The sequence below is a fragment of the Mesorhizobium sp. LSJC280B00 genome (assembly GCF_000502835.1).
Classification (GTDB): Bacteria; Pseudomonadota; Alphaproteobacteria; order Rhizobiales; family Rhizobiaceae; genus Mesorhizobium.
In genome coordinates this window covers 1-57,671 of sequence record NZ_AYVL01000001.1, presented here as the reverse complement: position 1 = coordinate 57,671, position 57,671 = coordinate 1, and the positions used below count along the sequence as shown (strand labels likewise).

General features: G+C 63.3%; 53 protein-coding genes and 1 pseudogene (1 of these 54 running past the window's edge). 36 read left to right on the top strand and 18 right to left on the bottom strand.

The genetic code is table 11. The annotated features are described in order from the left end of the window. Both X773_RS40965 and X773_RS40960 read left to right on the top strand, forming a co-directional pair. A protein-coding gene (locus tag X773_RS40965; RefSeq protein ID WP_023674036.1) for a multidrug efflux RND transporter permease subunit crosses the window boundary here: on the top strand, positions 1-569 show its final stretch. Its footprint begins 2,611 nt before the window's first position; the window shows 569 of its 3,180 coding nt (coding positions 2,612-3,180); its start codon lies off the left edge, out of view; the stop codon is at positions 567-569. A gap of 16 nt (positions 570-585) precedes the next feature. After that, complete coding sequence (locus X773_RS40960) at positions 586-1,716, top strand: efflux RND transporter periplasmic adaptor subunit (RefSeq protein WP_023674035.1); 1,131 nt, start codon at positions 586-588, stop codon at positions 1,714-1,716. Between the two features lie 320 nt (positions 1,717-2,036). Here X773_RS40960 and X773_RS40955 read toward each other — a convergent pair whose 3' ends face one another. Both X773_RS40955 and X773_RS40950 read right to left on the bottom strand, forming a co-directional pair. After that, positions 2,037-2,510 carry a cupin domain-containing protein gene (locus tag X773_RS40955; RefSeq protein WP_023674034.1) on the bottom strand — a complete coding sequence of 158 codons (474 nt, stop codon included), beginning with the start codon at positions 2,508-2,510 and terminating at the stop codon, positions 2,037-2,039. Next, the gene (locus tag X773_RS40950) at positions 2,497-3,117 is read right to left on the bottom strand and encodes a TetR/AcrR family transcriptional regulator (RefSeq protein WP_023674033.1); all 621 of its coding nucleotides are present in this window, start codon (positions 3,115-3,117) and stop codon (positions 2,497-2,499) included. The genes X773_RS40955 and X773_RS40950 overlap by 14 nt, the downstream gene beginning before the upstream one ends. Positions 3,118-3,368: 251 nt before the next feature. Between X773_RS40950 and X773_RS40945 the strand changes: the two genes are divergently transcribed. The 4 genes from X773_RS40945 to X773_RS40930 all read left to right on the top strand — a co-directional run bounded on the left by X773_RS40945 (position 3,369) and on the right by X773_RS40930 (position 8,302). Further along, entirely contained in the window at positions 3,369-4,094 is a 726-nt protein-coding gene (locus X773_RS40945) for a GntR family transcriptional regulator (RefSeq protein WP_023674032.1), read from the top strand. A gap of 50 nt (positions 4,095-4,144) precedes the next feature. After that, positions 4,145-5,251: a mandelate racemase/muconate lactonizing enzyme family protein gene (locus X773_RS40940; RefSeq protein WP_023674031.1), complete on the top strand. Its 1,107-nt coding sequence runs from the start codon at positions 4,145-4,147 to the stop codon at positions 5,249-5,251. Between the two features lie 214 nt (positions 5,252-5,465). Further along, on the top strand, positions 5,466-6,788 hold the full coding sequence (locus X773_RS40935) for a homoserine dehydrogenase (protein ID WP_023674030.1): 1,323 nt from the start codon (positions 5,466-5,468) through the stop codon (positions 6,786-6,788). Positions 6,789-6,808: 20 nt separating this feature from the next. Next, positions 6,809-8,302, top strand: a complete 1,494-nt coding sequence (locus tag X773_RS40930; RefSeq protein WP_023674029.1) for an FGGY family carbohydrate kinase — start codon at positions 6,809-6,811, stop codon at positions 8,300-8,302. Here X773_RS40930 and X773_RS40925 read toward each other — a convergent pair. Next, entirely contained in the window at positions 8,299-9,261 is a 963-nt protein-coding gene (locus tag X773_RS40925) for a sugar-binding transcriptional regulator (protein ID WP_031211026.1), read from the bottom strand. The genes X773_RS40930 and X773_RS40925 overlap by 4 nt on opposite strands. A 266-nt stretch (positions 9,262-9,527) precedes the next feature. Between X773_RS40925 and X773_RS40920 the strand changes: the two genes are divergently transcribed. The 5 genes from X773_RS40920 (at position 9,528) to X773_RS40900 (ending at position 14,870) form a co-directional block, all read left to right on the top strand. Further along, positions 9,528-10,553 (top strand): ABC transporter permease, encoded by a 1,026-nt coding sequence (locus tag X773_RS40920; protein WP_031211025.1) that lies wholly within the window; start codon positions 9,528-9,530, stop codon positions 10,551-10,553. 150 nt (positions 10,554-10,703) lie between these two features. Then, on the top strand, positions 10,704-11,642 hold the full coding sequence (locus X773_RS40915) for a sugar ABC transporter substrate-binding protein (protein WP_023674026.1): 939 nt from the start codon (positions 10,704-10,706) through the stop codon (positions 11,640-11,642). Positions 11,643-11,675: 33 nt separating this feature from the next. Beyond that, positions 11,676-13,184, top strand: a complete 1,509-nt coding sequence (locus X773_RS40910; protein ID WP_023674025.1) for a sugar ABC transporter ATP-binding protein — start codon at positions 11,676-11,678, stop codon at positions 13,182-13,184. A gap of 127 nt (positions 13,185-13,311) precedes the next feature. Further along, positions 13,312-14,076, top strand: coding sequence for an SDR family oxidoreductase (locus X773_RS40905; protein ID WP_023674024.1), 765 nt, complete (start codon positions 13,312-13,314; stop codon positions 14,074-14,076). An 8-nt stretch (positions 14,077-14,084) separates the two neighbouring features. Then, positions 14,085-14,870 carry an SDR family oxidoreductase gene (locus X773_RS40900; protein WP_023674023.1) on the top strand — a complete coding sequence of 262 codons (786 nt, stop codon included), beginning with the start codon at positions 14,085-14,087 and terminating at the stop codon, positions 14,868-14,870. Positions 14,871-14,922: 52 nt separating this feature from the next. Here the strand turns inward: X773_RS40900 and X773_RS40895 are convergent, their stop codons facing one another. Continuing rightward, positions 14,923-15,999 (bottom strand): D-alanine--D-alanine ligase family protein, encoded by a 1,077-nt coding sequence (locus tag X773_RS40895; protein ID WP_031211024.1) that lies wholly within the window; start codon positions 15,997-15,999, stop codon positions 14,923-14,925. Between the two features lie 561 nt (positions 16,000-16,560). Here X773_RS40895 and X773_RS40890 point away from each other — a divergent pair. From X773_RS40890 to X773_RS77910, 5 genes are all read left to right on the top strand, one after another. Further along, entirely contained in the window at positions 16,561-17,532 is a 972-nt protein-coding gene (locus X773_RS40890; RefSeq protein WP_031211023.1) for an ABC transporter substrate-binding protein, read from the top strand. A gap of 74 nt (positions 17,533-17,606) precedes the next feature. Further along, positions 17,607-18,683, top strand: coding sequence for a glycine betaine/L-proline ABC transporter ATP-binding protein (locus X773_RS40885; protein WP_031211022.1), 1,077 nt, complete (start codon positions 17,607-17,609; stop codon positions 18,681-18,683). Continuing rightward, positions 18,680-20,662 carry an ABC transporter permease subunit gene (locus tag X773_RS40880; protein ID WP_023674018.1) on the top strand — a complete coding sequence of 661 codons (1,983 nt, stop codon included), beginning with the start codon at positions 18,680-18,682 and terminating at the stop codon, positions 20,660-20,662. The genes X773_RS40885 and X773_RS40880 overlap by 4 nt, the downstream gene beginning before the upstream one ends. A gap of 158 nt (positions 20,663-20,820) precedes the next feature. Then, on the top strand, positions 20,821-21,921 hold the full coding sequence (locus X773_RS40875) for a calcium-binding protein (RefSeq protein ID WP_245274599.1): 1,101 nt from the start codon (positions 20,821-20,823) through the stop codon (positions 21,919-21,921). Next, entirely contained in the window at positions 21,893-22,453 is a 561-nt protein-coding gene (locus X773_RS77910) for a hypothetical protein (RefSeq protein WP_023674016.1), read from the top strand. Before X773_RS40875 ends, X773_RS77910 begins: the two co-directional genes overlap by 29 nt. Before the next feature lie 124 nt (positions 22,454-22,577). Here the strand turns inward: X773_RS77910 and X773_RS40870 are convergent, their stop codons facing one another. Genes X773_RS40870 through X773_RS40850 form a run of 5 tightly spaced genes read right to left on the bottom strand, consistent with a single transcriptional unit; the run spans position 22,578 to position 27,371 of the window. Next, entirely contained in the window at positions 22,578-23,759 is a 1,182-nt protein-coding gene (locus X773_RS40870; protein ID WP_023674015.1) for a M20 aminoacylase family protein, read from the bottom strand. 45 nt (positions 23,760-23,804) lie between these two features. Then, positions 23,805-24,578 carry an amino acid ABC transporter ATP-binding protein gene (locus X773_RS40865; protein WP_023674014.1) on the bottom strand — a complete coding sequence of 258 codons (774 nt, stop codon included), beginning with the start codon at positions 24,576-24,578 and terminating at the stop codon, positions 23,805-23,807. Beyond that, complete coding sequence (locus tag X773_RS40860; RefSeq protein ID WP_023674013.1) at positions 24,565-25,485, bottom strand: amino acid ABC transporter permease; 921 nt, start codon at positions 25,483-25,485, stop codon at positions 24,565-24,567. Before X773_RS40860 ends, X773_RS40865 begins: the two co-directional genes overlap by 14 nt. An 8-nt stretch (positions 25,486-25,493) precedes the next feature. Further along, complete coding sequence (locus X773_RS40855; protein ID WP_023674012.1) at positions 25,494-26,363, bottom strand: ABC transporter substrate-binding protein; 870 nt, start codon at positions 26,361-26,363, stop codon at positions 25,494-25,496. 33 nt (positions 26,364-26,396) lie between these two features. Further along, a complete protein-coding gene (locus X773_RS40850; protein WP_031211020.1) occupies positions 26,397-27,371 on the bottom strand; it encodes a hypothetical protein in 975 nt (324 codons plus the stop codon). Between the two features lie 109 nt (positions 27,372-27,480). Here X773_RS40850 and X773_RS40845 point away from each other — a divergent pair, with 109 nt between their 5' ends. The 5 genes and pseudogenes from X773_RS40845 to X773_RS73530 all read left to right on the top strand — a co-directional run bounded on the left by X773_RS40845 (position 27,481) and on the right by X773_RS73530 (position 36,957). Next, positions 27,481-28,818, top strand: a complete 1,338-nt coding sequence (locus X773_RS40845; protein ID WP_023674010.1) for an aminotransferase class I/II-fold pyridoxal phosphate-dependent enzyme — start codon at positions 27,481-27,483, stop codon at positions 28,816-28,818. Between the two features lie 56 nt (positions 28,819-28,874). After that, positions 28,875-28,964: pseudogene (locus tag X773_RS79250) on the top strand (proline/glycine betaine ABC transporter permease); the annotation flags it as partial. Positions 28,965-29,076: 112 nt separating this feature from the next. Next, positions 29,077-30,387 (top strand): MFS transporter, encoded by a 1,311-nt coding sequence (locus tag X773_RS40840; RefSeq protein ID WP_084640921.1) that lies wholly within the window; start codon positions 29,077-29,079, stop codon positions 30,385-30,387. Between the two features lie 122 nt (positions 30,388-30,509). Beyond that, positions 30,510-32,003, top strand: a complete 1,494-nt coding sequence (gene cysK, locus X773_RS40835; RefSeq protein WP_023674007.1) for a cysteine synthase A — start codon at positions 30,510-30,512, stop codon at positions 32,001-32,003. A gap of 520 nt (positions 32,004-32,523) precedes the next feature. After that, positions 32,524-36,957: an alpha/beta fold hydrolase gene (locus X773_RS73530; protein WP_210164201.1), complete on the top strand. Its 4,434-nt coding sequence runs from the start codon at positions 32,524-32,526 to the stop codon at positions 36,955-36,957. Positions 36,958-37,020: 63 nt separating this feature from the next. Here X773_RS73530 and X773_RS40830 read toward each other — a convergent pair whose 3' ends face one another. The 4 genes from X773_RS40830 to X773_RS40815 form a co-directional block, all read right to left on the bottom strand. Beyond that, a complete protein-coding gene (locus tag X773_RS40830) occupies positions 37,021-37,851 on the bottom strand; it encodes an alpha/beta hydrolase (RefSeq protein ID WP_023674005.1) in 831 nt (276 codons plus the stop codon). Continuing rightward, entirely contained in the window at positions 37,848-38,105 is a 258-nt protein-coding gene (locus X773_RS40825) for a DUF1127 domain-containing protein (protein WP_198023510.1), read from the bottom strand. Before X773_RS40825 ends, X773_RS40830 begins: the two co-directional genes overlap by 4 nt. A 124-nt stretch (positions 38,106-38,229) precedes the next feature. Then, complete coding sequence (locus tag X773_RS40820) at positions 38,230-39,456, bottom strand: NAD(P)-binding domain-containing protein (RefSeq protein WP_245274598.1); 1,227 nt, start codon at positions 39,454-39,456, stop codon at positions 38,230-38,232. Positions 39,457-39,562: 106 nt separating this feature from the next. Next, positions 39,563-40,147 carry an OsmC family protein gene (locus X773_RS40815; protein WP_245274597.1) on the bottom strand — a complete coding sequence of 195 codons (585 nt, stop codon included), beginning with the start codon at positions 40,145-40,147 and terminating at the stop codon, positions 39,563-39,565. Between the two features lie 480 nt (positions 40,148-40,627). Here X773_RS40815 and X773_RS40810 point away from each other — a divergent pair, with 480 nt between their 5' ends. Continuing rightward, a complete protein-coding gene (locus X773_RS40810) occupies positions 40,628-40,807 on the top strand; it encodes a hypothetical protein (protein WP_023674001.1) in 180 nt (59 codons plus the stop codon). Between the two features lie 26 nt (positions 40,808-40,833). Here the strand turns inward: X773_RS40810 and X773_RS40805 are convergent, their stop codons facing one another. Beyond that, on the bottom strand, positions 40,834-42,192 hold the full coding sequence (locus tag X773_RS40805) for an NAD(P)/FAD-dependent oxidoreductase (RefSeq protein ID WP_023674000.1): 1,359 nt from the start codon (positions 42,190-42,192) through the stop codon (positions 40,834-40,836). A gap of 260 nt (positions 42,193-42,452) precedes the next feature. On the opposite strand from X773_RS40805, the gene X773_RS40800 reads away from it, so the two are divergent. After that, positions 42,453-43,169 carry an XRE family transcriptional regulator gene (locus X773_RS40800; protein ID WP_023673998.1) on the top strand — a complete coding sequence of 239 codons (717 nt, stop codon included), beginning with the start codon at positions 42,453-42,455 and terminating at the stop codon, positions 43,167-43,169. Between the two features lie 230 nt (positions 43,170-43,399). On the opposite strand, the gene X773_RS40795 is transcribed toward X773_RS40800, so the two are convergent. From X773_RS40795 to X773_RS40780, 4 genes are read right to left on the bottom strand one after another with little or no spacing between them, the layout of a single operon-like run. Next, positions 43,400-44,440 (bottom strand): DUF3445 domain-containing protein, encoded by a 1,041-nt coding sequence (locus X773_RS40795; protein WP_023673997.1) that lies wholly within the window; start codon positions 44,438-44,440, stop codon positions 43,400-43,402. Between the two features lie 9 nt (positions 44,441-44,449). Continuing rightward, positions 44,450-45,415: a PDR/VanB family oxidoreductase gene (locus X773_RS40790; RefSeq protein WP_023673996.1), complete on the bottom strand. Its 966-nt coding sequence runs from the start codon at positions 45,413-45,415 to the stop codon at positions 44,450-44,452. Further along, on the bottom strand, positions 45,412-46,008 hold the full coding sequence (locus X773_RS40785) for a dimethylamine monooxygenase subunit DmmA family protein (RefSeq protein WP_023673995.1): 597 nt from the start codon (positions 46,006-46,008) through the stop codon (positions 45,412-45,414). The genes X773_RS40790 and X773_RS40785 overlap by 4 nt, the downstream gene beginning before the upstream one ends. A 14-nt stretch (positions 46,009-46,022) precedes the next feature. Continuing rightward, positions 46,023-47,156 (bottom strand): aminomethyltransferase family protein, encoded by a 1,134-nt coding sequence (locus X773_RS40780; RefSeq protein ID WP_023673994.1) that lies wholly within the window; start codon positions 47,154-47,156, stop codon positions 46,023-46,025. 286 nt (positions 47,157-47,442) lie between these two features. Here X773_RS40780 and X773_RS40775 point away from each other — a divergent pair, with 286 nt between their 5' ends. The 13 genes from X773_RS40775 to X773_RS0136940 form a co-directional block, all read left to right on the top strand. Continuing rightward, positions 47,443-47,730, top strand: a complete 288-nt coding sequence (locus X773_RS40775; protein ID WP_023673993.1) for a hypothetical protein — start codon at positions 47,443-47,445, stop codon at positions 47,728-47,730. An 11-nt stretch (positions 47,731-47,741) separates the two neighbouring features. Beyond that, positions 47,742-48,119: a hypothetical protein gene (locus X773_RS40770; RefSeq protein WP_023673992.1), complete on the top strand. Its 378-nt coding sequence runs from the start codon at positions 47,742-47,744 to the stop codon at positions 48,117-48,119. Between the two features lie 16 nt (positions 48,120-48,135). After that, positions 48,136-48,297 carry a hypothetical protein gene (locus X773_RS74165; protein ID WP_023673991.1) on the top strand — a complete coding sequence of 54 codons (162 nt, stop codon included), beginning with the start codon at positions 48,136-48,138 and terminating at the stop codon, positions 48,295-48,297. Between the two features lie 15 nt (positions 48,298-48,312). Beyond that, positions 48,313-49,713 carry an amino acid permease gene (locus X773_RS40760; RefSeq protein WP_023673990.1) on the top strand — a complete coding sequence of 467 codons (1,401 nt, stop codon included), beginning with the start codon at positions 48,313-48,315 and terminating at the stop codon, positions 49,711-49,713. A gap of 370 nt (positions 49,714-50,083) precedes the next feature. Beyond that, positions 50,084-50,773: a hypothetical protein gene (locus X773_RS40755; RefSeq protein ID WP_031211010.1), complete on the top strand. Its 690-nt coding sequence runs from the start codon at positions 50,084-50,086 to the stop codon at positions 50,771-50,773. Next, positions 50,770-51,102, top strand: a complete 333-nt coding sequence (locus X773_RS40750) for a hypothetical protein (protein ID WP_023673987.1) — start codon at positions 50,770-50,772, stop codon at positions 51,100-51,102. Before X773_RS40755 ends, X773_RS40750 begins: the two co-directional genes overlap by 4 nt. A gap of 84 nt (positions 51,103-51,186) precedes the next feature. Then, on the top strand, positions 51,187-52,080 hold the full coding sequence (locus X773_RS40745) for a glutamine amidotransferase family protein (RefSeq protein WP_023673986.1): 894 nt from the start codon (positions 51,187-51,189) through the stop codon (positions 52,078-52,080). A gap of 94 nt (positions 52,081-52,174) precedes the next feature. Next, positions 52,175-52,837, top strand: a complete 663-nt coding sequence (locus X773_RS40740) for a GXGXG domain-containing protein (protein WP_245274607.1) — start codon at positions 52,175-52,177, stop codon at positions 52,835-52,837. Positions 52,838-52,843: 6 nt separating this feature from the next. Further along, positions 52,844-54,172, top strand: coding sequence for an FMN-binding glutamate synthase family protein (locus tag X773_RS40735; RefSeq protein WP_023673984.1), 1,329 nt, complete (start codon positions 52,844-52,846; stop codon positions 54,170-54,172). Positions 54,173-54,205: 33 nt separating this feature from the next. Further along, positions 54,206-55,513, top strand: coding sequence for a type III glutamate--ammonia ligase (gene glnT, locus X773_RS40730; RefSeq protein WP_023673983.1), 1,308 nt, complete (start codon positions 54,206-54,208; stop codon positions 55,511-55,513). Between the two features lie 35 nt (positions 55,514-55,548). Next, the gene (locus X773_RS40725) at positions 55,549-56,802 is read left to right on the top strand and encodes a sarcosine oxidase subunit beta family protein (RefSeq protein ID WP_023673982.1); all 1,254 of its coding nucleotides are present in this window, start codon (positions 55,549-55,551) and stop codon (positions 56,800-56,802) included. A gap of 17 nt (positions 56,803-56,819) precedes the next feature. Then, the gene (locus X773_RS40720) at positions 56,820-57,095 is read left to right on the top strand and encodes a sarcosine oxidase subunit delta (protein ID WP_023673981.1); all 276 of its coding nucleotides are present in this window, start codon (positions 56,820-56,822) and stop codon (positions 57,093-57,095) included. Further along, positions 57,095-57,671, top strand: a 577-nt coding sequence (locus X773_RS0136940) for a 2Fe-2S iron-sulfur cluster-binding protein (RefSeq protein WP_031211008.1), incomplete at its 3' end; no start/stop codon positions are given. The genes X773_RS40720 and X773_RS0136940, both read left to right, overlap by 1 nt.

Here is a 57,671-nt window from a genome sequence, read left to right as displayed (position 1 = left end):
CCGTCGTCTTTGGTCTCGCGATCGTCTTCGTCTTCCTGATCCTCGCCGCGCAATATGAGAGCTGGGCGATGCCGTTCATGGTGCTGCTGGCGGTGCCGCTCGCACTGTTCGGTGCATTCGTCGTGCTGTGGCTGCGCGGCATGCAGATCGACGTCTATTCGCAGATAGGCTTCGTCATGCTGATCGGACTGGCGGCCAAGAACGCGATTCTGATCGTCGAGTTTGCCCGGCGCCGGCGTGAGGACGGCCTCAGCATCGTCGACGCCGCGATGGAAGCCGCGCGGCTGCGGCTGCGGCCGATCCTGATGACCGCCTTCGCCTTCATCCTCGGCGTGCTGCCGCTGATGTTCGCCACGGGTGCGGGTGCGGCGAGCCGGCAGTCGATCGGCACCACCGTCTTTGGCGGCATGGTCGCGGCGACGATCCTGTCGCTGGTGTTCGTGCCGGTCTTCTATGCGGTGATCGAGCAGCTGCGCGAGCGCCGCAGCGAGAGCGAACCGGTTTCCGAAGCGACCGAACAACCAACTGCCGAACCCGCCTTCGAGCCATTGGCCGAAGCGGCTGAATAGGACTGGAGAATTGATCATGCGTAAATGGAAAATCGCGCTGGGAACGGCCGTCGCCCTTGGGGCGATTTCGGTGGCGAGCGTTCACCTGCTCGACATGGGCAGCCTCAGCCTCAACGCCGGCACAGCCGGGGCGGCGACACCCAAGCCGGAAGCCTTTGTCATGCCGGTGCCGGTGGTGAGCGTCGTCAAGAAGACGATCCCGATCTATCTCGACTACGCCGCCCGGGTGGAGCCGATCCGCAGCATCACGCTGCAGGCGCGCGTGCCGGGTTATCTGCAGGAGCAGGTCGCCACCGACGGCAGCGACGTTGCGAAGGGCGACCTTCTCTACAAGATCGCCCCTGAGGATTTCCAGGCTGCCCTCGAGCAGGCGAAGGCGCTTATCCAGCGCGACACGGCGACGCTCGACTATGCGCGCTCCAATCTCGGGCGCGGCAGCGAACTCGCCAAGAGCGGCTATCTCGCCAAGGACGTGTTCGACCAGCGCACCAGCACCTTGCGTGAGGCTCAGGCCTCGCTCGCCGTGAACCAGGCCGCCTTGCGGACCGCCGAGCTCAATTTGAGCTACACCGAAATCCGTGCCCCGTTCGCGGGACGCATCGGACGCAGCCAAGCATCTGTTGGAACGCTGGTCAGCGTCGCCGGCACGGTGCTCAATTCGCTGGTGCAGCTCGATCCGATCTACGTCACCTTCAATCCGAGCGAAACGGACCTGACACAGATCGAGGAAGCCCGGGCCGCGGGACCGATCAGTGTCGACGTCCTGCTTCCCGGTGAAACGGAACCGCGCCAGAAGGGCGATCTTACCTTCATGGACAACACGATCGATCGATCGACCGGCACGATCACGGCACGGGCGACGGTCGGCAACGGCAAGTTCACGCTGCTGCCCGGCCAATATGTCCGCGTCCGGCTGCACGTCAAAGAGCAGCCCGATGCGCTGATGGTACCGCAGACGGCACTCGGCTCAGGCCAGCTCGGCAAATACCTCTATGTCGTCGGCAAGGACAACACGGTCGACCAGCGTATCGTTTCGCTCGGACCGACCAATGGCGATCAGGTCGCCATCTTGAGCGGTGTGGCCGAAGGCGACCNGATCGGCCCGGGAATGCCGATCTCGCCGCTGCCCGAGAAACCGGCCACCTGATAACCCCCATCAGGTTCCGGTCCCGCGGCGCCCTCGGCTCCCACGCCAAGGGCGCCGTTTTTGCTGATGTTTTCGACACGGCCGATTCAAGCCGTAGTGCGAACGGCGGCTCTGGCGACGATGGCAGCATAGAGGCGCTCTCCAACTGTGAAGGCAGTTTGTGGATCAGCAAACGAGACATCCATCCAGCCGACGGCTTGTCGCGGCCACACGTATCACTCGCGCGAACGCCCGCTTCGACCTGGATGGATGGACTGCTGGATTTAGGCGGCATAAGGCACCGTCTTCCAGGTCAAATCCTGGCGCAACGGTTTCGCCGGTCAGGCCGCCTGCAGGATCCGGATCCCATGGCGTCCGGTAAGCTCGATCACGCGGTTAATCATGCCAGCGGTCGGCGGGCCGGAGGGCGCGTCCTTGGATGCAGCCTCTTCGAAAAATGCGATCATCTGGTCGTCGACGATCGCCATGAAAATAACCGGCACGGGACCAGCATTGCGATAGCCATGGGGCGCGTTGCCCGGAATGGTGACGACATCACCGGGTTCCACCTCATATTCTTGCGCGACCCCATCGATCATTGTCCATATCGTGAGGGTGCCCTCGAGAATGCGGAAAATTTCCGCGGAAGGATGCGTGTGGGGCGGCGTGCCGCTTCCAGGAGGTACCGTCACGTCGATCACGTTGAGTGCCGTCCCAGCGAGCTTTGCCCGGACAGCGACCTGATCGCCCATCACCCAGAAGCCTTGAACCGAATCGGCCGGATGGACCGTCGCTTTGGTCTTATGCCAAGTCACTTGCTTTTTCCTTTCGAACAGCGCCTTGCTGCGATTTTGCCGCATTGAGCAAGGCGCGAATTGCCCAGGCGGCTGCCTCTCCGGCCTCACGGCCGGTAAGACCCCAGTAGTCTTTCATCGTCTGCCAGGCAGTGGCGCTGAACAGGAGCTGGATCACGGCCTCAAGCTGGCGCGCCGCCTTCGGGTCCATTCCGTTTGCGACTTGCGAAAGGCTGCTCTGAAAGGCACGTTGCCGCTCACCATTGGCTTGCAGGCGCATCTCGCGCCCGGTAGCGCTCGCATGCGAGGCTCTGACTACGCCTTCGATTGCGTCCAACGAGGCGAAAAGGTCGGGAGGAAGATCGATCAGATCCTGCTCCCGCTCAGGCCAGAACCGCACTCCCAGAGAGGCATTGGTGCTGGCCCAAAAGGCTTCCAAAAGCGCTTCCTTCGTCGGGAAATGGCGGAAGATGGTCCGTCGGTTTACGCCCGAAATCTCGGCAACCTCATCGAAGCCAAGGAGGCTGTACGGATTTTGCTCCAGAATCGTTCGAATGGACGCGAGGATGCGCTCGCGCGTGGCCTGCGCCTGCTCTGCCCGCAGCGGGCTCTCGTATTTCTGAGTCATCGTTTGTGAATTCATGTCACTGCTAGTGACACAAACCTTCCCAGTCGTCAATGGACATTGCGAAGGCTACGCACCAGGTTGTTTCCCGCTGCGAGAAGCCAGCTGACGCTCAGCGGCCGGGACCTGGTCGGCTTGCATGGTCAGGCTGGCCGAGGCCGGAAGGGCGCCAATGTCTCCAGGATCGCGAATCCAGCTCTTGTTAGATTGTCGACAATCTGCTTGTCTTGCTTTCGGTTCCCTGGAGCAGCCGAATGGCAAAGCTGGATTTCAGTCCGATCGCGGATACGACACGCAGGGCCGAGATCGTGGGGCTGCTCCGGCGGGCGATCCTGACCGGCCGGCTGGAACCGGGACAGAAGCTCAACGAACTCAGGATTTCCGAGCAGATGCGGGTGAGCCGCGCGCCGCTGCGCGAGGCAATGCGCGAGCTGGTGCAGGAAGGCATCCTGACCAGCATCCCCTACGCCGGAACCTTCGTCATCAACGTCACCGCCAAGGACATCGACGACGCCTATTCGCTCAACAAGGTGCTCGACGAGTTCGCCATCGAGCGGACCTGGCCGCTTCGCGACCAGCGCTTCTTCGACGAGCTTGACCGGCGCCATGCGGCGGTGAAGCAGGCGACGCGTGACCTGGACACGACGCGGCAGATCGAAACAGCGCTGCAACTGCATGGCCTGATCCACGAATGGGCCGACAATTCGGTGCTGCTTGAAACGTGGCAACGGCTGACCAGCCGGCTGCAGATGTATTTCGCGCTGCACCAGCGGGCGCGCAACGAGCCGGTGCCTGCCGTAGATGCTCACGAGACCTATGTACGGCTGCTCAAGGGCAGCGACATGCGCGCCGCACAGCGCCACGCCAAGGACCATATCGACCTGGATTTCGAAGAACTGCTCGCCTATGCGCGCGGGCTGGAACAGCGCGGCTCAAAGGGCGCCGGCGCCGATCGTGCCGGCCGACCTAAAGGTGGCTGAGCCCGACAAATTTGACGGACATCCCGGAACACAGACAACGGACAGAAAACGTGCAGATCAAAACCATCAAAGCCTACCATGTCCCGCAGCCCTTCGTTGACGGGCCTTATCGTATGTCCAAGGGGCGCGTCGCCGATGCGTTCGACGCGGTGATCGTCGCCGTCACCGCCGATAGCGGCCTCACCGGCTGGGGCGAGATGGCGCCGCTTGGCAACTTCTATTCGCCTGCCTTCGCTGCGGGTACTCGCGCCGGTGTCGTCGAGATCGCGCCGCATCTCATTGGCCATGACCCACGCGGGCTAGCCAGTATCAACAGGCTGATGGATACCGTGTTCAAGGGCCATCCCTACATCAAGTCGGCGCTCGACATGGCATGCTCGGATCTCGCGGCGCGCGCCGCCGACGTGCCGCTGGTCACCCTGCTCGGTGGGCGCGAAAGCGAGACGGCCGAACTCTACAAGGTCGTCACCCACGGCACGGTCGACGCGATGGCCGCGCTCGCCAAGCACATCGTCGGGAAAGGATTTCACCGGCTGCAGGTCAAGGTCGGCGGCAACGTCCATGACGACATCGAACGCGTCACAGCCGTTGCCGCCGCGGTGCCGAAGGGCACCGTCATCTTCTGCGACGCCAATGCCGGCTGGACCCCTTACGAGGCGCGCCAGTTCGTGGATGCGACGCGCACCATCGACTACACGTTCGAGCAGCCCTGCACGACCATCGACGAATGCCTGTCGGTGCGCCGCTCGCTCGACAAGCCGATGGTGCTCGATGAATCCGTCGCGTCGCTGGACGATATGCTCGACATCCACCGCAAGGGCGCCGCCGACGGGCTGACGCTGAAGATCTCGCGCCTCGGCGGCGTTACCAAAACGCGCCAGATCCGCGACCTTGCCGTCGACCTCGGCTTCATGATCACGGTCGAAGACACTGGCGGCGCCGAGATCGACACATCGGCGATGGCGCATCTGTCGCTGTCGACGCCGGAGGAGCGCCGGCTGCACGCCATTGCCTTCCACGAATGGGTGACAGTGCGCACCGCATCCAACATGCCGCCGGTTTCGGGCAGCCGCATGGGCATTCCGGACGGGCCGGGCCTCGGCATCGATGTCGTTCCCGGCCTGCTTGGTGCGCCCTTCTTCGAAATCGGCAGCTGAGCTGCAATAAGGCTGCACCCAATCAACCTGAATATGCCGCGTCCTTCTGACGGCGGAGGCACGGCCGTGTGGATTGACCGCTCATCCAATCGTCTTCGGCCGATTGCAGAGCGACAATGCCCAATTGCCGGTTGAAATATTTTTCATTTGCAAATAGAAATGTTCAAAACGTTGATTTGGACGCTGCGGCGCGTCAGGAACTGGAGGAAGCGACATGTCCCATCCGCAATTTGCAGCGGAACTTCTGCAGCGCGCTGAACAGCAGGGGCCGATCACCATCGGGCTTGCCGGCGCCGGACAGATGGGCACCGACATCGTCGTCCAGGTCGCGCTGATGCCGGGCATGCGGATCGGCGCCATTTCCGAAGTCAGGCCGCAGGCAGCGATCGACGCGGCGCTGCTCGCTGGCCATGACCGTTCCGACATCGTCCAGGCCGGCAATGCGGCCGCGATCGACCGCGCCATCGAGGCCGGCAAGATCGCGGTGACCGAAGATTTGCATGCGCTGGCGGCGGCCGGCCGGATCGACGTCATCATCGACGCGACGGGCAATCCCAATATCGGCACGCTGTTCGCGCTGGAAGTGATGAAGAACGGCAAGCACATCGTCATGCTCAATGTCGAGGCCGACATCACCATCGGCCGCTTCCTCAAGGAAGAAGCGCGCAAGGCTGGCGTCGTCTATACCGGTGCGGCCGGCGACGAGCCGGCCTGCACGCTGGAGATCATCGGCTTTGCCAAGAGCCTCGGCTTCAACATCATCGCCGCCGGCAAGGGCAAGAACAATCCGCTGAAGATCGACGCCATGCCGGCCGACTACGAGAAGGAGGCGGCCGAGCGCAACATGAATGCGCGCATGCTGGTCGAATTCGTCGACGGCTCGAAGACGGCGATCGAGATGGTGGCGATCGCCAATGCGACCGGCCTAGTGCCCGATGTGCCGGGCATGCACGGCCCGACCGCGACGCTGGAGGAGTTGGCCAGCGTGCTTTGCCCGCGCGAGGATGGCGGCGTGCTGCATCGCAAGGGCGTGGTCGATTACTCGATCGGCAAGGGTGTGGCGCCCGGCGTGTTCTGCATCATCGAGACCCGGCATCCGCGTGTGCTGGAGCGCATGATCGACCTCAAGGTCGGCAAAGGCCCCTATTTCACGATCTTCCGGCCCTATCATCTGACCAGCCTGGAAGTGCCGCTGTCGGCGGCGCGCGCGGTGGTCTACAAGCGGGCCGACATGGAGCCGCTCGACCATCCTGTGGCCGAGGCGGTGGCGGTCGCCAAGAGCGATCTTGGCGTTGGCCAGTCGCTCGGCATGATCGGCGAGAATGACTACCGCGGCTTCGCCATGACCTGGGGGGATGCGCGCGCCCGCGGCGCCCTGCCGCTCGGCCTTGCCGAACGCGCCAAGGTGGTCAACCCGCTCAAGACCGGCGACTTCCTGACCTATGAAAATTGTGTACCCGACGATTCGATGGTGATAACCCAGATCCGCCGCCGTCTCGACCAGTCGGACGGACGGTTCGTTACAAACGCAGCCTGACCCCGCCGGATCTCCGCCTGATGGACGATGTCGTAATCGGGATCGACGCCTCGACCACGGCCGTGAAGGCGATTGCCTTCGCGCGCGACGGCGAGGAGCTGTTCCAGGCGCGCGAGCCGTACCCGCTTTCAAATCCGAAGCCCGGCCATTTCGAGCAGGACGCCGAACAGTGGTGGACGGCGCTGCTTGGCGCATTGAAGCAGGTCACCGAGGCGGTCGGCGCTACGCGGGTGGCGGCGATCTGCATCGCTCACCAGCGAGAGACCTTCACGCTGGTGGACAGCGCCGGCAAAGCACTCATGCCGGCGATCCTGTGGCTCGACGAACGCGCCCGGCCGCAGGTTATCAGGCTTTCGGCCGAACTCGGCCGCGAGGCGATCCGCGACTGGAGCGGCAAGCCGCCGGACCCGACGCCGGCGCTCTACGCCATTGCCTGGCTTGCCGAGCACCAGCCGCAAGTGCTTCGCCAGGCAGCGGCACTGGTCGACGTGCACGGTTTCTTCGTCCAGCGGCTGACCGGGCGATTGGTCACCAGCACCGCAAGTGCGGATCCGCTCGGGCTGCTCGACGTCGAGAAAGGCACTTGGCGTCCAGAGCTCGTTGCGGCGGCGGGGCTGCAACTGGAGCAATTGCCCGAGCTGGTCGCGCCGGGCGTGGTCTGCGGCAGTCTTTCCGCAAGCATAGCGCAGCTGACCGGCCTGAGGGCCGGCACGCCGGTCGTTGCCGGCGCTGGGGACGGCCAGGCGATGGGCCTCGGCATGGGCGTCTACGGCGAGGGCAAGAGCTATCTCTCGCTCGGCTCCGGCGTGGTCAGCGGCTGCTATTCCGGCAAGGTGAAAACCTCGGACGCCTTTCGCACGCTGGTCTCGCCGACCGGCTCCGGTTTCATGCTGGAGACCGTGCTGCGCTCGGGCATGCAGCTGGTCGACTGGATCGTGCGAACCACCGGTTCGCCCTCGGCGGCAGCGCTGGAGAAAGTGGCGCTGGATGTTGCCGCGGGCAGCGAGGGCCTGCTCATCATGCCCTATTGGGCCGGCGTCATGAGCCCGTATTGGGACGGTGCGGCGCGCGGCGCCATTGTCGGCCTGTCGCTCGATCACCGGCCGGAGCATCTCTTCCGCGCTGTCCTGGAAGGCATCGCCTTCGAGCAGGCCGTCGCCACCGAGGCCATGGAAGCCCAGGCCGGCGGACCGGCGGCGATGATTGCCGCCGGCGGCGGCACCAATTGCGCGCTGCTAATGCAGATCACGGCAAGCGTGCTCGAGCGGCCGCTCTCGGTTTCGCCGGTCAACGAAGCCGCCGCACTCGGCGCTGCCATGCTGGCGGCAGCGGCTGTCGGCTGGTTTGCCTCGCCGGAAGCCGCAGCAGAGGTAATGGCTGCCGCTCCCACCAGGCATGTCGATCCGGTCGACGGACTTGTCGCCGCCTATCGCAGCCGCAAGGAAATCTACCGCGACCTTTACCAGGCGACGCGCGATATCCACACCCGCCTCAGCGCTCTCGGCGAAATCTAGCGGTTGAGCAGCCCCTTTGCCGCGTCTTCGTCGGTGATCAGAACCGATACCTTGGTGTTGGCGAGCGCAGCCCGCATTACCGCTACCTTCTCGCTGCCGCCCGACACCAGGATGATGCTCGGGATATCCGACAGATCCTGCAGCGGATAGGCGCAGACGCGGCGGTTGACCTCGTGGTCGACCGGGCGGCCCTCGGCGTCGATGAAATGACACAGAATATCGCCGACGGCACCGGCCGCCTGCAATTCCTCGAGTTCGCTTGGCTTGATGAAGCCGTAATTGGCGATCGGGCTGTCGTTGGAAAACGAGCCGACGCTGAGCACGGCGATGTTTGCCCGGCGTGCACGGAAGACGACGTCCTGAACGCTGCGCTGGCTCATGAAAGCGTCGCGCTGCTCCGGCCTGTCGGCATAGACCGGCACCGGCAGCAGGAAGCACTCCGCACCGATCTTTTCGGCGAAATCCCAGGCGCTTTCTGTCGGGTTGAGCGGCTGGGCATGGGTGAGGCCGCCAAGCATCGAAACCACCGTCGTCCTGGCGATGGGCCGCCGCGGCAATTCATTGATGGCGAATTTCAGTGTCCGCCCCCAGCCCAGTGCGATGACATCGCCGGCATTCACATGGTCGGCCAGGTAGGCGGCGGCGGCGTGGCCGATCATCAGCGGCGCGTTGCTTCGGTCGGCCGCCGACGGCACCACAACAGCCTGGCTGAGCCCGAACCGCTGCTTGAGGCTTTCCTCCAAAATCACGCATTCGACGACGCTGTCGCGGATGCGAAACTGGACGACACCCTCTTCGCGGGCGGCGGAGAGAATGCGATGCACCTTGATGCGGCCGACGCCGAGAATTTCGGAAATCCGCTCCTGTGTAAGACCCTCGACATAATAGTGCCAGGCGGCGCGGGCCTTGAGTTCGGCGTCGGGGAAGCGCGAGGCTCTTTCGTTCTCTACGATCGTCATCTGTTTGCCTTGCCGCAGCCGCCGGCTCTGCTCATGATATTCCAAGCCGGCGACTTCGAAATGCCCAAGATTTCCGAGACCTTGCGTAAGGCAAACCGGCGGACAGCGCAAACCCGTCGTCGAATGAAGCGGCAGGCCTTGACAATTTTCCGATGAACAGTTTAGCTGAACAAAATTGCATGTTAAAGATAAATTGTTCACAGGGAGGGGCCTGGTGAACAAAGTGGCCCGGTGATGCAGCGCCGGATTGCTGTGGAGGAGACAAAGTGGCTGTGAGCAACGACGCAAGCAATTTGAAGGCAGGCGAGTTGAAGGCAGGCTCTGGCGCGCAGGCTACGGCGGGCGCAAGGTTTTCAGCCGTCTTTGCCGGAACCATGGGTCCGCTGATCGGGCTGGTTCTGCTGTGCCTGGCGCTCTCGCTGACCACCGACACCTTCCTGACCATCCGCAACATCCTCAACGTGCTCGACCAGGTCACTGTGCTCGGCATCATGGCGATCGGCATGACACTGGTCATCCTGATCGGCGGCATTGACCTGTCCGTCGGCTCGGTGCTGGCGCTGGCTTCCATGGTGATGGGCTTCGTCGCCCATCCGGACTATCTCAATCTCGGCCTGCCGGCCGGCATCGCCGCAGCCCTCGTCGTCGCCGGCCTTTGCGGGCTGGTTTCGGGCCTGCTGGTGACGGTCACCAAGCTGCCGCCCTTCATCGCCACGTTGGCGATGATGTCGGTGGCGCGCGGCCTTGCCAACATGATTACCGACGGCTCGCAGATCGTCGGCTTTCCCGACTGGTTCACCAGCCTGTCGATCATCCGCCATTTCGGATTCCTCTCGGTCACCGTCGGGCTGATGATCGTGCTTGCCGTCATTTTCGCGATCTTCCTGAATTATCGCGCTACCGGCCGTAGCCTGTACGCAATCGGCGGCAGCGCCGAAGTCGCCCGGCTGTCCGGCATACCAGTCAAGTCGCTGACAAACTGGGTCTATGCGATCTGCGCCGTGCTGGCCGGTCTCGCCGGCATCGTGCTTGCCGCCCGGCTCGATTCCGTCCAGCCGAGCTCCGGCCTTGGCTACGAACTCGACACCATCGCGGCGGTGGTGATCGGCGGCGCCAGCCTGTCGGGCGGCGTCGGTTCGATCGGCGGCACAGCCATCGGCGTCCTCATCATCGGCGTGCTGCGCAACGGGCTGAACCTGCTCGGTGTCTCGCCCTTCATCCAGCAAGTGGTTATCGGCGTGGTGATCGCGCTGGCGGTGGCCACCGACACGTGGCGGCGCCGAGCACAATGAAGAATGGGCCACAATGAAGAATTGGGCTCAATGAGATTCGCCCCGATATTCGGGCGAAAACGGATCGGTGATCCGAAACTGGGAGTTGTTCGGCCAAGGGGCGCCGCGATGCGCGGGCAGGACAGATTGAACATCAACGGAGGAATAAACATGCTGACCAAACGTTCATTGCTGCTTGCCGCCGCGGCCGTCATCCCGCTGCTTGGCCTGTCCGACATGGCCTCGGCCAAGGAGGCCAAAAAGCTCGGGCTCGCCGTCGCCAATCTGCAGGCCGACTTCTTCAACCAGATCAAGCAGTCCGTCGAAGCCTACGGCAAGGAAAAGGGCATCGAGGTCGTTACCGTCGACGCCAAGGGCGATTCGGCGACCCAGGTCAGCCAGGTGCAGGACCTGATCACGCAGAACATCGATGCGCTGATCTATATTCCAGCCGGCGCCACCGCCGCCACCGTGCCGACCAAGACCGCCAAGGCTGCCGGTATCCCAGTCGTCAATGTCGACCGCAACGCCGATGGCGCGCCCGGCGATACCTTCATCGCCACCAACAGCGTGGCATCGGCCAAGGCGGTTTGCGACTACATCGCCAAGCAGGCCGGCGGCAAGGGCGAGCTGATCATCATCCACGGCCAGAAGGGCACGACGCCCGAAGTCGACCGCTCGAAGGGCTGCGGCGAAGCGCTGAAAGGCTATCCCGACATCAAGGTTGTCGGAGAATTGTGGAGCGAAGGCTGGCACCAGGACGAAGGCTTCAAGCTGACGCAGGATTTGTTGCAGTCGCACCCCGACGTGTCGATCGTCATCGGCCAGGCCGACGCGCTGGCGCTCGGTGCGGCGCAGGCGGTCAAGGTCGCCAATCCCGGCCACAAGGTCTGGGTTGCCGGCTTCGACGGCGACGTGGCGGCGCTCAAGGCTCTGAAGGACGGCGTCTTCGACGTGACCGCGACGCAGCAGACCCAGGGCATGGGCCGGCTCGCCGTCGATGCAGCAATCAAGCTGGTGGCCGGCGAGACCATTCCCGCCGAACAGCTGCAGGATGCGACGCTGACCACCAAGGACAATGTCGAGCAGTTCATCGCCAAGCATCCCTGATTGAGACCAGTCCGGCAGTCGACGAGCACAACAATGTCCACCGATCCTCGCCACACGCACAGCCCCCATAACGGGCTCGTCGTCAGCGGCCTCTGCAAAAGCTACGGGCCGGTGCAGGTCCTGGCCGATGCGAGCTTCGAGGTGCGGCCGGGCGAGGTCGTGGCGCTGCTTGGCGAAAACGGCGCCGGCAAGTCGACTGTCTCGAACATCATCGCCGGGTCGACGAAACCCGATGCCGGCACCATCACCTGGCGGGGGAACGCTTATTCCCCCGCCAATCCTGCCGCGGCGATCGACGCCGGCATCGGCATGATCCACCAGGAGCTGAAGCTCTTGCCCGATCTGTCGGTCGCCGAAAACGTCTATGTCGGGCGCCTGCCGATGCGTGGCGGCCGCATCGACCGCGCGGCAATGAATGCACGGGCATCGGCCCAATTGAAGCGCCTCGGCCTCGATGTCTCGCCCGAGCGCAAGGTGCGCACGCTGCGTATCGCCGCCCAGCAGCAGGTCGAGATCGCCAAGGCGCTGACGCTCAATGCCGAGCTCCTGATCTTCGACGAACCAACGGCAGCCCTTGGCGGCGAGGAAACGGAGCTCCTGTTCCAGCAGATCCGCAAGCTCAAGGCGGAAGGCATGTCCTTCATCTATATCAGCCACCGGCTGGACGAGATCGCCCAGATCGCCGATCGCGTGGTGGTGATGCGCGACGGGCGCATCGTCGCCCGGCACGAGCGCGCCGACATTCCGGTGCGCACTGTCGTCGAGCAAATGGTCGGCCGCAGTGTCGAGCGGATGTTCCCTACGGTATCGGCGCCGGGCAACGACACGCTGCTCGAGGTCGAGAACCTGTCCTCGCCGGAACGCAGCTTTCAAAATGTCAGCTTTTCAGTGCGGGCCGGCGAAATCCTCGGCATTGCCGGGCTGATCGGCGCCGGACGCACGGAGCTGGTGCGGGCGATCGCCGGTGCCGATCCGATCTCATCGGGATCGGTGCGCGTCGCCGGCAAGCCGGTGCATCTCAATGGCCCGGCGGCGGCGATCAAGGCCGGCGTCGTCCTGGTACCGGAAGACCGCAAGGCGCAGGGCGTGGTGCTCGACCAGACGATCGGCGAGAACCTGGCGATCGGCAATTTCGACCATGTCGCGCCGAATGCCTGGGTGTTCCCGAAGGCGGTGCAGAAATTCGCCGAGGCCGGCATTCGCCGGCTCGGCGTCAAGGGCCGGCCGAACCAGGCGGTCAGCAAGCTCTCCGGCGGCAACCAGCAGAAAGTGATCATCGCCAAATGGGTGTCGCGCCCGCCCAAGGTATTCATCCTGGACGAGCCGACGCGCGGCATCGACGTAGGTGCACGCGCCGCGATCTATGATGTCATCGCCGACCTTGCCCGCTCCGGCATGGCGGTGGTGGTGGTGAGCTCCGACCTCGAGGAAGTTCTCGGCCTGTCGCATCGCGTGCTTGTGCTGAGCCGCGGCCGGCAACGCGGCATTCTCGACCGCAGCGAAGCAAGCAATATCGCCGTGATGGAACTCGCCACGAGCTAGGAACAGCCCATCGAAACAAAGCGCAGCAGGTGGTATCCTCCCGGGCACCAGACCGCGCGGGGCGCCAGCAACAGAGTTGGCGCCCCTTTATTTCCGGAGGACGGCGGTTGGAGGAGAGGGACCGACGATGGAATTATTCGACCTTCATGGTGACGTGGCACTTGTGACGGGCGCCGGCAGCGGCATCGGGCAGGCAATCGCCATTGGGCTGGCCGAGGCCGGCGCCGACATCGCCTGCTTCGGCCACGCCTCGAAAGGCGGGCTGGAGGAGACCGCGCACCGGATCACCGCACTCGGCCGCAAGGCGCTGGTGCTGACCGGCACGGTGACTTCAGAGGCCGATCTCGCGGCCGCGATCGAGCGTACGGAGATGGAACTCGGCGCGTTGACCATCGCCGTCAACAATGCCGGCGTCGCCGGAGCTGAGCCGGCAGAGACGCTGTCGCTGGAGAAATGGCAGAAGCTCTATGACGTCAATGTCAGCGGCGTGTTCCTGTCCTGCCAGGCCGAGGCCCGCGCCATGCTGACGCGGCGCAAGGGCTCGATCATCAACATCGCGTCGATGTCGGGCTCGATCGTCAATCGCGGCCTGACCCAGGCGCACTACAATTCGTCGAAGGCCGCGGTGATCCACATGTCGAAGAGCCTCGCCATGGAATGGGCCGATCGCGGCCTGCGCGTCAATGTCGTCAGCCCCGGCTACACGCTGACGCCGATGAACAAGCGGCCGGAGGTCGCCGACCAGGTCAGGATCTTTGAGCGCGACACGCCGATGGGCCGCATGGCGGCGCCGGAAGAGATGGTCGGCCCGACCGTGTTCCTGGCCAGCCGCGCCTCGAGTTTCGTCACCGGCATCGACCTGATCGTCGATGGCGGCTTCGTCTGCTGGTAGGAGAAAAGATGCAGAAGCGATTCCTCGGAAAAACGGCGGTCATCACCGGCGCCAGCGGCGGCATTGGCGCGGCAATGGCCAGGCGTTTCGCGGCGGAAGGTGCCGCGGTCGTCGTCAGCGCCATCGACCCGCGCGTCGAAGAGGTCGCCGCCGATCTCAAGGCTGCGGGCGCCAGGGTCGCATCGCTGCGCATGGACGTGACCAAAAAGGACGAGGTCGTCGCCCTCTATGACTTGGCCGAGCAACAGTTCGGCCGCGTCGACATCTCCGTACAGAATGCCGGTGTCATCACAATCGCCAGGATAGAGGCGATGACCGAGGCCGAATGGGACAAGGTGATGGCGGTCAACACCAAGGGCGTGTTCCTGTGCTGCCAGGAGGCGATCGCGCGCATCCGTAAGCATGGCGATGGCGGCCGGCTGATCAACACCGCATCCGGCCAGGCGCGGCAGGGCTTTATCTACACGCCGCATTATGCGGCCTCGAAATTCGGCGTCGTCGGCGTCACCCAGAGCCTGGCCAAGGAAGTGGCCAAGGAGAAGATCACCGTCAACGCGATCTGCCCCGGCATCATCGACACCGATATGTGGGCCTATAACGACGCCGCATGGGGCAAGTTGATGGGCGACTACAAGCCCGGCGAGTTGATGGCCGAATGGGTGAAGAACATCCCGATGGGCCGCGCCGGCAGCGGCGAGGATGTCTCCGGCCTGGTCAGCTTTCTCGCCAGCGACGATGCGGCCTACATCACCGGCCAGACCATCAATGTCGATGGCGGCCTGATCATGTCGTGAGCGGCGCGGGCCGACGTACCATCGACCGGATATGAAAGCCGCTTCGCTGCGTTCAGGCTGCTCGGCCCGCCCGTGCCAATCCATGCTCCACGAGCCGGTCGATGATTTCGGAATAGCTGACGCCGCTCGCCGCCATTGCCTTGGAATACATGCTGATATCGGTGAAGCCGGGGATGGTGTTGATTTCATTGACCAGGAATTGCATGTCCGGTGTCAGGAAAAAGTCGACGCGCGCCATCCCGTCACAACCGACGGCTCTGAAAGCCCTTGCGGCCACGTCCCGCATGGCTGCCTCGACCTCCGGCGGCAGTTCGGCCGGCACTTTAAGTGCCGCGCCGTTCTCGTCGATGTATTTGGCATCGTAGCTGTAGAAATCGTGGCTTTCGGCCGGCACGATCTCGCCTGGCCGCGAGACGAACAGGTCGCCTGCCGGGTCCTCCAACACGCTATATTCGATCTCGCGCCCACGAATGAATTCCTCGGCCAACAGCTTGCAATCGTGCCGGAAGGCTTCAGCAAGCGCTCCATCGAATTCCTGGCTGGCATGGACTTTTCCGACGCCGACAGACGATCCCTGACGCGCCGGTTTGATGAAGAACGGCAGGCCGAGTTCGCTTTCCAGTGCAGCGAGGGCGGGCGCCGCACCTTCATGGATCGTCACTGAGCGCGCGATTGGCAGCCCCGCCGCTTCCAGGAGCCGTTTGGCGATGTCCTTGTCCAGCGCGGTTGCCGAACCCAGGATGCCGCAGCCGGCGAGCGGCACCCGAGCCACCTCGGCCACCCCCTGTACCGAGCCGTCTTCGCCATGAGGGCCGTGCAGGACAGGAAACAGGATGTCGATCTTCGGCAGATCATAGGGCGTGCCGTCGGCCGGGATCGCCATCATCCGTCCGCGCCCGCCCGGAACCAGGCAAACTTCCATGCCGGCCGCAGGTTTTGCGAGCGTACCATCCTGGAAGCTGCTCAGCAGCCACTGTCCTTCGCTCGTGACGAAGATTGGGAGGGCATCGTATTTGGCGGACAGCAGCGCACGCATGACATTGGTTGCTGAAAGCACCGAAACGTCATGTTCGGCGGAACGTCCGCCAAAGAGCACGGCAATTCGCAGTCTGTTCAAGGAAGAGGTCATGAAAGCCTCGGATATGATCTGGTGTTGAAAGGTCACAAGCCGGCGGCGATCCCGCGGTTGGCGAAGAAGTAAGGCATTTTGGTCTGCTGCATTGTATCGGTACCCTGTCCTCGCGGCTCGCATACGGGATGACCGGCAACCTTGGCTTTTTTCGAACCGATCTGCGGGTCCATGTAAAAAGACGGGCCGTGAAATTGGCACCGGCGTTAATCGTTGCGCGACGTGAACGTTGGTATATATAATTTCATCCCATGAAAGTGGCTCTGGGCGAGTTGCCGAGCCAACAGCCGAGATCATGGGACTTTGATGGTTTGCCCCTCAAGACCGGCGATCGATCCGTGGATGACTGCCTTGGCAGCAATCCTTCGGCAGTCATGACGCGGCCGGTCCCGCCACATCTTCACCAATTTGGGCACCACCCCCGTTTTGCGCCGGCATCCGCTTCGGCAGCATTGTGGCGCCTACGGCCTTGCGCAACGACCAGCTGTTCCAACACAATCAAAAAAGACGCAAGAAGGGAACTAACGATAACGTCCACCAGAGCTTGACAGGAGAACAAGCATGTCACTTCGGAGCATGATTTCGAATTTCTCAATGGGAGCCTTAACACTTGCCGCAGCCGCACTGACATCTTCGGCCTATGCGGCAGCGCCGGAATCCAACGACCCGATCAAGATCGCACTGTTCGATTGGACCAGCGTCAATCTGAACGCCAAGATCCTCGGCGGCATCCTCGAAAAGCTCGGCTATACCGTCGAGTATCCGACCGCCGACTATCTCTCCAGCCTGACCACCGGCCTGACCAATGGCGACATCGATGTCGGCCTGGAATTCTGGGACACGACGGCCGGCGAGGCGATGAAGGCCTCGGACGCGACGGGCCAGACCGAACGCCTCGGCAAGCTCGGACCCAAGGCCAAGGAAGAATGGTGGTTTCCCGAATATATGAAAGAGAAATGCCCCGGCCTGCCGAACTGGGAAGCGCTGAAAGATCCGAAATGCGCCGAGGCCTTTTCGACGGCCGAAACCACACCGAAGGGGCGCTATCTCGGCGGCCCGGTGACATGGGAAGGTTTTGACGACGAACGCGTCGAGGCGCTGAAACTGCCCTTCACCGTCATCCATGCCGGAACCGATGCGGCGATGTTCGCCGAACTGGACTCGGCCTATCAGCGCAAGGCGCCGATCATGCTGTGGATCTATTCGCCGCATTGGGCGCCGGCCAAATACAAGGGCGAATGGGTCGAATTCCCCGACTATACGACAGAGTGCTACACCGACCCGAAATGGGGTGTGAACCCCGACGCGAAATATGACTGCGGCAAGCCGCATGGCGAGATCTGGAAATATTCCTGGGCCGGCATGAAGGACAAATGGCCTGTCGCCTACAAGGTCGCGAAAAACTACACGGTCGACACCGACGAGCTCAACAAGATGAGCGGCGAGATCGATCTCGAAGGCAAGACGCCGGAAGACGTCGCCGCCGCCTGGATCGCCGCCCACGAAGCCGACTGGAAAGCCTGGGCCGAGTGACCGTCTGACTGGAAATCCGACGACCCGGCCATCCGTGGCCGGGTCTCGATCCCGTGTTCCAGAAGGACGATCGCATGACCGATACGATTGAACAGGCGGCGAAAGCGGGCAACGACGCCCGCCCGATAAAGCTTGCCTGTCGCAATGTCTGGAAGCTGTTCGGGGCGGACGCGGCCGATTTCATCCGCCGGCGCGACGGCAAGGCCAGCCTGGCGGACATCGCCGCTGCCGGACTGGTTGGCGCGGTGCGCGCCGTCGATCTCGAAATCCGCCAGGGCGAGATCTTCATCATCATGGGACTTTCGGGGTCAGGCAAGTCGACGCTGGTGCGCTGCATGTCGCGGCTGATCGAGCCGACCCACGGCAAGGTCGAGTTTGAAGGCAAGGACCTGCTCAAGATTTCCGATGCCGCGCTGATCGAGCTGCGACGCCACCGCATGGGCATGGTGTTCCAGAATTTTGCCTTGCTGCCGCATCTCAACGTACTGGAGAACATTGCCTTCCCCCTCGGCATCCAGGGGCAGGACCGGCCGACGCGCGAGGCGCGCGCGCGGGAAGTGATCGAGCTGGTCGGCTTGCGCGGTCGCGAGCATTTCTATCCGCGCGAGCTTTCCGGCGGCCAGCAGCAGCGCGTCGGCATCGCCCGCAGCCTCGCCACAAAGCCGGAAATCTGGTTCCTCGACGAGCCGTTCTCGGCCCTCGATCCGCTGATCCGCCGTGAGATGCAGGACGAGCTGATGCGGCTGCAGACCATGCTGCACAAGACCATCGTCTTCATTACCCATGATTTCGACGAGGCCATCCGGCTGGCCGACCGGATCGCCATCATGAAGGACGGCGAGGTCATCCAGATCGGCACGCCGGAAGAGCTGGTGGTCAATCCGGCGACCGACTATGTCGCCGAATTCACCCGCGATGTCGATCGCGCCAAGGTGATATCGGCGCGCAGCCTGATGCGCGCCTGCGACGGCGCCGAGTACGGCGGCACGGTCGCGCCGGATGCCAAGATATCAAGTTTTTCGGCTGATATCGTCTCTGCCGGCAAGCCCTTCGCGGTGGTCAACGGCACCGGCAAGCCGATCGGCTTAGTCACGCCGCAGGCAGTGATCGATCTTCTCGCCGGCATAGAACGTCGTGGGGCTGGCGCATGACGGTCACGGCAAGCGGCAGCGCAGCGAGGCCCCGGCCGGTTCAAACCTGGCTGGCGATCTGGGCCTGCGCGCTCGCCGCCGTGCTTATCGTCTTCCTGCTGCAGGAAAGCCTGCCCTGGGCGGTCAATTACCCGGCCGGCGCGATCGTTCCTGTCGCAGACTGGGTCGGTGCGCTGATGAACTGGGTGAAGTCGAACTTCTCCTGGCTGACCCGCTCGATCACCGCGGTGCTCGGCGTGCCGCTCGATTTCGCGCTCGGTCTTCTGGCCAAGAATTTCAAGATCGGCCATGGCGCGGATATGATCGTCTTGCCGCGCCTGTCCTGGGTCGGCGTCTGCGCTGCCGCCTACCTTGCCGGACGCGCCGCCGGCGGCTGGAAGCTGGGTGCGCTGGCCGGCGGCTGTTTTCTCTACATCGCGCTGTTCGGGCAGTGGACCAGCGCCATGCTGACGCTGGGCTTGATCTCGATCGCCGTGCCGTTTTGCATTGTCACCGGGCTGTTCGCCGGCATCTGGGCATGGCGCAAGCCTTGGGCGGAGAGGTTGTTGATCTCCCCTGCCCTCGATCTGATGCAGACGATCCCGACCTTCGCCTATCTGATCCCGATGCTGCTTCTGTTCGGCAACAGCCCGGTCTCGGCAATGATCGCGACGGCAATTTTCGCGACGCCGCCAATGGTGCGGGCGACGATGCTCGGCCTGTCGCGGGTGCCGTCGGAGATCGACGATTTCAGCGAGATGGCCGGCTGCACGGCACGGCAAAAGCTGTGGCGGGTGCTGTTGCCGTCGGCGCGGCCGACATTGATGGTCGGCGTCAACCAGGTCATCATGCTGGCGCTCAATATGGTGATCATCGCCTCGATGATCGGTGCCGGTGGGCTCGGCTATGACGTGCTTTTGGCGTTGCGCGCGCTCAAGGTCGGCGAGGCGATGGAAGCTGGCCTCGCCATCGTCGCACTGGCAATTGCACTCGACCGGCTGAGCCAGGCGATCGCGCACAATCACGCCAAGGGCAATGTCCGCCATCAGGCCAGCACGAGTTTCTGGCGGCGCTATCCCAATCTGACGCTGGCCGTTGCCATCCTCGCCGTCGCCACGCTGCTCGGCCTGTTCGTGCCGGCGTTCGCCGCGGTGCCGAAAGCGATCACCTTCACCACCGCGCCTTTGTGGAAGGCGGCGGTGAACTGGATCACCATCAACTTCTTCGACACGATCGAAGCGTTCCGCGTGGCGCTTATCCTCAATGTGCTCAACCCGGTGCGCGCCTTCTGCGAGGGCTTTCCGTGGCTGGGCGCGGTGTGTCTCCTCGGCCTTGCCGGCTACCAGCTCGGCGGCTTGCGCCTCGCCGCCCTGGTCGCGGCATTGACAGCGTTCTGCGCCGCCACCGGACTTTGGGAAAAGACCATGGCGACGGTCTATTTGTGCGGCATCTCGGCCTTTATCGCCTGCCTGATCGGCATCCCGATCGGGCTGATGGCATCGCGCAGCGACCGCTTCGAAAAGATCGTCACGCCGGTCATCGACACGCTGCAGGTGCTGCCGTCGTTCTGCTTCATCATTCCGGTGGTCATGCTGTTCAGGGTCGGCGACGTCACCGCGATGATCGCCACCGTCGCGTTCGCCGTGGTGCCGGCGATCCGCTATACCAATCACGGCATTCGACAGGTGCCGCCGGCGCTGATCGAGGCGGCGAAGGTTTCGGGCTGCACCAGGCGCCAGACCTTCTTTCGCGTGCAGCTGCCGCTGGCGTTGCCCGAGATTATGCTCGGCGTCAACCAGACCATCCTGATGGCGCTGGCGATGATCATCATCTGCGCCATGGTCGGCACGCGCGATCTCGGCCAGGAGGTGTTCATCGCCCTGTCCAAGGCCGATTCCGGTCGCGGCATCGTCGCCGGCCTGGCCATCGCCTTCATCGGCATCGTCGCAGACCGGCTGTTCAACGCCTGGACGGCGAAGGCTCGGGCAAGGCTGGGATAGTCCGGAATAGGACGGCCTCAGGAAGCTGCCGCCAAGCGCGCCGTTAACGAGGCACCGATCCCTACGCCTAAAGACATAGCCATTCGGGATTATTGCTCGTTTTTGCCTCACATCGTACGGCTGTCATGGGACGGGTAGGCTCAACAGGAGAGCGGATAATGTCTACACGCGTTCCTTTTACTCCCGGCGATCTGGTGGATCATCAATGGGGTACCGATGACATCCTCACTAGCGACCTGGCTACAGCTATCTTAATCGGCGATGCTGGCGGCAGCATGTTCGATTTTTCTAAGGGCGGCAACGACACCTTCACGGCGCTGCCAATCTCCACAACCACTACTGCCTACGGTGATGCTGGCGACGATATGTCGGACCACAGCAAGGGCGGCAACGACACTTTCACGGGCGCCTCGCTAGGCACCTACACTTTCTACGGTGATGCCGGCGGCAACATGTTCGGTCACGCCCAGGGCGGCGGCGACAGTTTTAGGGCCGAGGGCGACTCCTTCAACACTTTTTACGGCGACGCCGGCGGCGACATGTCTGACCACAGCAAGGGCGGCAACGATACCTTCAGCAGTGAAGTGGGTCGACGGGTAGACAACACGTTCTACGGTGACGCCGGCGGCAACATGTTCGGCTTTGCTCAAGGCGGTGACGACACTTTCCTGACCCAAACTAAACAAGGAGCTGACCACACCTTCTACGGTGATGCGGGCGGCGAAATGTCGGATCACAGCAGGGGCGGCAACGACACCTTCCAGGGCTCCAGGCAGGCCACCAACACTTTCTTCGGTGACGCCGGCAGCAACATGTCCGGCAATGCGCAGGGCGGCGACGACAGTTTCACGAGCAGGACCGACTCCAACAACACTTTCTACGGTGATGCCGGCGGCGATATGTCGGACTACAGTAAGGGTGGCAACGACACCTTCACGGGCGCCTTCTTTTCCACCAACACTTTCTTCGGTGATGCCGGCGGCAACATGTCGGACCATGCTCAGGGCGGCGACGACCGTTACACAGACCTGGGTGGGGCGATCCCGAGCAAAACTCTTTATGGCGATGCGGGCGGCGATCTTTCCGGTTTTGCCGCGGGCGGCAACGACAACTTCACGAGCGCGGGTGGCTCGGAGATAACTTTCTACGGCGACGCGGGCGGCAGTATGTTCGACCATGCGCTTGGGGGCGATGATGTGGCCGTTTTTGGGGTATGGCGACGCTGTCACGATGCTCGGCAGCGCTGTGGGCGGCAATGACACCCTGACCGGCGGGGACAAAAGCGCCTTTCCTGATGTTCTAAACGAGTTGTACGGCGACGCATTCGCTATGTCGGAGTCCGCCACGGGCGGCAACGATATTCTTACCGGCGGCCAGAACAGCGAAAGCGGCCAAGTCCGTAACTTCTTGTGCGGCGACGCTCTGCAGATGTCCGGTTCGGCCACGGGCGGCAACGATACCCTGTACGCCGGGAGCGCGGCACCCGGCTGTACGGTCATCAATGACATGTGGGGGGATGGGCAACTGAGCGAGTTGGCTCAGGGCGGCCGAGACCAATTCATATTCAAGGACGATGGTTCAATGACGGTCGGAACCCAAAACACCATCTACGACTTCAACCAGACCCAAGGCGACACCATCGTGTTTAGTGGCGTGGGGGGCGTGCAATCGTTCGATGATCTCACAATTGCGCAAAGTGGAACCAGCACCATCATTACAGCGGGAGACGATCAAGTTACTCTCGCAAATTTTACGAGCCTGCTGGCAGCGAGTGACTTTCTGTTCGTCTGAGAGAGCGAAACCCTACCCTGTTCGAATGAACTGGAATGCGGTGAGAGTTCGTTGAAGATCGTCGCGGCCGGTCGCCCCAATTGTGCTCGACCGGCCGATCGACGATCCCAGCCGCAGGTATGGGTCAAGCGGCCAGGAATCTCTCGGTCAATCGAGCCCAGAGCGCTGCGCCGACGGTCAGATTGCCGTCGTTGAAATCATATTTCGAGCTGTGCAGGATGGCTGAATCCTCGCCGTTTCCGAGGCGCAGGAAGCAACCGGGTTTGTGTTCGAGGAAATAAGAAAAATCTTCGCTGCCGGGGATCAACGGGCAGACGGACACCTTGTCCTGACCGACGAGTTCGACAGCGATGTCTGTCGCAAAGGACGTCTCGCGCTCGGAATTGACCACCACCGGGTAGCCGCGCTCGTAATCGATCTCGACTGTTGCGCCATGCGCCTGCGCCACAAGTGCTGCGATATTGCGAATACGCTGCTCGAGCGTGTCGCGGATCTCGGCCGAGAAGGAGCGGACGCTCAGCGTGATTTCGGCGTGTTCCGGGATGACGTTGGAGGCCGTGCCTCCGTGAATCGTGCCGACGGTGACGACAGCTGTCTCGATCGGGTTGACGTTGCGCGACACAACCGTCTGCAGGGTCATGACGATGTTGGCGGCAGCGACGATCGGGTCGACCGTCAGGTGCGGACGCGAGGCGTGGCCGCCACGCCCGGCGATCCTGATGGTGACGGTATCGCTCGCCGCCATCAGCGGCCCGGCGCGCATCAGGAACGAACCCGTCGGCGCGCCCGGGTGGTTGTGCAGCCCGAATATCGCATCGCAGGGAAAGCGCTCGAACAGGCCGTCGGCGATCATCGCCTGCGCCCCGCTTCCCTTGCCGGCTTCCTCGGCCGGCTGGAAGATAAGGTTCACCGTGCCGTTGAAATGCCGTGTGCGCGCCAGGTATTCGGCGGCGCCGAGCAGCATCGTGGTGTGGCCGTCATGACCGCAGGCGTGCATCTTGCCGCTGGCCTGGCTGGCATAAGGGAGATTGGTCGCTTCGGTGATCGGCAGGGCGTCCATGTCGGCACGGATGGCGATGCTGCGGCCGCTGCCCTGGCGCAGACGGCCGACGACCCCGAGCCCGCCGACATTGCGCGTCACCTCATAGCCCCAGCTTTCGAGCCGTTCGGCAACGTATGCAGCCGTTTCTTGCTCCTGGAATGAAAGCTCGGGATGCGCGTGCAGGTGCTGGCGGGCCGCTGCAAGCTCGGCGGCCTTGTCGGCGAAGTCGGAAATGTCGGCGAACTGGTTGGAGGTCTTTGGCATGGGAGGTCCTTTGCCGGCCGAGCAGGTGCCGCGCCGGTTTTGCTTTTAGATGAAACGACTCAGGAAAGCCCGCGTGCGCGGGTGCCTGGGTTTAGCGAGAACCTCGTCCGGAGGCCCGGCCTCGATCACATTACCGTCGTCCATGAACACCACCCGATCCGCTGCTTCGCGGGCGAAGCCGATCTCATGCGTGACCACGATCATGGTCAAGCCCTGCCTGGCGAGATCGCGCATGGTGGCGAGCACCTCGCCGACCAGCTCCGGATCGAGCGCCGACGTCGGCTCGTCGAAGAGCATCAATTTCGGGCGGATGGCGAGCGCACGGGCGATGGCGACGCGCTGCTGCTGGCCGCCTGAAAGCTGGCGCGGATAAGCGTCGATCTTGTCGGCAAGACCGACACGGGTCAGCAGTTCGCGGGCGTAGCCGATCGCCTCCTTGCGGTTCTCCCGGTGAACGCCGACCGGAGCCTCGATGACGTTCTGCAGCGTCGTCATGTGCGGATAGAGATTGAACTGCTGGAACACCATGCCGATCTTGCGCCGCTGCGCGGCGATCGCGCGGTCGGAAAGCTTGTCGAGGCGGCCGTCGTGCAACCGGTAACCGATCTGCTCGCCGTCCACCTCGATCGACCCTTGGTCGATCGCCTCGAGATGATTGATGCATCGCAGGAAGGTCGACTTTCCGGAGCCGGACGGTCCGAGAATGACCACCACCTCGCCAGGCGCGACGTCCAGATCAATGCCCTTCAGCACCTCGAGCGGGCCGAAGGCCTTGTGAACGTTGCGCGCCCGGACCAGGGGCGTGTCATGCGCGCTCATTGGCGGCCTCCAGGGTGGCGGTCGCCGTCTTCTCGCGCGCGCCGCGGTCGCCGCGGCTGTAGTGGCGTTCGATCGCGCCTTGCGCGACATTGAGGACCGAGGTGATCAGCAGGTACCACAGCACTGCAACCATCAGCAGCGGAATGATTTCGAAGGTGCGGTTGTAGATCGACTGCACCGAGTAGAGCAGGTCGGCCATGGCGATGACGCTGACAAGAGACGTCGCCTTGATCATGCTGATCAGCTGATTGCCGGTCGGCGGCACGATCGACCGCATCGCCTGCGGGATGATGATGCGCCGCAAGGACCGCGCGCGGGTCATGCCGAAGGCTTCAGCCGTTTCGGCCTGTCCCTTGTCCACCGACAGCAGCCCGCCACGGATGATCTCGGCCATGTAGGCGGCCTCGTTCAGCGCCAGACCAAGAACGGCGGCCGTCAAAGGCGTGATCAGGTCGTTGGTGTTCCAACTGGCGAAGCCAATGGAAATGCGCGGAAACAGCGTCGAAAGGTTGTACCACAGGATCAATTGCACCAGCAGCGGCGTTCCCCGGAAGAACCAGATGAACAGGCCGGAGAGAAGGGATGCCAGCCTGTCGTTCGACATGCGCGCGATGGCGAGCAGCAGGCCGAGCACGATACCCAGGATCATCGCCACGACCGTCAGGCCGAGCGTTACGGAAAGCCCCTGCATGACCGTCGGATCGAAGAAATACTGGGCGACGACCGGCCAGCCGAAATTCGGGTTGACTGCAACGATATAGGCGAAGCCGGCTGCCACGGCGACGGTGAACGCCCAGAGCGCCAGCCGGACGAGCGGAAACGGCCGGTGGGCTCGTTTGACGTCGCGCAGCGCGTCGTCGGGACGTCGCGGCAGCCCGGCCGCGTAGGCAGCGGTGGCGTCGGTCATGGCAGCCTCTACTGGCCCTGGTTGATGCCTGGCGCATCGATCATGTTCTTCTCGAGACCCCACTTCTTCATGACCGCGGCGTAGGTGCCGTTCTTCATCAGTATCTTGAACGCGTCGAGCAGCACGCCGCCCAGCGGCGAGCCCTTCTTGACGACGGCGCCTTGATAGATGTCCTTGAAGCCGTTGGCCTGGCCGACCCCGGCGAGTTCCAGCTGGCCCTTCGCCTGCTCGACGAAATAGGTCAGCGGCGCCTGCGAGGAGAAGAATGCGTCGGAGCGTTTCGACCGGACGGCCAGTATCGAGCTCGGCTGGTCGGTGAAGGATTGCACCTCGACGGCCGGCTTGCCCCCCTCGGTGCATTTCTGCGCCTGCTGCTTGATGACCTTTTCGGCCGAGCCACCCGACATGACGGCGATGCGCTTGCCGCACGCGGTGTCGAGCGAGGTGATGCCTTGCGGGTTGCCCTTCTCGACGGCGAAGACGACGTATTCGCGCACCCAGTCGATGAAGTCGTTGGATTTCTGCCGGTCGGGATAGTCGCCGACAGGCCCCATCGCGAACTGATAACGGCCGGCATTGATGCCGCTCAGCAAAGCCGGCAGGCCGGCGACCGAGGCATGATCGATCTCGACACCGAGCAGCTGGCCGATGGCGTCGGAAATGTCCCTGGTCGCCCCCGACAGTTCGGTGCCGGTGACGATCTCATAGGGCGGGAATGAGCCGTTGTTGACGGCTGTGATCTTTCCCGCCGCGCGGATCTCTTCCGGCAGCCGGGCCCGCAAATCCTCGTTCACCGATTGCTTCTGGATATCCTGGGCAAAGCTGGCCTGCGCCAGCATGGTGACGAGCGAGGCGAATATGAAGCTGATTGTCCTCATGGCATTCTCCTTCGTGTTCTTCGTTGTGCGTTGTCAGGCTGCGGTGGCCCGCGATATGGCCTCGAAAGGAAACAAGGCTTCGGCGGAAATCGGTTCCGCCAGAATGCCCTGGGCATGGAGCTCGGTGACGAAATCCTCGATCATGCGCCGGTTGGCCGGCAGGCCGCTGGCGTTCCAGGAGGCAGGCAGGTCGCGCCCCGCATGAAGCAGCTCCTCGAGGATCCAGGGCGAGGTATCGGCATATTTTCGGCGCTTTGCCGTCCAGACGCGCTGGCTTTCGTTGATCAGCCTGGCGAGTTCCTGCGGCAGCCAGGGGTGCTCCCTGACTAGGGCGGCCTTGACAGCGACCAGATGCATGCCCGGGACATAACCGACGTCGGCGAAATAGGCGCGTTCGGCCGCGCGAAAATCGCGCAGCACTTGCCGGAAGCCGGAAGCCGGGCCGAAAAAGCCGTCCGGCATGAAGGGCGTGAAAACGGCGTCGAGCTCGCCTTGCGCCAGCAGCTCCATCATCGGGCGCTCGCCTGGTGCTGCTTCGATGCGCCCCGGCCTGCCGAATCCGTCGAGGCGGTCGGCGATCGGGTGCCCCGATGTCAGCCTGCCGGCGAACCAATAGGCATCCTCGACGCCGACGCCTTCCCGGCGAAGTGCTGCGCGCGTCCATGTGTTGCCGGAATCGCGCCAGCCGGTCACGCCGATGCGTTTGCCGGCAAGGTCGGAAAGCCGTTCCAGCGGGCTGGCCTCGACCGTTATGATGCAGCGATGGCGAAAGCCGCGCATGATGAAGCACGGTATTCCAACCATCGTATCGACGCCCGAAGCCATGGCCGACACATAACGGCTGAACGAGACCTCCGCCGCATCGTAGTTCGGATCGGTGCCGAGATCCGGAATGAGCGTGGCGACGCGGTCAACCTTCACCGACAAGCGGCTCGAAGTGACGTCACCCAGCACCAAAGGGGTGAGATAGTCCCAATCGCGGGTGGCTATAGTGATGGAGACGGGCATCGGCATGAACTTCAACGCTATGTTTGACCGGCGATTGGTAAATGTTTATTTTTGACCGATCAAATGTTATTATGTTATTGAACATTAGCTTTAATGATCGCGGGTGCTGATGGATTTCGATGCAGGATGGTTCGCTGAACGCCTTGGCGACCGCACGATGCGCGGCATCGCGCGCGAGACCAGTGCGCTAATCAGAAGCGGCGCGCTGCCTGTCGGCGCAAAGCTTCCGCCGGTGCGCGATCTGGCCTATGTGCTTGGCGTCAGCCCGGCGACGGTCTCGCAGGCGTGGAGCGAGTTGCGGCGCTACAAGATCATCGGCGGCCGCGGACGCAACGGCACCTGGATCATGGGCAACCGCTTTGCCGCCCGGCCCGAGCGCCACATGAGCGGCGGCAATTACGGACAGGATGTTCTGAACCTGGCGATCGCGGAGCCCGATGTGAGGCTCTTGCCGCCGCTCGACATCGCGCTGGCGCATGGCGCGCGCGCCGAAAAGCTCAACAGCTACGAGCGGGTGCGCATCCTGCCCGAGCTGGAAGCCGCAGTGCGCCCGTCATGGCCGTACGATCCCGGCGCGTTCCTGGCCACCAATGGCGGTTACAACGCCATCTACACCCTGCTGCATGCGCTGGTCCCGCCGGGGGCGCCGGTGGCTATCGAGAACCCTACGGCGCTTCGCCTGCTCGACATCCTCGAGGATCTCGACGTGCCGATCATCCCGGTAGACTGCGACAGCGACGGTCCCTTGCCGGATGCACTTGCCAACGCTCTGCGGCAGCGGCCCGTCGCGTTCCTGTTCCAGCCGCGCGTCCATTCGGTTACCGGCGCCTGCATGTCGTCGGCGCGGCTGGAAGTCATCGGCGACCTGCTCGCCGGCACCGACGTGCTGATTGTCGAAGATGACGGCGTCGGCGATATTGCCTCGGCGCCGCGCATTTCGCTTGGCCGGCGTTTTCCCGATCGCGTCGTCCATATCCTGTCCTATTCCAAGACCCACGGCCCGGATCTGCGGCTCGCCGTGCTGTCTGGATCGGCGACGATCGTCGAGCAGATCCAGTCCTACCGCAGCTTCAGCTCGGGATGGACCAGCCGCATCCTGCAGGCAGCCACCGCCTGGCTGCTGCAAGACCCGGCCACGGCCGCCCTGGTGGAGCAGGCGAAGGAGGTATACCGCGGCCGTCGCGAACGGCTCGCCGGCGAACTGGCCAAACGCAATGTCGATATCGACGCCGGACACGGTCTCAGCGTCCTCATTCCGGTTGCTTCGGAACCTTACGCGATGGTCACGCTGGCCGCCCACGGCATCGCGGTCCATGCCGGAGCGAAGTTTTCGACGGGAAAAACGAACGCTGTCCGCGTCGCGACCAGCATTCTGGACGAGGAGCACCTCGAGCACGTCGCAAATTCCCTGGCGCTGGCAGCCGATCCGGCGCGGGAGGTTAGCTAAAGGGTCAGCTACTCCGACGGATAGTTGGCGACTGGCCATATACAGACCCTGTCTTCTTTCGCGTTCAACTGCCGCTGGCCGGTCCCGAGATCATGCTCGGCGTCAACCAGTCCATCATGGTGGCGCTGGCGATGATCATAATATCTCCCTGATCCACCGTTCACCGAGAGGAGATTGCAGGTCGAGGTGAGCCGTTTCCACGGCCCGCGTTGGAGGTTTCCACGCTGACGCACACGCCTGCTTCCATACCGCTGGCCGATGACAGCTTCGAAGAGGTCCTTCGAGGTCAGAAACATGTCGAATCGTCAGGTATCACCAACTGGAGGCAGGGAGGTTCGGGACGGCGCAATACGGCTGCGCGGCCTGTTGGCTGCGGCCGGTGCCACAACCGCCATGGCGTTCGGATTTGGCAGCCTGGCGCTGACATCCGTCTTCATCAGACCGCTTGAGGCGGAGTTTGGCTGGTCGCGAGCCGACATCAGCCTTGCCTACACGTTATCAAGCGTCGGCATGGCGTTGGGCGGGCTGTTCTGGGGCCGGCTGTCGGACCGCCTGAATGTCAAAAGCCTGCTATTCATCGGCTCAGCTGGCATGGTGATCGCGCTCGCCGCGCTTTCCTCCGCCAATTCGCTCTGGCAGATCTATGCGGCCAACTTCGCTTTGGGCGGGCTAGGCTTTGCCTGTCTGTACGCGCCGGTACTTGCAGTGACCGGACTCTGGTTCGACCGCCGCCGCGGCGTGGCGGTGGGGATCGTCACAGCAGGCGGAGCCCTGGGCCAGGGCATAATGCCCTACGCCGCGAATGCCTTGATTGACGGCGTCGGTTGGCGCCTCGCATACGCGATCATGGCGGCGGCGACGATGGCTGCGCTGGCGATCTTCATGCCGGCGGTTCAGGCGCCGCCCGTCGGTGAGGTCCTTCCCGCGCCGGTGCGTTTTTCAGCAAAGCCAGGGTTCCAAAGTGGCCGCCTTTCCCCGGTGACGCTGCTATCTGCCGCAGCCTTCCTCTGCTGCGCCTGCATGGGCGTCCCGCTGATGCACCTCACGAGCTTCGTCACGGCTGTGTGCGGGTCTTCGGATGTCGGATCGCTCAGCCTGCTGACCGCCATGCTGTTCGGCGCCGTCGGGCGGATCGCGTTCGGGCTCCTCGCCGACCGGGCAAGCAATCTTGCCGCCTATGCCCTGGCGTCGTTTATTCAGACGGCATGCGTTGCGATTTTTCCCGCGCTGGACCAGCAGCTGAGCCTGCTGGCGCTGTCGGCGGTTTTCGGCTTCGGCTTCGCCGGAAACATGACGTGCCTGATCCTTTGCGTGCGCCAGTTTGCGCCAGCCGAACGCTTTGGCCAGTCACTCGGCATCGTCATGCTGATCGCCTGGCTGGGCATGGGCGTGGCCGGCTATTTCGGCGGTTTCGTCTATGACAGCTTCGGCAGCTATGGGCCCGCTTTCCTGGTGGCATCTGTCGCAGGCGCGGCCAATCTCGTGGTTCTGGGCGTATTGGCGGCATCATCCGGCGCGAGAGCGCAGGTCCCATGCGGCCGCCTTCCGGACCCTGCGATGAGGCGCTGATTCAAACGTCGAAATCCATTTTAATTCCACGTTGGTTCGAACGCTGCAAACCACGGCCTTCCTGCCAACCTCAGAGATCGAAGAGGGCAGAGCACCGTCATCACCAGGCAAGGACAGCTGAGATGAGCAGTATCTACGACAGCATTCTCGACACGATCGGCGACACGCCGGTCGTCCGCCTTTCCCGCATCAACAATGGTGCCGCTTCGCTCTATGCCAAGATCGAGGCGTTCAATCCTGGCGGCTCGGTCAAGGACCGTCTTGCCGCAGCGATCATCGAAGAAGCGGAGAGTTCGGGTGCACTTCGGCCTGGCCAGACGGTGATCGAGGCGACGAGCGGCAACACGGGCATCGGACTTGCCATGGTTTGCGCGCGGAAAGGCTATCCTCTCGTCATCGTAATGCCGGAGAACGCCAGCCTCGAACGCCGCAAGCTGATGCGTTTCTTCGGTGCCAAGGTCGTGTTGACCCCTGCTGTCGAGCGCGGCAGCGGCATGCTCGCCAAGGCGTTCGAGCTGGCCGGAGCGCACGGCTGGTTCCTCTGCCGGCAATTCGAGACGCCCGTCAACGCCGATGTCCATGCCCGCACGACAGCGCTCGAAATCCTCGCAGCGTTCCAGGACCGTCCACTCGATTACTGGGTCACCGGCACCGGGACCGGCGGAACGCTGGCCGGAGTGGCGCGAGTACTCAAGCGCGAGCGCCCGGAAACGCGGATCATCGTCTGCGAGCCCGACAATTCGGCGCTGCTGTCGAGTGGCATTCCCCAAGCTTTCGACGAACACGGACTGCCCACTCGGGCGCACACTCGCTTCCGGCCACACCCGATGCAGGGCTGGAGCCCTGATTTCATTCCGCTGATCGTCGGCAACGCGATGGCTGACGGTCTTGTGGACGAAATCTTGCCCGTTTCAGGCGCCAGCGCTTTGGAAGCTGCGCGCCGGCTTGCGACGGAAGAAGGAATACTGGCGGGGATCTCTGGCGGGGCTACCTTGAGCGGCGCACTGGAAATCGCTGGACGCGTCGGACCGGACCGGAACGTGCTCTGTATGTTGCCTGACACGGGCGAGCGGTATCTCAGCACGATTCTGTTCGATCACATCAGCGAGGAAATGTCGCCCGCCGAAGAGGCGATCTCTCGCTCCACACTCGGCTACCGCTTCGACCGGCCGCCGTCCTTCGCCCTTTCATCGGCGCCCGTGAACGAAATCCAAATCGATCAGTCGGCGCATGCGTTTGTCGATGAGGCGATCTATGATCCGGAGCATCCGGTGGTCATATTCGCCCTGACATGGTGCGAATTCTGCTGGACGGTAAGAAAGCTTTTCGACCGTGCCGGAATCGCCTACAGGTCCATCGACATCGATGCTCCGGAATTCCAGAAGAACGGCCGGGACGGGGAAATCCGCAAGGCTCTGAGGGCCCGGATCGGTTCGCCTACAATTCCGCAGGTCTTTGTCGGCGGCGAGCATATCGGTGGTTGCATGGATACGCTTGCGGCCTGGCGGGACGGCACGCTCGCCGCCCGGCTGGAGTTCGTTGGCGCAAACTACACGCCCGGCGCATGCGCAAATCCCGAGAGCCTGCTGCCCCGATGGGTGCGCGCGGCAGCGTGAGACCCTGCCTCCGGGCCTTTCAGAGTGCGGTCGCCACCATCAAAGCGAGCCGGAACGGGCGTGATCCCGTTCCGGCTCGGCATTCATGTGGACTTGTCCGTGTCGGCCTTCCCACGAAGGGAAGGCAAATCAGAGCGCAGGCGGAAACCTCACGCTTTCGGAAACGAACGCTTTCGGCAGCGGCACGGACTTGATACAATCCATGGCTAATTTAGCAGCGACTGGGATTGGCAAAGTGTCGCTCGAAATTCGCGTTCTCGGAGATCTGACCGTCCTTCGCCTTGGCGAGGTCGTTTCCTTGCCGCCTTCGAAAAAGACGCGGGCTCTACTGGCCTATCTTGCGCTCGTAGAGCGCCCGCAGCGGCGCGAGCGCCTTTGCGAGATGTTCTGGGAGGTACCGGACGATCCTCGCGGCGCCCTGCGCTGGAGTCTCTCGAAGATCCGACAGGTCGTCGACCTCGGGAACGGCGAGATCCTGCAAGCCGACCGCAACGCAGTTCGCCTGAACACCAGCGAAGTCGTGCTGGACATCGCGCCGCTCCGGGGCCTCGGCGGTCGTGACATAGAGGCTCTCGGACCGGAGAAACTGGAGGCCCTCGCCGGAGCGTTCCGCGGCCGTTTCCTGGATGATCTTTCACTGCCGCGCTGTCCGGAATTCGAAGCCTGGCGCATTGCGACCGCCGACGAACTGCACGTGACGCATCTGCGCATCCTTCGGGTGCTCGTCGACCGGCTTGAGCCGGCGCGGGCACTTCCGTACGCGCATGTCCTGGACGGGTTGGAGCCTGGGGACGAGGCTCTTCGAGCGGACATCCGCCGGCTGAGCGAGGCAGCACGGCAATCCGCCATGGTCCAGAGCCGCGCTTCGAGTAGCGACATCGGGGTCGCTCCCGCCGATGAGAACGTCCCTCCGACGCGTGTTTTGCCTGCGTCGGAGATACAGCTTGCCTCTCCGCCGGAGCGAATCCTTGCGCAGGAGATTCGCCGGTGCACGACGCCCGACGGCGCGCGCTTGGCCTATTCCTTGAGTGGTCAAGGCCCCCCTTTGGTAAGGGCCGCCCACTGGATGTCCCATCTCGAGCTCGAATGGGACAGTCCGGTGTGGAAGCATTGGATCGAGGGCCTCTCCGCGCACTACCAGCTGATACGTTACGACCAGCGCGGCAACGGCCTGTCGGACCGGTATCCCGCCGACCTGTCCTTCGAGGCCATGGTTGCCGACCTGGAGAGCATCATCGATGCCGCTGGTCTGCGCCGCGTTTCCCTGCTTGGCATTTCCCAGGGGTGCGCCGTTTCGATAGCCTATGCCGTCCGGCATCCAGAGCGTGTGGCGGGGATGGTGCTGTATGGCGGATTCACCAAAGGTTGGCGCAAACGGGGCAATCAGCGCGAAATAGCACGCCGCGAAGCGATGGGAGCGCTGATTCAGGAAGGCTGGGGCCAAGACGACCCGGTGTTCCGGCAAATGTTCACCTCCCTCTTCATTCCGGAAGCAACGCCGGAACAGAGGAATTGGTATAACGAGTTGCAACGCAATACCGTCTCGCCGGAGATTGCCCATCGCATCTTCGAGGAAGGCGCCGTCATTGACGTTGACGAGCTGTTACCGCGGGTCCGCGTCCCGACCCTGGTGATGCATGCTACGGGAGACGCGGTCATTCCGTTCGATCATGGCCAGGCGATGGCTGGGAAAATCCCCGGCGCGCGTTTCGTTGCGCTAGACAGCGTCAACCACGTGCTGCTTGGCCACGAACCGGCATTCGCGACCTTCGTCGACGAAACGCGTCGTTTCCTTGCCGACCCCGAACAGACGCAGCAACTGGCAGGCCCTCCGGCGTCCTTGGGAATCAACCGCTCTCGGCAATACATAACAGTGCTGGCCGCGGAAGTGGTCAGTCCCATGCATCTCCTCGAAACGGAGGATCCGGAAGTGGCGATCCGCGAATTCCAGCCCGTCGAGGATCGGGTGATAGACGTCGTGGAGAGCCATGGCGGCGTCGTCACGTCGGCTGCTGACGGGACAATCACCGCAGCATTCGGCCTCGCTCGCGCCACCGAGGATCACGCTTATCTTGCATGCCGCGCCGCGCTTGCGGCCAAGCTGGCAGTGGAGGAGCTTTCCCAGGGCGGGATCCAGTTGAGGGCCGGAATAGACACCGGCGAGGTGATCGTGCGGCAGCAATGGACGACCAAAGCCAGCAAGGTTGAACTGGCCGGAGCCGCGCCGCGTGCGGCCAACCGGCTGATGCGTGCCTTGCACCGTGCGACGATCGCCGCGACAGGCCGGGCGCGCGCAGCCGCCGGGGGCTATGTGCAGATGCACCGCTTAGCGCATTCGGAGCATCCGCAACTTGGCCACGAGGAACGCATTTACGAGCTGTTGGGCGAAAATCACGCTTTGTCGCGCTGGCACCTGAGGGCCAATCGCGGCCTCACCGGACTGGTGGCGCGCGAGCTCGAGCTGAAAATCCTTCTTGCAACCTGGCGCCGGGTCAGGGAGGGCCACGGCCAGGTCGCCGGGATCGTCGCCGACGCCGGCATGGGCAAGTCGAGGCTTGCCCATGAATTTCTCTCCCTCGACGAGGTGGCCGGTTTTACTGTGCTTGAATGTGGCGGTCTGGAGTTTGATTCATCAGTTACTCTGGGTGCTGTAAAGAAGCTGCTGCTCTCGGCTTGTGGCATTCGTGGCGAAGACGGCTTGGCGGAAGCCCAGCGCCTGTTTGCATTCAAACGGGCTGAACTGGACCTGGATCCAAGTCATACGGCGCCGCTTTCCTTCCTCGCGGACCTGCCGGTCGACGATTCTTCCTGGTGGCATCTCGATGCGCGGGAGCGGACCTCACGGGTATCCGAGGCGATGAGCGCATTTCTCGTTGCCTTGAGCCGGGCCTCGCCCGTAGCCGTGCTTATCGAGGATCTGCACTGGATCGATGCCGAGAGCGAGGCCGTAATGAACAGGCTGGTCGAGGTCATGGGCGCCAACCGTATCATGCTGCTCGCCACCTACAGGCCGCAGTACCGACACGAATGGAACCGCCGCGGCTATTTCCAGCAGATAAGGTTGGAGCGGTTCGCGCGGGACGAAATGGAGCAGTTCCTCACCGAATTGCTGGGATCCGATCCCAGCTTGGGGGAACTGCGGCAATCGCTTGCCGAGCGGGCCGAGGGCACGCCGCTATTCCTGGAAGAAATGGTGCGCGGATTGGTTGCGGACGGTGCACTTGCCGGCCAGTCCGGCCGCTACGAGCTCAAGAGGCCAGTGGATTCCATCACCATCCCGTCGACAGTTCAATCGCTCATCGCCGCACGTATCCAGCAGCTGGGTGACTCGGAAAGGCAGGCACTCCAACTCGCTTCGGTTATCGGCAAGAATGTTCCGTATCCCCTGCTGAGGGCGCTCTCGCCGCTCTCGGAGGCGGAGCTGGGGGTATGCCTGGCCAAACTGCAGAGTTTGGAATTCCTGTTCGAGGTCCAGAGCTATCCTCACGTGGAGTATACGTTCAAGCACGCGTTGACGCTCAAGGTGACCTACGAATCTCTCCTGGCGGAGGACCGAAAAAGGCTGCATCGGGCTGCATTGGTTGCGATGGACAGACTCTATGCCGGATCGCTGAACCACCACATCGAGGAACTGGCCGAACACGCGCTTCGTGCCGAGGCTTGGGAACCGGCCGCGGATTATCTGCTGCAAGCGGCGGGCCGGGCCGAGGAACGCTCGGCCTATTCCGCCGCGGTCCAGTTCCTCGAAAACGCCCGCAAAGCAGTCGCCGCGCTGCCCCGAAATCCGAAAACCCTCGCCCAGGCGATCAACCTGCGGGTGCGGATGCGGCCCGCCTACGGCGCCCTGGGTGCCTATCGGAAGGCGCTGCCGCAGCTATTGGAAGCGCGCGAACTGGCCATGGAACTGGGCGATCCGCAACTCATCTCCGACGTGTTGCTCCACTTGAGCTATCTCAACAGCTCCCACGGCCGCTACGAGGAGGCGCTGGAACCGGCCGACACACTCAAGCGCGGCGCGACGGCAAATGGCGTGCAGCGCTGCATAAGCGAGTCGGACCTGGCCGCCTCACAGGCGCTTCTGATCCGCAGCGAGGCGCGGCAGGTGCTGGAGCGGCTTGTTCCGCATGAGGAGAGGTTCACCAAAGCTTGGCGTCTGGAGCGTTTCGGACAGCTCGGTGCGCGTGCGGTTTGGTACCTGGGGCACCGCGCGCAGGCGGAAGCACGCCTTGGCCGGTTCGATGATGCGGAACGTTCGCTTGCCGAACTGCAGAAGGTCGCCGCCGAAGTGGCGCGCCCGATCGATAGCTGCGCGGCCGCCTATTTCACCGGTGTGGTGGGCGTCCTGCGCGGCCCCGAGCCGGCGCTTGTCGAGGCGCTGCAATTGTGGTCCTCCGAAGCCGCTACCAGCGCATCTATCCTACTCCGGCCATGGCTGTTGACCGTGCTCGGGCATGCGGAATTCCTGCTCGGCCGCAACCACGACGCGGGCGCCACCTTGGAAATGGCGGTGACCGAGGCTGAGCGGCTCGATCTTGCCCAGTTCGAATGTCACGCGCGCGCGGTGCTCGCATGCGTGCGTGCGCGCCTGTATGAGCCGGAAGCTGCGGCCAATCTCGGCCATGCGCTCGAGCTTGCGCGGGGACGCGGCGATCCGTGGAGCGAGATCATCGTACTGCGCGGCCTTGCCGAGCTGAAGCCTTCCAGATCGGCCATTGGCTGGCTCGAACAGGCCTGCAATCTTGCCAGGCGGGTTGAATTGCGGCCGGAGCTTGCCCGCTCCTTGCTAGCTCTCGGGCTCGCGAAGCGGCGCGGCAAGATTGCTGGCGCGGATGCAACTCTCGCGCAAGCGGCCAAGCTCTACACAGAAATGCAGATGCGGGAGGATTTCTCCGGCATGGAGGAGCCGACCGGAAGTGTCCTGCCCGATCGCGTTCCCATGGCGGTTACGGCTTGATCCCTCCGCATCCAGGGATCTGCTTCGAAGGTTTGCGCTGCCTGTAGGGCAAGCAAGCCGCGGTCACGCAGCTCGCGACCCCGCGGTGTCATGGAACGATATCTGCCGGACCAAACGATCCGCCACCACGTCTGCGTGGGTCAGCGGTCCCATATGTCCGGCGCCAGGAACAATCGCCCCGATTGCGGCCGGAACGCGGGAAACGAGTTCGCGGGCGATGAGCCGCGTCGGAACTGGTGCAAATTCGCCGCGCAATACCAAGACCGGAAAGCCAAATCGGGCATATTCGCTTGCTGGCGTCGATTCATGGATCAATGCGTGGAAGTCCAGGCTGGCCTTCGGCAGAAACCGCACGAGTGCAGCCTGAAGTTCCGGCTTCATCGCGGCGAAGATGCCGGCCCCACCCCAGTAGTCGATGAAATGAGCTGTCGCGGTCAGGTAACTGCCGTTGATCAGGCCGTCATGGACGGTGCCTGCGATCGCCAAGACTTCGCCGAGCGCCTCGTGGCCCTCACAGTCCAGCTCGCGCAGCAGGTGAAAGGCAGACGGCTCATAAAGGGAGAGGCTGGCCAGCCGGTCTGGACGCATCGCCGCTATATGCGGGGCCAATCCACCACCATAGGAATGGCCAACAAGATGCACAGGCCCGTCATGGTGGTCGATCATCTCCAGGATACCGGCGGCTTCGTGGGTCAGATGGAAAGCGCCGGCACCAGTCCAGGTGCCGCCGCCCGGCGCCCCGATCAGATCGGGTGCGATGAGCCGGTAGCTGTCATCGAGCCGCTCCGCCAGGCTGCGCCATTGCCGTCCGCTGCCGCCTGAGCAGTGCAGGGCGATGACAAGCGGTGCCTGACACGCCCTATGCGTGACGTGGGACGTCGATGCGGCAATCATCGAGCCCCGCCCTCCTCCGCCCTCAAAAAACGCGTGCGGCGGCTGGGATCACGCCCGGCAAACGAAGTGATCCAGTTGATCTCGAAGCGGGTGATGCCGATGTCGCGCAAGATGTAGTCCGGCAACTCATAAAGCTGTCTACGGTCCCGTTGGATACGAATGAAACGCCAGACTGCGGCCAACATTGTTCCGCCAGCCCAGCGCAAACCTCGCGTTCTGGTGAGGCACAGGGATGGGTTCACCATTTCACTCATTTTGATTTTCTCCATGGTTGCGGGCGCTGACTACGGCGCCAGTGGAGCCCTTGTCGTTGTCCGCCGTGAGCTTCATCGTTGAAGGCAACGTCGATTTTTGCCGCGCTAGCGTTGTATTCGGCGGTCAGGCCGCTGCTCGGCGGGAGACGTCGAGAAACATTGCCAGGTGAGCCGCCAGCGCCTCCGCATCGCGGCCGACGCCGTCGAGGAAGCTGGAGCTTCGATGGCGCATGAAATTGAGGCCGAGCACGTAGAGTCCCGGATACGCGCAGACGCCGCCATCGTTCAGGATTTCGCCCCGGGCGTCGAACACATCCAGCTTCAGCCATGGGTATTCCCGGCGATAGCCGGTAGCCCATATGATCGTCTGGATACCCTGGTCGATGAGATCGATTTCGGTCGCCTCGGCGCTCAGGATCAGGCTCGGAATGGAACCGGGATCGATCGAGTAGAGGCCATCGCCGGCGGCCGCGCGGTCTATATTGGCCAGCACGCGCCTCAGCCTGCGTTCCGCCGCCATGGTCGTTTCGGCGAGATCGCCGTTGAACCGAATGCGTGCATCGCAGGCGGCAGCCGCTCGACCGACAAGACGAATGCCTTGCTCCCGAAGACCGGCAAGGTCGAGCGTCCTGCGCTCGGGTGTGCCTATCAGCTGCAGGGAGGGCTGCCGCCGTGCCGCGGTGAGATCCGGAACTTCAGCGACAGGCTTGGCAAGCATTCCCAGCCGGTCGAGCCACCACAGGATGTCGTGCCCGCGGTAAAGCCTCGGTAGGCGTGTATGACTGCCGACCGACAGGGTCACCGGGCGTCCGGAGCGATTGATCTCCTCCGCAAGTTGTATGCCGGTCGCCGAGGCCCCGGCCACGAGAACGCCACCCTGGGGCAGGTGCTGAGGATTGCGATAGTCCCGCGGCACGACCTGCCTGATCCGGGAGGAGATCTGCTTTGCTAGTGGCGGAATGCGTGGCCGGTCGCTGTATCCGGTCGCGACCACGACCGCACGCACGCTCCATTGGCCGCGATCGGTCAGCAGCCGGAAGCCTCCGTCGACCCTTTCGGTCGAAAGCACCTCCACACCGTCCTCCACCGGTGCGGTGATCGAGCACGCGTAATCCTCTAGGAACCCCACCGTCTCGGCCATTGTCATGAAGCCGTCGGGATTGGCTCCGCGATAACCGCCGCCGGGCAGGCGTGTCATCCAGTTGGGCGTCAGCAGGCGCAGCGAATCCCACCGTTCGCTGCGCCAGCGCTCCGCGATGCGGCCGCGCTCCAGCACGACGTGGTAGACCCCGCGCTCGGACAGGCACCGGCTCATGGCTAAACCCGCCTGTCCGGCGCCGATAACGGCCACGTCTGTGCGTCGCATGGAATTCGCGCCTTGTAAGCAGGGGTACGAGATCGCCGGCGCCATTCTTTTACGGGACGAGGCCGGCGATATTGCTCTTCCGAACTGGAGATCAGCCCTTCACGGCAACCGAGACCGGCACGCCGTTGGTCAGCACGTCGAACACCGCGGAACGGGCGCGCGACTGCATTACGATTTCCTCGAGCTTCTCAGCCGAAGCATCGCCCTTGATCTTGAAGGAGATACGGATGCCCTGGTAGCCGTTGCGGACTTCGTTAGAGATGCCGAGGATGCCGCGAAGGTCGATGTCGCCTTCGACGGTCGATTCCACCTCATGCAGCGTCACGCCGCGCGCGGCCGCGATGTTCGCGATGCCGGCGGTGAGGCAGGAAGCAAGCGCGTGGAGTAGGTATTCGACCGGCGTCGGGCCGTTGTCTTCGCCGCACAGGACCGCCGGATGATCGCTGTCGGCCTGGTATGCCGTCACATGCGGCTGCTCGGCGCCAGCGCCGAAGAAGTTGGCCATCGTGCTGCGGCTGTGCGTGCCGGTGATCCAGCGGCTCTTGGCCCGGAACTGGAACTTGGCAAGCTCCGGCTGGCCCGCGACGGCATTGATGGTGGCCAGAAGGGTGGGCGTATTGACGCCGTTCCTCGGCTCCCGCGACGCCTTCTTAACGGAAGCCTTTTCCATGACCATTGTATCGTCCTGCATGTCATTCACTCCTGGGTTCGGATGTTGCGCGACCGGGATCGCCCCGGACGGCTAAACCTCGGCCGGCAGCGTTTGACGTGCAGTGGGAACAACAGTGGGAAAACGAGAGGTTTTTTTGCGTCAACCAGTCGTGAACAGCGCCAGATCCGCAATCAGCGAAACGGCGGGCCTTCAAACGCTTTGCTTCCTCGCGCGGTGCGATCTCCCGTAAGCGCCGAGAACGCTTCGCAACCGAAACCACAGGAGATCAGACCATGTCTCGTTCATTTGGAAAGGATACCCGCCCGTCCTCAACCGACTGGGCTGTCATAGCTCGCGGGCCAAGCAAGGCCGAGGTGCTCGCCCATATCGCGAAGATTCACACATACGCGAGCACCCTAAATCGGCCCGGCCGCGAGAAAACCACATGAGGCTTGTTGCGGCGGGAGTGCCGATCGGCCCCCGTCGACAACACTTGTCGGGATAATGTTTTCGGTCGACGTCCAGCTGGCCGCACACGGCATCGCGGTCCATGCCGGGGCGAAGTTTTCGACCGGAAAGACCAGCGCCGTGCGCGTCGCGACCAGCATCCTGAGCGAGGAGCACCTCGAGCACGTCGCAAATTCCCTGGCGCTGGCAGCCGACCCGGCGCGGGAAGTTAACTGAGGCAAGTCAATCGCCGTTCGGACTGCTTACTCCGCCGCCACGCCCTTCACCTCGAGATAGCTTTCCATTGAATCGTCCATCGCCTGCAGCCAGGGCGTATGGTGCAGCGGCGCCATCGTGCCGGTCATCAGCGAGCGGTAGGCGTGGTCGCGGAAGCCCATAATGTCTTCCGCCTTGTGGTGCTCCCACTCCATGAAGGTCTGATTGACAGCCTCGACATCGAAGCCGGGATAGTCGGTCTGCTCCATCAGCTCCCTGGTGTAGTCGCCCTGGAACCAGATCATCTGCTCGGCGTCTTCAAGTGTTTCTTCACGTGCCCGCCATTTCCGGCCGTGCTCGGCCATTGCTTCGGCCGAGGGCAGCTTGATGCGGCCCATGATGACGTCGCGGGCGAACCAGGCCTGCGCGTCGAACATGTTGAAGGTGTAGAACTGGTCCTGCATGCCGATATAGGACAGCTTCGGGTTTTTCTCCCAGACGACGCCCTCGTAGAGCCCGTCCGGCCACATACGGTTGGCGGTCTTCAGCTTCAAATCCTCGGTGAGGAACGGGAAGGAGTGGAGATAGCCGGTGCACAGGATGATGGCGTCGACGTCTTTGGTGCTGCCGTCCTTGAAATGCGCGGTCTTGCCGACGACCTTCTGCAGCAGCGGCACTTCCTTCCAATTGTCCGGCCATTTGAAGCCCATCGGCTTCGAGCGGTAGCTGGAGGTGATCGATCTGGCGCCGTATTTGTAGCATTGCGAGCCGATGTCCTCGGCCGAATAGGAGCGGCCGATGATCAAGATGTCCTTGCCCTTGAATTCCATCGCGTCGCGGAAATCGTGGCTGTGCAGGATACGGCCGTTGAAGGTCGAAAAGCCCTCGAAATAGGGAACGTTGGGCACGGAGAAATGCCCCGAAGCGACGACGACATTGTCGAACTCTTCCGAATAGGTGACGTCGTTGGTGCGGTCATGCGCGGTGACGGTGAATTTTTTTGTTGTTTCGGAGAAGGTGACCATGCGCACCGGGCTGTTGAAGCGCACCCATTGGCGCACGCCGGATTTTTCGACGCGGCCCTTGATGTAGTCCCACAGCACGGCGCGTGGCGGATAGGAGCCGATCGGCCGGCCAAAATGCTCCTCGAAGGTGTAGTCGGCGAATTCCAGGCATTCCTTCGGGCCGTTCGACCAGAGGTAACGGTACATCGAGCCGTGCACCGGGTCGCCGTGCTCGTCGAGGCCGGTGCGCCAGGTGTAGTTCCACAGGCCGCCCCAGTCGGACTGCTTTTCGAAGCAGACGATCTCGGGAATATCGGCGCCCTTGTCGGCGGCCGACTTGAAGGCCCTGAGCTGGGCCATGCCGGACGGCCCGGCTCCGATGACGGCAACACGATCTTTCATTCCGGGCCTCCCGATCTCATTTCCCTAACGAAACAAATTTCACTGACAGGACAGTAATTGCCCCTTCGATGCTGTCAACCGGCCTCATGATGGAAACCTTGTTCATCAAGCCGGATTTCCACGCGACGCAGGACCTCGGGCGAAAATCCGGCTGCGCGCGATTCGACGCGGAGTAGCTTGCCGTGGCAGTTGCGCTTCTATATCGGCACCGAATATGTTCACCGTGAGTGAAATGAATCGGCAACGTCCGGGGTGGCGAAATGGCGAAAAAAGCGACCAGTCTGAAGCATGATGCCGGCACCGCCGGCAAAGCCAAGCCGTCGGCCGCTGCAATCGATCCGCGCAAGATACGCGCGCCGCTCACCCAGAACCCGCATGCCATTCGCGATACTCGCGAAAAAGTGCTGGAAGTCGCGATCGGCCGCGAGGTGCGGGCATTCCGCAAAAAGCTCGGCATCACCGTCGCCGATCTGGCTGCCGCCACCGACATTTCGCTTGGCATGCTGTCGAAGATCGAGAACGGCATCACCTCGCCATCGCTGACCACGTTGCAGGCGCTGTCACGGGCGCTCGGCGTTCCCGTCACCGCCTTCTTCCGCCGTTTCGAGGAGGAGCGCAGCGCCGTCTTCGTCAAGGCCGGCGAAGGGCTCGACGTCGAGCGCCGCGGCACGCGCGCCGGCCACCAGTACAATCTGCTCGGCCATATCGGCTCCAACACCAGCGGCGTCGTCGTGGAACCCTATCTGATCACGCTGACCGAGGATTCCGACGTGTTCCCGACCTTCCAGCACGAAGGCATGGAATTCCTCTATATGCTCGAGGGCGAGGTGGTTTACCGGCACGGCAGCAATCTCTACCCGATGAAGCCCGGTGACAGCCTGTTCTTCGACGCCGATGCGCCGCACGGACCGGAAGTGCTGAGCGTCCTGCCGATGCGCTATCTGTCGATCATCTGCTACCCGCAGAGCGCGGGGTGAGTTGGCCAATCTCCCCCCTCGTGGGGGAGATGTCCGGTAGGACAGAGGGGGGCGCTGTCCCGCCGACTTATCAATCGATCGTGGGTGCGAGCTTAGACTGTTGATAGTCTTTCGCAGGAGGTCGGAAAGGGTTGCGTTCCTTCGCGCCCCCCTCTGCCCTGCCGGGCATCTCCCCCTCTTGGGGGGAGATTGGCAGCTTGACGGGCAGCGCGAACCTCGCAAACAGAACCTCAATCAGGCCCAAAACCCGCTGACGTCGCACTCCCATCATCCAGCTTCGACAGCCATTCGACCAGCGTCGGCCGATAGCGCGTCAGGCCCTTGTAGGTGGCGAGTTCCTCGGGCAGGTCGCGGATGACGCGGTGCAGCCGCCGTGCCCATTTCGGCTGCGTCACCAGCTCGTCCATCTTGATCAGATAGCAGCGGATCGGGAAGACGATCGCATTCGAGCGCGGCAGCCGCCAGAAGCTCTGCAGCTCGACGCGCAGATGAACCTTGTCGCCGACGTTTTCCGGCGTCACCGTGGCGCGGTCCGGACCCCATTTGTGGTAATTTTCCGGGCTGGTATCGAGGCGCGGATTGATGGTCATCGTCCAGTTCAGCCGGCGCGCCGGCTTGCCCTGCTGGATGTTGGTGAGGAATTTCAGCGCCCGGACGAAGATGCCCTTCTCATGCGCCAGCGGCACCGGCGCGTGCCATTCGAAGAAGTTCATGCCGATGTCGAAATCGAGCGACCAGTCGGCCTGGGTGGTGACCATGCCGGCATCCATCCACAGATTGCCGTCGCGCTGGTCGAGGATGCAGAAATCGCCCTGGCTCTGGCGGGTGATGTATTCCATCGGCCCATAGGGCAGCGTCGAGACATCGCCGAAGGTGAAGCTGTCGTCGATGCCGAGCGGCCGGTTGATCCAGCGCCAGCGGTCGCCGTCGCGGATCAGCATGAAATGCTCGGGATAGCCCAGCGCCTGCTGCTCCATCAAAAGCTCGAGCAGATCCCAGCCGGCCAGCGTCATGTGCGGCAGCGACTGGCAGCGCAACGGGTCCTCGGCCAACACCAAAGCGCGGTCCTGCATCTCGGCGACATAGTGCTCGTCGACGTCGATCAGGTTCTCCAGCACGCTGCCCTTCGGCCCGACGACATGCGGCTCGATGTTGACGGCATACATGTAGCTGTCTTCATGGAACGGGAACGGGAACCGCCTGATGTGCTCGGGGCTGTTCCTGAAGGTGAAGTCGTCGCGGAAGGTTTCCTTGCGAAAGGTGATGCCCAAGCTCGCCTCCTATCTTTCCAGCACCAGCGACCTGCCCTCGAAGCGTGAGACGCAGGGCATGATCTTGCAGCCCGAACGGTGGTCTTCCTCGCTCAGCCAGTGGTCGTTGTGGATGAATTTGCCGTCATGCGAAATGACGTTGGTCTCGCACTGGCCGCAGACGCCACCGCGGCAGAGATAGGGCGGATCGACGCCGGCCGCCTCGATCGCCTCGAGCAGGCTCTGCTGCTCGTCGACACGGATTGTCTTGCCGCTGAGCGCCAGCGTCACGTCGAAGGGCGCGCCGGGCTGCGGGGCCGCGAAATGCTCGAAATGCACGGTCTCGGGAGGCCAGCCGAGGGCGGCGGCACGCTCGCGCACCCAGCCGATCATGCCCGACGGGCCGCAGACATAGAGATGCGTGCCGAGCGGCTGCGACGACAGCAGCCGGTCGAGATCGACGCGCTCGTCGCGGTCGTCGTGATAGAGCCTGACCCGGCGGTCGTAGCGCTCTCTCAGCAGGTCGGCATAGGTGCCGAGCGAGGCGGTGCGGCAGGTGTAATGCAGTTCGAAATTGCCGCCTTCCGCCGCCAGCTGCGCGGTCTGCGCCATGAACGGGGTGATGCCGATGCCGCCGGCCAGCATCAGATGCTTCCTGGCGCGCAGATCGAGCGAGAACAGGTTGACGGGATAGCTGACCACCATCTCCGTGCCCGGCCTGACCTGCCTGTGCATGAACAGCGAGCCGCCGCGGCCGGCGTCGTCGCGGCGCACCGAGATGGTGTATTCGCGGGTGTCGAGCGGCGAGCCCATCAGCGAATAGGGATTGAGCCTGGTGCGTTCGCCATCGCGCATCTCGACGACGACATGGGCGCCGCCGGAGAAGGTCGGCAAAAGCTCGCCGTCGCGCCGGCGGAAATGAAAGCGCGTCACCAGCTCGTTGACCGGGACGACATCGCTGACGAGGACATCGAGCTTGGTGGTGCCGGTGCTCATCGAAAGACCTCCTCGATCGGAGGAATTTCGCTGCGGTCCTCGGCATTGATGCAGACGCCCTGGAAGGCGGCGAGCCGCCGCGAATAATGATCGCGCACCAGAAGCAGCAGGCCGCAATGCGAACAGGTCGCCGGCTGCGTCGTCACGTTCTCGGTGATGCCCTTGCAGTGGACGCATTGCATGCGGCGCGCCAGCGAGCCGCGATGCTCGGTCTGGATCGAGGTGTGGTCGATGCCGGCTTCGAGCGCCGCCTGCATGGCCTGTCCGATCAGCCCTTCGGTGCCGGCAAGGTAGAGCCTGAGGCCCATATGCGCGTTGGCCAGCGTCTGCTTCAGCCGCGGCAGGGCGCTGGCGAAGGAATGGCCGAGGTAGAACTGCGCCGGCTTCAGGGCTTCGAGCGCATCGGCGTATTTGCCGTCGCGGCCGGGAATGAAGATGATGTGGGCGCCGCCGAAGAAATCCGCCGGTGCCTTGGCGGCCAGATCGGCAATCGCCAGCGCTCCTTCTGCATCCGCTATGAAAAGATGATGCTTGCCAGGCTGCGGAGACAGGGTCCCATAGACCGGACGGCTGATGATGCTTTTCGCTGCCATACCCGCAGTATGCCTCAGCCTTTCGCCGTGCGCTTGGTCTTCTTCGGATCATCGAAAGGAAGCGGCTCGGCGATTGCGCTGATGGCGCCGCTCTTGTTGCGGATCTCGAGCCTGGTGCCCTGCACCGCGCAGTCGACCTCGAGCCGGGCGATGCCCATCGATTTTTTGACAAGCGGCGAATACATGGCGCAGGTCACCACGCCGACCTTTTTGCCGTCGCGATAGACCGGTGCGCCCTCGTCGGCCGGCTCCTTGCCTTCGAGCAGCACGCCGAAGATCTTGAAGCGCTCCTTGCCCTTGAGGCGATAGTGCTCCTCGGCACCGCGAAAGCCTGTCTTGCCGGGGCTGACGGTGAAGTCGAGACCAAGCTCCCACAGCGTGTCGCCCGGGCCTTCGTTCTCAAACGGGTATTTCTGCGAATTGTCGTAGGGGTAAAACAGCAGGTAGCTCTCGACGCGCAGCATGTCGAGCGTGGTGAAGCGGCACGGGATGATGCCGGCGCTCTTGCCCTCGTCGAGGATCCTGTCCCAGATCGTTCCGGCGTCCTGGCCACGGCAGAAAATCTCGTAGCCGCGTTCGCCGGTATAGCCGGTGCGAGAGATCATCACGGGAAAGCCGAACAGCTGCGTCTGCATGTGGTGGAAATAATTGAGGTCGCGAATGCCGGGCACATGCCTTGCAAGATAATCCACGGCTAGCGGCCCCTGCAGCGAAAGGTCGTGCAGATTGTCATCGAAGCGCAGCGACACGTCACGACCGACCGAAGCGCGTTGCAGCTCTTCATGGCCGGTGCCCGAGCCATGCACGACCATCCAGGAATTCGGGCCGGTGCGGTAGAGGATGCAGTCGTCGGTGAACTTGCCGGCCTCGTTGAGCATGCAGGCATAGGCCGACTTGCCGGGATAGATCTTTTCGACGTCGCGCGTCGTCGCCAGATCGATCAGGTGCGAGGCGTGCGGCCCGGTGATGTGGACCTTCTTCAAGCCGGAGACGTCCATCAGGCCGGCCTTGGTGCGGATGGCGATATACTCTTCGTCGGCGTCCTTGTCGTAGGTCCAGGCGGTACCCATGCCGCTCCAGTCCTCGAGCTTCGAGCCGAGCGCGCGATGGCGGTCCGCAAGCGTCGAAAATCTCCAGGATGCCGTCATCCGCTGTCCTCCGTTCGAAAGAAACCTTTTTGCTTTCCCCTGCTCCCTGAACACAGGCGGGAGCGTTGCCTTGAATATTGACCGCAAACGCAGGGAGCCTGCAATACCCGTAAGCAAATAATTTCATTGTCAGGCAAATCCGACGAGCCCAAACAAACGGTTAACGTCGCGTAAAATCGTCTTGACAATTCCAGAATTCGGCCGGATTTTATGAAAAAAATTTCACTCTCTTGAAAGAGGGCAATGACCGGCCAATCCGGACCGGCGTTGAAAAAGGGGAAAGCCGATGTCCGACCTGCAACAGCGCGTGGAAGCGTTGTACCGTTCCGACGTGCGTGGATCCATGCTCCTGATCGTCTGCCTGTGGGCGACGATCCTCTTTGTCCTGTTCATGACATGGCCATACGTCCCCGACGCCGGCATCAAGCTCGTCGTCGCGGTCGCCGCCGCCGCCGTGCTGATCTTCAACACGGCCGCGATCCTGGCGATGGTCAACCACTACAAGGAAGACAAGGACTTCATCTACGGCCTCGACATCAAGAACGCCGACGCCTACCGCAACCGCAAGTCCTGAGGGGGAGACGCATGGCCCGCTATACACCGCCCGAACAGAGCAAGGCCGGACAGGTTTTCGATATCGCCGTCGTCGTGGTCGCGATTTTCGTCGCGCTGTGGCTGCCGCTGAAACTAGGGCTGGCAGGGGCGGCAAAATCCATCGACGCGCTTGACGCCAAGACGTGGGAAGCGCTCGGACAAAACCCGACCATGGCCTCGATCTGGGAAAAGCTCGGCTACACGCCGGAAACCGCGCACGACATCATCCAGAACCGGTTCCACTACATCATCGACTGGCCGACGCTGATCATCATGGCGGCTGTGCTGATCGGCTATTTCATCTTTCTGTTCCGCGCATCGGACCGCGAATACCGCGACGTCATCGACGAAAAGTTCGGCGACAAATAGATAGGGAAGCATCGTCATGTGGGTGGCACTCTCTTACGCATGCTGGGGCATCTCGATCGTGCTCGCGCTGTGGATGCTCTACGACTGGTTCAAGATCGACACGACCTATTCCGAAGAGATGCTGACCTCGTCCAGGGAAGGCGAACTTGAAGCCGTGTCCGAAAAACACCGGATCTGAGTGGGGAATTGAACGATGACGATCACGGCTGAACCAGCGGTGCAAGTGCAAGGCGACAGGGTTTCACTGCTCAGGGTGCTCGGCCCCGCCCATGTCTGGGCGCTCGGTGTCGGCATCGTTCTGGTCGGCGAATTCACCGGCTGGAATTTCGCGGCGGACAAGGGCGGCGCGCTGGCGGCGCTGATCGTCTGCTGGATCGTCGGGCTGCTCTACACGTCGGTCGCGATGATCGATTCCGAAGTTACCTCGACGGTTGCCGCCGCCGGCGGCCAATATGCCCAGGCCAAGCACATTGTCGGGCCGCTGATGGCCTTCAACGTCGCGCTGTTCCTGGTCTTTGCCTACACCATGCTCGAAGTGTCGGACGCGATCCTGCTCGGCGACACGATCGTCGCCAAGGCTGGCGTCGAGGGCATCAACCACAATTCCTTCATCGCCGCGACCATCGTCGTGCTGGCATGGCTCAACTATCGCGGCGTGCTGATGACGCTCAACGTCAACTTCGTCATCACCGCCATCGCCTATGTCTCGATCGTCATCCTGTTCTTCTCGGTCAGCCCGTGGACGCAAGGCGCCGTGCTCAAGCTCAACGAGTTGGTGACCCCGGGCAACGCCCTGCCCTATGGCTGGATCGGCGTCATCGCCGCCTTCCAGTTCGGCATCTGGTATTATCTCGGCATCGAGGGCACCACGCAGGCGGCCGAGGAAGTGCGCTCGCCGGCGCGCTCGCTGCCCTACGGCACGATGGCCGGCATGATCACGCTTCTGATCGCCGCCGCCATGACCTGGTATGTCTGCGCCTCTCTGATGCCCTGGGAATATCTCGGCATCACCTACTATCCGCTGTGGGACGCAGGCAAACTGACCGGCAGTGCGCTGCTGGAAAACCTGTTGTTCATCGCGACGCTGCTTGCCGCGCTCGCCTCCGCCAATGGCTGCATCAACGACGCCGCGCGCGCCTGGTTTTCGCTCGGCCGCGACCGCTATCTGCCGACCTGGTTCTCGGCGGTGCATCCGAAATACCGCACGCCCTATCGCTCGATCCTGTTTCTGCTGCCGATCGCGCTCGCCTTCGCCTTCATCGCCGACCTCAACCAGGCGATCACCTTCTCGATCCTGTCGGGCGTGCTGCAATACACCTTCATGAGCATCAACATCATCATGTTCAGGAAAAAGTGGCCGCTCGGCTCGATCCGCCGCGGCTACACCCATCCGTTCCATCCGCTGCCGGCGATCGTCTTGTTCTGCCTTTGCGTCGTCACTTTCTTTGCGATCTTCCTCGGCTTTGGTTCGCAGCTGATCGCCATGGTCGCTTTCTACTTCCTGATCTCGCTGTGGTTCCACTTCTACCGCTACAAATTCGTGCGCCGTGGTGCCCAGTTCACCATGCCGTGGCCGAAGCCGCAGGGCTACTGACAGGAGTAAAGGAGGCTCACCCCAAAACGCAGCGCAATCGCATATGGGAAAGTGCCCCCTCACNCCGCAGGGCTACTGACAGGAGTAAAGGAGGCTCACCCCAAAACGCAGCGCAATCGCATATGGGAAAGTGCCCCCTCACCCGGATTGCCAACCGAATTGCGAAGGGCAATTCGGGGCAATCCGACCTCTCCCCGAGGGGAGAGGAGATCGCCGGCGTTGATGCCAGCCTCTTCTCCCCAACGGGGAGAAGGTGGCCGCCCACGGGTCTTGCCTCCGGCAAGCCCGAGGACAGGCTCCGCGGCCGGATGAGGGGGACTTCCTATACAAGAGCCCTGCCCCAGAATGGGGCGCGCCTGTGCATGATGAGATGTCTGAAATGATCTCAGCGTCACTCGCCGGGGCGGTTGCCCTGGCTCTCGTCCTCCATATAGCCTGGCTTGCGCGGGCCAGCCGCACCAAGGCTTCGACCGGGCTTGCCGCCGACGAAGCCGGCGTCCGCGCCGTCATCCCCGACGCGGCCAACGTCTCGGACGGCACTGCCGGCGTCGTCACCTTCGCCGGCTCGTGGAACGGCCGGCGGGTCCAGGTGCGGACCATCGTCGACACGCTGGCGATCAGGAAGCTGCCGGCGCGCTGGCTGAGCGTTTCGATCACCGAAAAGGTCGCGATACCAGGCACTTTCGATATGATGATGCGGCCGGGATCGCCGACGACCTTTTCCAATTTCGATCATCTCGACCATACGCTGCCGAAGGCGGCGGGATTTCCGGCCGAGGCGGTGCTGCGGAGCGACCGCAAGGGCGTGCGCTTCCCCGAAACCGTCATCGCCGGCCACCTCGATATCTTTGCTGAGGAGCGCGCCAAGGAATTGTTGATCACGCCGAACGGCGTGCGCATCGTCTGGCTTCTGGCCGAGGCCGAGCGGGCGCGCTACGGCGTATTCCGGCAAGCCGAATTCGGCACGGTCAGGCTCGATCCGGTGCTGATCGAGAGGCTGCTGTCGTCGGCTTCGGCGCTGCGCGATGCCATCAATCAAAGCGAACGGCAAGCGGCATGACCAGCCAGATCACCACCTCCCCCGCACCACCGAGCCCCTATCTGGTTCTGGGCGCTGCGATTGTCTTGCCGGCGAGCGGGCATGTCGTGCTCGGCGTGCCGGTGCGCGGCCTGCAATTCCTGTTCTTCATGGTGATCCTCGCCTGGGTCACCGCCAAGATCGCGCCGCCAGACGCCAGCTTCGTCGGACGCCATGCCGGCGGCTTCCTGATCTATGCCCTGTCGATCCTGGATGCCTACAAGATCGCCCGCATCCGCTATGCCAAATGGGTTCACAATGGCGGCCAGCGCAGCGATAGTGCGGCCGGCGGCGCCTCAGCCGAAATATAACGACAGGAAAATTTTTTTCATACCAATTGAATTCTCGGGACTCATTCGATACATCTCGGAGGGAACAAACTCGCGGAGGCTGACATGTGCGGAATCGTCGGACTGTTTTTGAAGGACAAGTCGCTCGAGCCCCAGCTTGGCGCGATGCTGTCGGAGATGCTGATCTCGCTCAGCGATCGCGGTCCCGACAGCGCCGGCATCGCCATCTATGGCGCGCCCTCCAGTGAAGCCAAGATCACCATCCAGTCGGCCAAGCCGGAGCGCGATTTCCGCGGCCTCGACGCCGAACTCGCCAAGGCAATCGGCGCGCCGGTGAGCATTGCTGCGAAGTCGACGCATGCGGTGGTCCGGACGACGCCTGCCAAGATCGACGAAGCGCGCGAGGCGATCCAGACGCTGCGCCCCGACATCCGCATCATGGGCGCCGGCGACGTCGTCGAAATCTACAAGGAAGTCGGCTTGCCCGAAGCGGTCGTCGACCGTTTCGGCGTCCGCGAGATGACCGGCACCCACGGCATCGGCCATACCCGCATGGCGACCGAATCGGCGGTGACGACGATGGGCGCGCATCCGTTCTCGACCGGCGCCGACCAGTGCCTGGTGCATAATGGCTCGCTGTCCAACCACAACAATGTCCGCCGCGAGCTGATCCGCGAAGGCATGACATTCGAGACCGAGAACGACACCGAGGTCGCTGCCGCCTATCTCTCCTCGCAGATGGCGCATGGCAAGAATCTGGGCGAGGCGCTGGAAGGCACGCTGAGCGATCTCGACGGCTTTTTCACCTTCGTCGTCGGCACCAAGAACGGCTTCGGCGTGGTGCGCGATCCGATCGCCTGCAAGCCCGCCGTAATGGCCGAAACCGACCAGTATGTCGCCTTCGGCTCGGAATATCGTGCGCTCACCAAACTGCCCGGCATAGACAATGCGAAGGTCTGGGAACCCGAGCCCGCAACCGTCTATTTCTGGGAGCATTGAACCAATGCCGGCAAGCAATGCCTTCAATACGGGCAACCTCTCCAAGGCCGCGCGCGAGCCGGGCCAGGCATCGCGGGTCTTCGACCTGGCCGAAATGTCGCTGCGCGAGCTCAACCAGGCGCTGCACGATCTGGCGCCCGGTTCGAACGAGACCGCCTGGGAGGTGCTCCACCCGCGAGGCAGCCATTCGGTCGCCGTCGGCGTCGACCAGCCGGTCGCCATCGATGTGCGCGGCAGCGTCGGCTATTATTGCGGCGGCATGAACGACGGCGGCACCATCACCGTGCATGGCTCGGCCGGGCCCGGCGTCGGCGAGAACATGATGTCCGGCCAGATCGTCGTCAAAGGCGATGCCAGCCAGTATGCCGGCGCCACCGGCCGGGGCGGGTTGCTCGTCATCGAAGGCAACGCATCGTCGCGCTGCGGCATCTCGATGAAAGGCATCGACATCGTCGTCCACGGCAATATCGGCCACATGTCGGCTTTCATGGCGCAGTCCGGCAACCTCGTGGTGCTGGGCGACGCCGGCGATGCGCTCGGCGATTCCATCTACGAGGCGCGGCTTTTCGTGCGCGGCAAGGTCGAAAGCCTCGGCGCCGACTGCATCGCCAAGGAGATGCGGCCCGAGCATCTCGAATTGCTGCAAGGCTTGCTCGACCGCGCCGGTGTGACCGGCGTCAAGGCGGCGGAGTTCAAGCGTTATGGCTCGGCTCGTACCCTCTACAATTTCAATATCGACAACGCCGACGCGTATTGAGGCTCAATGACCTATCGCAACCCGCCGACGACGCCGCGCAAATCCGCGACCTTCGACGACTACACGCTTTCCGAGATCCGCCGCGCCGCGGCGACCGGCATCTATGACATCCGCGGCGCCGGCGCCAAGCGCAAGCTGCCGCATTTCGACGATCTTCTGTTCCTCGGCGCCTCGATCTCGCGCTACCCGCTCGAAGGCTATCGCGAGCGCTGCGACACCAGCGTCGTGCTCGGTTCGCGCTATGCGAAGAAACCGATCGAATTGAAAATCCCGATTACCATTGCCGGCATGAGCTTCGGCTCGCTGTCCGGCCCGGCGAAGGAAGCGCTCGGCCGCGGCGCGACGCTGTCCGGCACCTCGACGACCACCGGCGACGGCGGCATGACCGAGGAAGAGCGCGGCCATTCAAAAACGCTGGTCTACCAGTATCTGCCGTCACGCTATGGCATGAACCCGCGCGACCTGCGCCGCGCCGACGCGATCGAAGTGGTCGTCGGCCAGGGCGCCAAACCCGGCGGCGGCGGCATGCTGCTCGGCCAGAAGATCTCCGACCGCGTCGCCGAAATGCGCACGCTGCCGAAAGGCATCGACCAGCGCTCGGCCTCGCGCCACCCCGACTGGACCGGGCCGGACGACCTCGAGATCAAGATCCTCGAACTGCGCGAAATCACCGACTGGGAAAAGCCGATCTACGTCAAGGTCGGCGGCGCGCGGCCCTATTACGATACCGCGCTTGCGGTGAAATCGGGCGCCGATGTCGTCGTCGTCGACGGCATGCAGGGCGGCACTGCGGCGACCCAGGAAGTGTTCATTGAAAATGTCGGCCAGCCGACGCTTGCCTGTATCAGGCCGGCGGTGCAGGCGCTGCAGGATCTCGGCATGCACCGCAAGGTGCAGCTGATCGTCTCGGGCGGCATACGCAACGGGGCCGACGTCGCCAAGGCGCTGGCGCTCGGCGTCGATGCGGTGTCGATCGGCACGGCAGCGCTTGTCGCGCTCGGCGACAACGACCCGCGCTGGGAGGCGGAATACAACGAGCTCGGCACCACCGCCGGCGCCTATGACGACTGGCATGAGGGTCGCGACCCGGCCGGCATCACCACGCAGGATCCCGAGCTAATGAAACGGGTCGATCCGATTGCGGCCGGCCGACGGCTGGCGAATTATCTTAAGGTGATGACACTTGAGGCTCAGACAATCGCACGCGCCTGCGGCAAGAACAGCCTGCACAATCTCGAGCCCGAGGATCTTGTCGCCTTGACGATCGAAGCCGCCGCCATGGCCGGCGTGCCGCTGGCCGGCACCAACTGGATACCGGGCAAGAACGGCTTCTAAAACAAACCAAATGCCAGTAAGCGAGGAACTATAATGGGGAACGATCTCGCCGCCTTCGCCAAGGAGAAGGGCGTCAAATATTTCATGATATCCTACACCGACCTGTTCGGTGGGCAACGCGCCAAGCTGGTGCCGGCGCAGGCGATCGCCGACATGCAGCGGGACGGTGCCGGCTTTGCCGGCTTTGCCACCTGGCTCGACCTGACGCCGGCGCATCCCGACATGCTGGCGGTGCCGGATCCGGCCTCGGTGATCCAGTTGCCTTGGAAGCCGGAGGTCGCCTGGGTCGCCGCCAACTGCATCATGGACGACAAATCGGTCGAGCAGGCGCCGCGCAACACGCTGAAGCGGTTGATCGCGGAGGCCGCTGGCGACGGCATGCACATCAAGACCGGCGTCGAGGCCGAATTCTTCCTGATCTCGCCGGATGGCAAGACGATTTCCGACGAATATGACACGGCGTCGAAGCCCTGCTACGACCAGCAGGCGGTGATGCGCCGCTACGATGTGATCGCCGAGATCTGCGACCACATGCTGGCGCTCGGCTGGGGCGCCTACCAGAACGACCACGAGGACGCCAACGGCCAGTTCGAGATGAACTGGGCCTTCGACGATGCGCTGGCGACCGCCGACAAGCATTCCTTCTTCAAATTCATGGTGAAATCGGTCGCCGAAAAGCACGGCCTGCGCGCAACCTTCATGCCTAAACCCTTCCAGGGCCTGACCGGCAATGGCTGCCATGCGCACATCTCGGTGTGGGACAAAGATGGCAAGACCAATGTCTTTGCCGATAATGCGATGGAGCTCGGCCTGTCGGCCAAGGGCAGGAATTTCCTCGGCGGCATCATGAAACATGCGTCCGCGCTTGCCGCCATCACCAACCCGACGGTCAATTCCTACAAGCGCATCAACGCACCTCGCACCATCTCCGGCGCCACCTGGGCGCCGAACACGGTGACCTGGACCGGCAACAACCGCACCCACATGGTGCGCGTGCCCGGCCCCGGCCGCTTCGAGCTGCGCCTGCCGGACGGCGCGGCAAACCCCTATCTGCTGCAGGCCGTCATCATCGCCGCCGGCCTTGACGGCGTCCGCTCGAAGGCCGACCCCGGCAGGCGATACGACATCGACATGTACCAGTTCGGCCATACGGTCGAGGGCGCGCCGAAGCTGCCGCTCAACCTGCTCGACGCATTGCGCGAGTTCGACAACGACAAATCGCTCAAGGCGGCGCTGGGTGAGGAATTCTCGTCGGCCTATCTAAAGCTCAAGCAGCAGGAATGGAATTCCTATGCTTCCCACTTCACCCAGTGGGAGCGCGACCACACGCTCGACATCTGATCCGGAATTGTTGCACGCCGGCGCGAAACAGGTTCATGAAATACTCGATCTTCTCCCTCGCCCGGGCGGCATTTTCCGGCCACAAGAACTGGCAGCGCACCTGGCGCGACGCCAGCCCGAAGAGCCACTACGACGTGGTGATCATCGGCGGCGGCGGCCATGGCCTGGCGACGGCATGGTTCCTCGCCAGCGAATACGGCATCAGGAATGTCGCGGTGCTGGAAAAAGGCTGGATCGGCTCCGGCAATGCCGGCCGCAACACCACCATCATCCGCTCCAATTACGGGCTGCCCGGCAATACCGGTTTCTACGAGCTTTCGATGAAGCTGTGGGAGCGGATGGAGCAGGACCTCAACTACAACACCATGGTCAGCCAGCGCGGCGTCATCAACCTCTACCATTCCGACGCGCAGCGCGACGCCTATGCGCGGCGCGGCAACACCATGCGCATCAACGGCATCGATGCCGAACTGCTCGATCTGGCGGCGGTCAGGAAGATGATGCCGTTCCTGAACTTCGACGATGCGCGCTTTCCAGTGCAAGGCGGGCTTTTGCAGCGGCGCGGCGGCACGGCGCGCCACGACGCCGTGGTCTGGGGCTATGCGCATGCGGCGAGCGCGCTCGGCGTCGACATCATCCAGAACTGCGAGGTGACCGGCTTTGTCCGCGATGGAAGCGGCAAGGTGACCGGCGTCGAGACGAGCCGCGGCAGGATCGGCGCGGCCAAGGTCGGCATGGCGGTCGCCGGCTCCTCGTCGCGCGTCGCGGCGATGGCCGGCATGCGGCTGCCGATCGAAAGCCATGTGCTGCAGGCCTTCGTCTCCGAGGCGATCAAGCCGCTGATCCCCAATGTCATGACGTTCGGCGCCGGCCATTTCTACGTCAGCCAGTCCGACAAGGGCGGCCTGGTCTTCGGCGGCGATATAGACGGCTACAATTCCTACGCCCAGCGCGGCAATCTGCCTGTCATGGAAGACGTCTGCGAAGGCGGCATGGCGCTGATGCCGATGATCGGCCGGATACGGCTTCTGCGTCAGTGGGGCGGCATCATGGACATGTCGATGGACGGCTCGCCGATCATCGACAAAACACCGGTCGACGGGCTCTATCTCAACGCCGGCTGGTGCTATGGCGGCTTCAAGGCGACGCCCGGCTCCGGCCTGGTCTTTGCTCATCTGCTGGCGCGCGACGAGCCGCACAAGGAGGCTGCCCGCTTTCGTCTCGACCGCTTCCGGCGAGGTGCGATGATCGACGAAAAGGGCCAGGGCGCCCAACCGAACCTGCATTGAAGGCTGGCTGAAGAAGCATGCGCATTGTCTGTCCCTTCTGCGGCGAACGCGAACTCGGCGAGTTCACCTATCTGGGCGACGCCAAGCCGGTGCGTCCGGCGGCCGGCGCCACCGAAGACGAGGTCTTCGACTACGTCTATCTGCGCGACAACATCGCCGGGCCGATGAGCGAATACTGGTACCATGGCGGCGGCTGCCGGGCCTGGCTGAAGGTCGCCCGCAACACGCTGAGGCATGAGATTTCCTCCGTCGAGCCGGCGGCCGGCGTTGGTGCCGCCAAGGTTGGCGCCTGATGGTTGGCTCCGCGCAGATACATCGGCTGGAGAGCGGCGGTCTCATCGATCGCGCCGCGCCGCTGGCCTTCCGCTTCGACGGCAAGAGCTTTGCCGGCTTCCAAGGCGACACGCTGGCCTCGGCGCTGATCGCCAATGGCGTCAAGCTGGTCGGCCGCTCTTTCAAATACCATCGACCGCGCGGCATCCTGACCGCTGGTTCGGAGGAGCCCAACGCGCTGGTCGAACTGCGCAGCGGAGCGCGGCGCGAGCCGAACACCAAGGCGACCACGGCCGAACTCTATGACGGGCTCGAAGCCGCCAGCCAGAACCGCTGGCCGTCGCTGCGCCACGATCTGATGGCGGTCAATCAGCTGTTCGCGCCGATCTTCGTCGCCGGCTTCTACTACAAGACCTTCATGTGGCCGGCGAAATTCTGGGAAACGATCTACGAGCCAACGATTCGCCGCGCCGCCGGCCTCGGCCGCGCTGCAGGCGTCGCCGATCCCGACCATTACGACAAGGCGTGGGCGCATTGCGACGTGCTGATTGCCGGGTCCGGCCCGGCCGGGCTGGCTGCGGCACTGGCGGCCGGGC

Coding starts and splice junctions, on each gene's coding strand:
- X773_RS40770 (WP_023673992.1), top strand. CDS start 47,742: ATGGCCCGCTATACACCGCCCGAACAGAGCAAGGCCGGACAGGTTTTC.
- X773_RS40905 (WP_023674024.1), top strand. CDS start 13,312: ATGGAATTATTCGACCTTCATGGTGACGTGGCACTTGTGACGGGCGCC.
- X773_RS40850 (WP_031211020.1), bottom strand. CDS start 27,371: ATGCCCGTCTCCATCACTATAGCCACCCGCGATTGGGACTATCTCACC.
- X773_RS40875 (WP_245274599.1), top strand. CDS start 20,821: ATGTCTACACGCGTTCCTTTTACTCCCGGCGATCTGGTGGATCATCAA.
- X773_RS40750 (WP_023673987.1), top strand. CDS start 50,770: ATGACCAGCCAGATCACCACCTCCCCCGCACCACCGAGCCCCTATCTG.
- X773_RS40935 (WP_023674030.1), top strand. CDS start 5,466: ATGTCCCATCCGCAATTTGCAGCGGAACTTCTGCAGCGCGCTGAACAG.
- X773_RS40950 (WP_023674033.1), bottom strand. CDS start 3,117: ATGACTCAGAAATACGAGAGCCCGCTGCGGGCAGAGCAGGCGCAGGCC.
- X773_RS40915 (WP_023674026.1), top strand. CDS start 10,704: ATGCTGACCAAACGTTCATTGCTGCTTGCCGCCGCGGCCGTCATCCCG.
- X773_RS40900 (WP_023674023.1), top strand. CDS start 14,085: ATGCAGAAGCGATTCCTCGGAAAAACGGCGGTCATCACCGGCGCCAGC.
- X773_RS40815 (WP_245274597.1), bottom strand. CDS start 40,147: ATGGTCATGGAAAAGGCTTCCGTTAAGAAGGCGTCGCGGGAGCCGAGG.
- X773_RS40755 (WP_031211010.1), top strand. CDS start 50,084: ATGTCTGAAATGATCTCAGCGTCACTCGCCGGGGCGGTTGCCCTGGCT.
- X773_RS40800 (WP_023673998.1), top strand. CDS start 42,453: ATGGCGAAAAAAGCGACCAGTCTGAAGCATGATGCCGGCACCGCCGGC.
- X773_RS40775 (WP_023673993.1), top strand. CDS start 47,443: ATGTCCGACCTGCAACAGCGCGTGGAAGCGTTGTACCGTTCCGACGTG.
- X773_RS40810 (WP_023674001.1), top strand. CDS start 40,628: ATGTTTTCGGTCGACGTCCAGCTGGCCGCACACGGCATCGCGGTCCAT.
- X773_RS40865 (WP_023674014.1), bottom strand. CDS start 24,578: ATGAGCGCGCATGACACGCCCCTGGTCCGGGCGCGCAACGTTCACAAG.
- X773_RS40725 (WP_023673982.1), top strand. CDS start 55,549: ATGAAATACTCGATCTTCTCCCTCGCCCGGGCGGCATTTTCCGGCCAC.
- X773_RS40870 (WP_023674015.1), bottom strand. CDS start 23,759: ATGCCAAAGACCTCCAACCAGTTCGCCGACATTTCCGACTTCGCCGAC.
- X773_RS74165 (WP_023673991.1), top strand. CDS start 48,136: ATGTGGGTGGCACTCTCTTACGCATGCTGGGGCATCTCGATCGTGCTC.
- X773_RS40785 (WP_023673995.1), bottom strand. CDS start 46,008: ATGGCAGCGAAAAGCATCATCAGCCGTCCGGTCTATGGGACCCTGTCT.
- X773_RS40880 (WP_023674018.1), top strand. CDS start 18,680: ATGACGGTCACGGCAAGCGGCAGCGCAGCGAGGCCCCGGCCGGTTCAA.
- glnT (WP_023673983.1), top strand. CDS start 54,206: ATGGGGAACGATCTCGCCGCCTTCGCCAAGGAGAAGGGCGTCAAATAT.
- X773_RS40910 (WP_023674025.1), top strand. CDS start 11,676: ATGTCCACCGATCCTCGCCACACGCACAGCCCCCATAACGGGCTCGTC.
- X773_RS40925 (WP_031211026.1), bottom strand. CDS start 9,261: ATGACGATCGTAGAGAACGAAAGAGCCTCGCGCTTCCCCGACGCCGAA.
- X773_RS40735 (WP_023673984.1), top strand. CDS start 52,844: ATGACCTATCGCAACCCGCCGACGACGCCGCGCAAATCCGCGACCTTC.
- X773_RS40830 (WP_023674005.1), bottom strand. CDS start 37,851: ATGATTGCCGCATCGACGTCCCACGTCACGCATAGGGCGTGTCAGGCA.
- X773_RS40945 (WP_023674032.1), top strand. CDS start 3,369: ATGGCAAAGCTGGATTTCAGTCCGATCGCGGATACGACACGCAGGGCC.
- X773_RS40855 (WP_023674012.1), bottom strand. CDS start 26,363: ATGAGGACAATCAGCTTCATATTCGCCTCGCTCGTCACCATGCTGGCG.
- X773_RS40745 (WP_023673986.1), top strand. CDS start 51,187: ATGTGCGGAATCGTCGGACTGTTTTTGAAGGACAAGTCGCTCGAGCCC.
- X773_RS40840 (WP_084640921.1), top strand. CDS start 29,077: ATGACAGCTTCGAAGAGGTCCTTCGAGGTCAGAAACATGTCGAATCGT.
- X773_RS40895 (WP_031211024.1), bottom strand. CDS start 15,999: ATGACCTCTTCCTTGAACAGACTGCGAATTGCCGTGCTCTTTGGCGGA.
- X773_RS40760 (WP_023673990.1), top strand. CDS start 48,313: ATGACGATCACGGCTGAACCAGCGGTGCAAGTGCAAGGCGACAGGGTT.
- X773_RS77910 (WP_023674016.1), top strand. CDS start 21,893: ATGCTCGGCAGCGCTGTGGGCGGCAATGACACCCTGACCGGCGGGGAC.
- X773_RS40845 (WP_023674010.1), top strand. CDS start 27,481: ATGGATTTCGATGCAGGATGGTTCGCTGAACGCCTTGGCGACCGCACG.
- X773_RS40790 (WP_023673996.1), bottom strand. CDS start 45,415: ATGAGCACCGGCACCACCAAGCTCGATGTCCTCGTCAGCGATGTCGTC.
- cysK (WP_023674007.1), top strand. CDS start 30,510: ATGAGCAGTATCTACGACAGCATTCTCGACACGATCGGCGACACGCCG.
- X773_RS40890 (WP_031211023.1), top strand. CDS start 16,561: ATGTCACTTCGGAGCATGATTTCGAATTTCTCAATGGGAGCCTTAACA.
- X773_RS40860 (WP_023674013.1), bottom strand. CDS start 25,485: ATGACCGACGCCACCGCTGCCTACGCGGCCGGGCTGCCGCGACGTCCC.
- X773_RS40720 (WP_023673981.1), top strand. CDS start 56,820: ATGCGCATTGTCTGTCCCTTCTGCGGCGAACGCGAACTCGGCGAGTTC.
- X773_RS40805 (WP_023674000.1), bottom strand. CDS start 42,192: ATGAAAGATCGTGTTGCCGTCATCGGAGCCGGGCCGTCCGGCATGGCC.
- X773_RS40740 (WP_245274607.1), top strand. CDS start 52,175: ATGTCGCTGCGCGAGCTCAACCAGGCGCTGCACGATCTGGCGCCCGGT.
- X773_RS40930 (WP_023674029.1), top strand. CDS start 6,809: ATGGACGATGTCGTAATCGGGATCGACGCCTCGACCACGGCCGTGAAG.
- X773_RS40825 (WP_198023510.1), bottom strand. CDS start 38,105: ATGAGTGAAATGGTGAACCCATCCCTGTGCCTCACCAGAACGCGAGGT.
- X773_RS40780 (WP_023673994.1), bottom strand. CDS start 47,156: ATGACGGCATCCTGGAGATTTTCGACGCTTGCGGACCGCCATCGCGCG.
- X773_RS40885 (WP_031211022.1), top strand. CDS start 17,607: ATGACCGATACGATTGAACAGGCGGCGAAAGCGGGCAACGACGCCCGC.